The following is a 57,502-nucleotide window of genomic DNA, read 5'->3' as shown; positions in this document are numbered from 1 at the left end:
ACAACATATTCTTTTGTACACAATGGTGAGATTTCACATATAATACCGCTGCCGTTTTTGGCGTAATTGCTCCCTTGAATTGTTCTAAACTACAGCCATTACTGTAACCAGCTTCTTTTAAAGAACCACCACCAAGCTTCACCATCGTTTCCACAGGTGCACCGTAATCAACATTATGACCTTTCTGAATCAAAATTTCATTTGGAAGTTCCTCACGATAGTCATACAGTTTCTCCGCGATATACGAATTTCCTTTACTAATCACACCAGCAACTGATAACGCAATACCACTTGAAGCAGAGTTGACAGCCATTGCTGCCTCTGTTCCTAACCTTTCTGCAATACGTGCTCCTGCTTTCTCCGTTAATTCTTTCATTTCAACGTAATGCTCCCCGCCTAATTTCATAGCTTCTATAACAGATTCATGCAATGTTGATACCCCTAATATACTCATCCGCCCACTCGCATTAATGACTTTACGTAACCCAAGTTCTTCAAAGTTCAATATATTCCCCTCCTAATACGACCGCTTTTGGAGAAATCTTTTGATGATATGTGACTGTTTCTCCATGCGAATCAGTCAGTAATACTTCATCCTGCTCTACTGTAAATAACGTTAAATCTGCTGTTGCCCCTCTTTCTAAACGCCCTAGTTTCTCTTTCCGTAGCAACTTTGCAGGTGTCTCCGTTACAGCCTGAATAATGGTTTCTAAGTCGTATCCTAAATACAGAAATTTCGTTAATGTTGTCGCCATGTTATAAACAGGACCGTTCTCTTTATTTCTGTTATATATATCTGTGCTAATTGTGTGAAATGGAATGCCTCTTTCTTTTGCTTGTTTTGCAATTGCAAAGGAAAAGCTTGCTGTACCATGACCAATATCAAAGGAAACCCCTGCCTGTAAACACTCTTGAATTGGTTCATAGGAACAAGAAAATATATGATTATTTGATTTTCCATGAAAGCAATGCGTAACAATATCTCCCTGTTCTAAATAAGGCAAAACTTCCTCAATTGTAGGAGGAGCACTCCCAATATGAACCATGATTGGGAGATCTAGCTCCTTTCCATATTTCTTCGCAATACGTAATGGCTGAATACCGTTTTCTCCAACAACACTGGCACTCATTCTTACTTTCAAGCCAGCAATAAAGTCAGGATACGCACAGTATGCTCTTTGAATAGAAGAAAATTGTAAATCTTCTATTCTACTAAGCTCATCAATTCGCGCTAAGCCAACTTTAGAAATATTCATAAATGAAAAGATGCGAGTTTTATACTGCTTCGCTAACTCATAAAACTCACCAATTGTATCGCTCCCACTGCTACCAGCATCAACAACTGTTGTAACCCCCGTTTTATAGCCGATTTCATCTGGATAAGCGCAGTACGGCGAAAACTTCGGAAACGCATGTGTATGCATATCAATCCATCCACTCGATACATATATCTTTCCCTTTAAATCAAGTGACATAGTAGCCTGCTTCTTCACAGTATCGCTAATCAGTTCAATTTCATCATTCGTTACAAAAATATGCTTCACTTCTCCATTTACAAGCTTTGCATTTTGTAAAAGAAGGCTCATTCCAAATCCCCAGCCTTTTTTTTCAACAAATGTCTATCCCTTGTGATTGCTAGCTTATGCTTCATGTTTTTGCATCTCCTTTAGCCGTTGTAACAATGCCATACTCGTAAATCTATATTTAGCAGACAAACATGTCGCACTTAAGATTGTTGGCACGATAATGACAAATGGTGACTGTATTCCAGTTACAATGACTATACAAATTGAACAAGCAATACATACGATAGATAAAAGCAGCAACGTTAATAATGATCTCTGCTTTATCCACTCAAATCGGTGTGCCATCCACTGCCCTAAAACAAATGTAATTAAGACGATAATGACTCCGAGCATCCTTTTTTCTCCTCTCCTACTAGTTGTTGTTTTTCATACACTTTAAAGAATGGATAATAAATGATAAATGAGATGGTAAAATTAATGAGCACTAACACACCTGCCATAATTGTCCAATCTGTACTCACTACTGCTGCAATTGGTGAAATCATCGTAAATGGCAACTTTACCATCATCATCGGGATTAACCCTGAAACAACTGCAAAATAAGATAACGTTGTCGTTACTAACGGTGCAATAACAAATGGGATTACTAAAATGGGATTCATCACAATCGGTGCTCCAAAAATAATTGGTTCATTAATGTTAAACAGCCCCGGTATAAAAGATAACTTGCCAAGCTCTTTTAAAAACTTTGATTTCGAGAACATAAACATCACAACTAATGCCAACGTTGAACCAGAACCACCAATCCAAACAAACCATTGGATAAATTGCTCAGTAAATAAATTTGGTAGCTCATACGCGTTCCTTGTTTCTGTAAATACTTCCATATTTTCAAGAATAGCTGCATCCCACATCGGACGGATAATCGGTCCTAAAATAGCTGGACCATGAATACCAAATGACCAGAAAAAGACAATTAAAAATACTGTTACTAGTCCTCCAAGAAGACTATTTCCAACTAACAAAGATTTCAGCGGAGTAATCAAATACGTAATCGTTGTATTAATATCAAAATTCAGTCCATAGCGAATGCCCCAAAATAATAAAATAATAACTAGTGTTGGAACTAATGCCGCAAATGAATTCGATACAGCCGGTGGAACGCTGTCTGGAAGTTTAATTGAAATATTGCGCTTAATCATAAAATGATAAATTTCAACCGCAATTAAGGATGTCACAATTGCTCCAAACAACGACGTTGCACTTAATTGTCCGATTGAAATATATCTACCAGCATCAATGACGCCATCAACGGACTCCATCACTTGAATGGGCTGAACGGAAGCTAATAAGAAAGCCAAAACAGAAAGTAAACCCGCACTCAATTGATTTAATTGATAAAAACTAGCAAGTGATGCCCCAACGCCAAAAGCCGCATATAAAGCCATTAACCCTACGGTAAACCGAAATGGAATCTCTAAAATGTGTCGATGCGGTTCAATCCATTCCATATAAGCCTCAATTGGTAAGTTTAAAAACAGCACAAAGAATGAACCAACAATTGTTAAAGGTAATGTTGAAATCACTCCATTTCGAATTGCCAACAAATGCCTTTGTCCTGCAATTTTTTGTGCCACTGGCATTACTTTTTGTTCCATAAACCCCATAAAGCGATTCATTTATAACCCTCCCTTTTTATAACTACAAAAAGATAATAAGGATATAACATTATAATGTTTATGAGTACAAAAATTGTTCTTTACTGACATGTCATTTCGATTATTTATTATTGTGGATAACATTAAGTTTCGCGGAAATGAATGCGCTTTCCTTCTTCACGTGTAAATAATTCCTTTTGAATTTTATTTTCAAATAAACCTTCTTCATTTCACTACAAATGTATGTACATATTTTCTTATGTATACGTAAACGATACAAAAGAATTTATAACGTGCTCTGTTAATTATATTCCTTTACAAAAAAATCCATTTTGACTAAAAAACAAAGGATTTTCTCCAAAAAAGTAAATTTTTTTAACGCTTTGTAAATTTAGTGTAAATTTTTATCGAAAATTATTTACAAGAACTCAACTTTTATTTAATAATTACAACCGTACATGAAATTTTTTAAGGAGTGGACTGCGTGGAATTCAATGTTCAAGAAATGGTCTTTCAGTTCTTAGGTGGACTAGGGATTTTCTTATTCGGTATTAAGTACATGGGCGACGGCTTACAACAAGCAGCTGGTGATCGTCTACGTGATATTCTTGATCGCTTTACAACAAATCCTTTTATGGGTGTATTAGCGGGTGTTTTAGTTACTGCATTAATTCAATCAAGTTCAGGAACAACTGCTTTAACAGTAGGTCTTGTAAGTGCTGGATTTATGACACTACGACAAGCAATTGGTGTTATTATGGGTGCTAACATCGGGACAACTGTTACAGCATTTATCATCGGAATTGATCTTGGAGAATATGCGTTACCAATTATTGCATTAGGTGCAGTATTGTTATTCTTCTTTAAAAATAAAAAGGTGCAATCTCTTGGGCAAGTTGTCTTTGGGTTTGGTGCTTTATTCTTCGGTTTAGAATTAATGAGTGCTGGAATGAAGCCATTACGTACGTTAGAATCATTCCAAGAACTAACATTAAGTATGAGTGATAACCCTATTTTAGGTGTTATCGTTGGTACAGTATTTACATTAATCGTACAAAGTTCTAGTGCTACTATCGGAATTTTACAAGAACTGTTTGGCCAAGGAGCAATGGATTTACAAGCTGCCCTGCCAGTATTATTCGGTGACAACATCGGAACAACAATTACAGCTGTATTAGCAGCAATTGGTACTTCTATTGCAGCAAGACGTGCTGCTTTAGTACATGTTATGTTTAACATTATCGGAACGGTTATCTTTACGATTTTAATTGTTCCATTTACAAGTTTAATTAGTTACTTCCAAGAAACGTTGAATTTAACACCTGAAATGACAATCGCATTTGCACATGGAACATTCAACATAACAAATACAATTATTCAGTTCCCATTCATCGCTGTATTAGCATGGATTGTAACGAAAATTATTCGTGGTGAAGATTCAGTTATTGACTTCAAACCACAACATTTAAACCCAATCTTTGTTGAACAATCTCCAGTAATCGCATTAACAGAAGCACAAAAAGAAGTTGTGCGTATGGCTGAGTTCTCATTACAAGGATTAAAAGAAGCAAATGAATTCTTAAATACAAAGCAAAAGAAACATGCTGATATGGCTGTTCAATTAGAAGCAGCAATCAACAATTTAGATAGAAAAATCACAGAGTATTTAGTAACAATTTCTGCAAAACCACTATCACCTCATGATTCAGAAAAGCACTCTGCACTAGCAGATGTTGTTGGTGATATTGAGCGTATTGGTGATCATGTAGAAAACTTAGTAGAATTAGTGGACTTCCAAATTTCAAATCGTGTTACAATGTCTGATGTTGCAATGGAAGAATTAAATGAAATGCTTGCATTAACAATTTCAACATTAAACGATGCAATTGGTGCCTTATCAGAATTTGATAGTGACCTTGCAAAAACGGTTATATCTAAAGAGCGTGAAATCGACCAAATGGAACGTGTATTACGTAAACGTCACGTAATGCGTCTAAACGAGCGCAGCTGTACTGGTGATGCAAGTATCGTCTTCATCGATATGGTAAGTAACTTAGAGCGTATCGGAGACCATGCGGTAAACATCGCAGAAGCTGTATTAGGTGAGAAAGCAAGCGGACAAGCAACACGTTCACTTTCATAATGGAAGAGAGATGGCAAATGCCATCTCTTTTTTTATGTAAAAATGTAAATGATTTGTAATATCCTTTTCTGTAACAAAGAATTATAATTAAGTGATATGTCTGTATTGTTACTATAAATAAAAGGGGTATATAGAATGGATCGAATAACATTTAAAAATGAGAATAACAAAAAAAAGAAATATAAAAAACTGAAAATTCTCGCTATCATTCTTACATTTTTCTTACTTTTCGGAGGTAGCTACGCTCTATTTTTAGTAAATAAAGCTTCCTCAGCAGTTAAAAACGCCTCTCACAATCTATCTCGCGGTGAGAAATCAAAATTAAGGGAAACAGCAGTAAAACCGCTTACTCATAACGTTTCCATTTTAATTATGGGAATTGATGAAAATGAAGGACGCCAAGAGGAATATAACGGAGCCTTTCATCCTGATGCCCTATTACTTGCAACATTTAATAACGATGATAAAACAGTGAAATTAGTTAGTATTCCACGAGATACATATACATATTTACCGATAAAAAAGAGAAATGACAAAATTACACACTCCTATGCATACGGTGCTGTAAAAAATGGAGATGATGGTGGCCCAGCTGCTACAATTGATGCAGTTGAACGTTTATTTAATGTCCCTGTTGATTACTTTGTTACATTTAACTTCAAATCTTTCATGACGATTGTTGATAATTTAGGTGGGATCGAAGTAGATGTACCTGTTAGCTTCACAGAGCAAGACAGCAACGATAAGCCAGATGCAATTCGTATTAAAAAAGGACTACAAGAACTAAACGGTGAAGAGGCATTAGCACTTGCTAGAACTAGAAAAATTGATAGCGATTTCATGCGTGGTCAACGTCAACAACTTGTTATCGAAGCTATGATTAAAGAACTAACAAGCATGAATTCTGTCACAAAATTAGGAACGATCATTGATGACATTAACGGTGACTTCAAAACAAACTTATCATTTGATGACATGCTTTCATTTTATAAATATGGCATGGGTGCTTCAATGGAGAAATTACAAATTACTGGTGAGGACTGCTATATGGGAACAGGAGATAAAAAGTGCATGCCTCCTGAAATCCATCGCACATATTATTATATGCCACACGAAGATAGCGTAGAGGACATAACTGAAGAATTACGTAGTCACCTCGATCTTCCGGTTAACAAATCTACAATAGAGGAAGATGAAAACGAGAATGAGGAAGAACAAAAAAACAAAGCCGTTGAACGTTAAACGGCTTTGTTTTTTATATCAATGTAACATATCTATCCATATTTTTATCGACGTGGCTACAATTAGTAGTGCTAATATCCATCTCAGTAAACTTTGACTCATCTTTTTCCCTACCCGTGCTCCAAGAGGTGAAGCAAGTATACTTGCAAGTGCAACGATGATAGAAGGACCAAATAGCACTTGCCCTGCTGTCACCTTCCCAATGGTAATTCCAATCGATGAAATAAATGTAACTGTTAATGACGTTGCAATGGTCACTCGAACTGGGAGCTTTAAAACAACAAGCATAATTGGAACAAGTAAGAATGCACCGCCTGCTCCTACAATTCCAGAAGCGAATCCAACGATAAACGCGAGTACACTTGCTACCCATTTGTTATAGGTGAGCTCTTTCGTTAGCGTCTCTTTCTTTGGCACAAACATCATAATTGCTGCAATTGTAGCAATTACTCCGTACACAGCATTTACTTCATTTTCATTTAACAATGTAGAACTTAAACTCCCTGCAAAGCTTCCACTTAAAATGCTAACGCCCATATATAACACAAGTATTTTCTCAATGTATCCACTCTTCCTATATGCCCACACTCCAGCAAGCGTTGCAAAAAACACTTGCACAGCTGTAATCCCGCTTACTTCATGAGCTGTATAGCTCGCAAACCCAAAAAGTGCTGGTATATAAAGAATCATTGGATAGTTAATAATCGCTCCGCCAATTCCAACCATCCCTGAAATGAACGATCCGATAAAACCAATGATAAATAAAAGGATGATAAAGCTAAAACTCATATATGCTGCACCTCTCCAAAAAAGAGTAATCCCCCAACTTAAAACATGGGGGGATACCTATTAAATAAATAAATTTACATTTCCTTCAGAAGCATCAGCTAAATACGCTGCGACACCAGCAAAATCTACGCCCTCCATAATCTCTTCTTCTTTTAATCCAAGTAAATCCACTGTCATTTGGCATGCAACAAGCTTTACATCTTGTTCTTTTGCCATCTCGATTAAATCTGGCAGTGGCATCGCATTATGCTCTTTCATAATGTGTTTAATCATTTTCGGTCCCATTCCCGCAAAGTTCATGTTTGAGAGACCCATTTTATCCGCACCGCGCGGCATCATCTTTCCAAACATTTTTTCTAAAAAGTTTTTCTTCACTGGTACATGCTCATCTTTACGAAGTGCATTTAATCCCCAAAATGTGTGAAAAATCGTTACTTCGTGATCATACGCAGCCGCACCGTTCGCTATAATATAAGCCGCCATCGCTTTATCATAATCTCCGCTAAATAAGACAATTGTTGTTTTCTTCTTTTGTTCCATGTTGAATCCTCCTGTTTACTCATACGTGTATGGGTATATAAACTCGTGTGAAAAACGCTACTCTGTTTCACCTTTCCAAGCTAACATACCACCATTCATATTGATGGCTTTATAACCGTGCTCTTCTAAAAACTGAGTCGCTTTTGCACTTCTCCCGCCCGAACGACAAATGATAATGTACTCTTTTTCTTTATCTAACTCATGTATACGAAATTGTAATAATCCAAGCGGAATATTCATTACCCCAGGGATTTTCCCTTCCGCTACTTCTTTCACTTCACGAACATCAATCATATTTACCGGTTCACCATGTAACAATTTTTGTTCTAATTGTTTTACTTCCATCTCTCTCATCTTCCTATCCCCTCCTTAATTCCACATATTCATGCCGCCAGATACATTTGTAATCTTTGTAAACCTTAATTTCTTAAGTACTTTTGCTGCTTGTTTACTTCTCATTCCACTTTGGCAAATAACAATGACTTCTTTATTTTTATCTAACGTATTTGCTTTTTGCCCAAGTTCATGTAACGGGATGTTCTGAAATCCTCGAATGTGATTGTCACGAAACTCACCGGGCGTTCGCACATCAACAAACTGTGCACTCTTTTGTTCCATCATCGTTTTCAATTGTTTTGTACTTATATTTCTTACGCCTTTCACTGGTAAAAAGCGCGAAGCGAAAAATAAAACGATTAGTGCAATGATTACAATATTGAAGATTTCACTCACTTCTTATACCTCCATCCGCATCTTTGAAAAAAGGCCTGTTCTATCATTCATAGACCAGGCCTATATATGTTTTATGCCTTTTGAATCCAAAACTGTAATACACCATTTTCCTCTCTGTTCTGCAATACTTCATGACCACCTGTTTTTGCCCATGCCGGAATATCTTTTAGCGCACCTTTATCTGTTAAATGCACTTCTAACACTTCTCCTGACTGTAAAGCATCCATCGCTTTTTTCGTTTTTACAATCGGCATTGGACATGCTAATCCTTTTACATCTAATACTTGTTTCACGTTCATTTTTGTACCCTCCAGGTTGTTTGTATTTTTTCTATAAGACTCTCACTAAGTGAAGTTTCACTTTATTAATCATGAACTGCACAGCGGTTTGGACCAATTTCCATTTCGCGTTGTTCCTCTTCGTTCGGAACGATCTTCCCCATGTTCACTTGACGAATTTCTTCATATGCATTTGGCTGAGGTGGTAAGTTTTCCGTTACGACTTTGCGGAACTGTGCTTCATCCTCAATATTTAACCCTGCGTTTTCTTTAAATAATTGCTTTAATGTTGCACGAACTGCACCGTGTTCATCTAACTCACTCACTTTTGAATAATGAGCTGGCAAAACTGTTAACGTTTTTGATAAATCTTTATAACGGCTATATAACGTACCTCGTAAATCACTTACCCAATCTTCCGCTTTCCCAGCAAGGTCTGGGCGACCGATGGAATCAACAAATAAAATGTCTCCTGATAGAAGATACGTATCATCAACAACAAATGACGTACTTCCAATTGTGTGCCCTGGTGAATAAATGGCTTGCATTTCAATTTTTGTTGTTCCAACTGTAATGACTGTTCCATCGACAAGTGGTTCATACGTAAACACCACTTCCTCTGCATCTTTTGGTGGTAACCAATACGTTCCGTTTGTTTTTTCTGCTAGCTTACGACCACCTGAAATATGATCAGCATGTAAATGCGTATCTAACACATTTGTAATCGTAACGCCTTGTTCTTTCGCAAATTGTTCATATACTTCTGTTGTACGCACTGCATCAATAACAGCTGCTTCCCCATTTGATACAACCATGTAAGATAAACAACCTTTTCCAACGCGGTTAAACTGATACATGCTGCCGCCATCTTGTAACTGTCCTACAAAAATTGGCTTCACATATTCACTCCACGCTTTCATCCCACCTACTAAATAAGTAACATGTTTGGTGCCCGCTTCTTTCAACTGCTCAGCAACAAAGATAGATGAACCTTCTTTTGCACAAACAACAACAATTTCTTTATCTTTAGGAAGCTCATCAATAATATCTTCCACACCTTCTAATAAATCAAAGTACGGCTTATTAAAGGATGAAACATCCTTTCCTTCAATTTTCCAATCGTTATAATCTGCTTCGTTACGAACATCTAAAATAAACAATTCTCCAAATAAAGCTTTCTCTGCGATTTCTTTCGCTTGTAATCCTACAACGTTCATTTACCTTACCCCCTACGGTATATCTCATCGTAAAATTTTTTAATTCTTTTCAATAGCACCTTTCCATTCAGACATGCCCGGTAATACATTTTTCACATGAGAAAAACCATGTTTTTCTAGTGATTGACATGCTAAATCACTACGGCTACCAGTGCGACAAATAACATAAATGGATTTCATTTGATCTAGCTCACCATATCGTTCTTCTAATTCACCTAACGGAATCGAAACTGCTGATGGTATATGACCAAAAATAAATTCTGCTGGCTCACGTACATCTAACAATATATAATTTTCACCTGACGCTAATGCTACTTTTAACTCTTCATTTGTCACTATATATGGATATGAAATTGCTTCTTTTACTTCAACCTCACTCGCTTTTCGGACGTAATGCTTAAATACATTGTCTTCTTCTTTTGAACCTAAATATTGATGACCAACATTTTTAGCCCAGCTTTGAATATCAGCTAATGATCCTTTATCTGTTGCTTCCACTTCCACTACTTGCCCAGCTTGTAATGCGTCGATTGCCTTTTTCGTGCGAACAATTGGCATTGGACATGCTAACCCTTTACAATCTAAAGTCAAATCTACTTTTATTGTCATCTTTCTTCCCCCTCACTTAACATACTTATACCTGTATGGGTATATTAACTTTGTTTTTAAAATCTGTCAATACATATGATTGACAGATTATCTACTCTTCACAAGTAACTGTACCGCTTCTTTAATCACATCTTCATTGGACATATCGCCCTTTTCGAACTGTTCGCGAAGACAGTGCTCTAAATTCGTCCCAACAATTAAACCAATTGTACGATCAAGCGCTGAGCGTGATGCAGTTAACTGCGTAATTACTTCTTTACAGTCTTTTCCCTCTTCCATCATACGAAGCACACCACGAACTTGACCTTCTATACGTTTTAAACGGTTTTTCATATCTTGATTATATTCCAATATACGTTCACCTCCGTATACTTCTTTTTTAAAACAATATTTATTTAATTATAATTGAATGTTTTCTTTCACTTACACCTTTATATTATACCCCTTGTGGTATTCTGTAAACCCTCTGTTTTTCAATTTGGCTTCGGACATTCGCCGTTACGTACAGCTTAAATCTATCATCTACAGCAATCTTATTACCCGTAAAAACAGATTACCTATACCCATACATGTATATACGGAACGTAAAAAAGAGAAGAGAATTATTTTACTCCCCTCTTTTACGGCGTTCTTAAATTTGAAGCAATACCCTATTGGGCAATCGTAGTATTTTGTTTCGCATCAATATCATGTGACTCTTCTTTCCCATCTGCGACTTTGCTTTCCACCTTCTCCATCGCATTTTGTAATCCCATTAACACTAAATTAGCCGCAATAACAGTAAGCGAAAAGAAAACAATCGGAACGAGCGCAATCCACGGATGAATGAAAATCATACTGAACTTATCACCAATCAATCCAGACCATTCAAATGATAACGTCTTTGGCGGTTCTTGCTGCGGACTATAATCGATAACCGTCCCGCCAAAGAACATCTTTAGTACGCCAAGATGTGCCAGCACAAGAAGCACTTTATTAAATTGCTGCACAAGTAAAATAAGCAGTGACGGAAGAAGATACGGAAAAATATGTTTCCGTACAAGATGTAACTTCGATCCGCCTAGAACAGAAGCTGCTTCCACAAATTCTTTCGTAAATAATTTCTTCACCTCATTGACTACATAAAATGCTGTCGTCGGAACCGCCAAAATTGTAAGAATGAACATTTCAAATAAAGCACGCTGGTAAAATGGTTGCTGAAACCCTTTCATCGGCATCGTTAATACATTTATTAATAAGAAATAAGCAATAATCGTAAGTGGAACAATTGTAAAGCTATCAAAAAACGATTCAAGCTTACTGCTCCATCGTTTCAAAAATGTACCAATGCCCACACCAACTACAACAGCACATACAACTTGCTTGATTGCAATGCACGCTGATAAACCAATTGTAAACTTTGCCCCTTGCACAATAACGTGAAGTAAATCGTATCCTGCCTCGTCTGTACCAAGTAAAAACTGAAAAGATGGCGGAAAAGGCGGCGCTCCTACTACTTCCCCGTCTTGATACATAATTGGAACTTGCCGAATCTTTCCGTCGTTAAACAACGTATTGCCAATACTCGCTGCAAGTAATACGAAAATAAACGAAAAGCCAATTAGAAATGTCTTCTCCTTTATTACATATTTTATCATCTTTATACCCCCTCCCCTTTCATAACAGAAGGAACAAAAATATCATATGCCTTGTAAAGAATGAAAAATGGAACATAAAGGAGTAACAGCACAACAACAAACACTTCTGGGAATGGGTATTTAAAAATGAAATAAACAATACCAGGGACGTTAAACAAGTACTCAATCATTAGTAAATTTGAGAACATAAACCAAACGATTGTTTTCGAATAATGAAACATCGTAAATAACACGTTACCTAATATGTGGCGCGTAAAAATGTGATAGAAACTCAATCCTTTTGCACGCGCATATGCGACATAATCTTTGCTTAATTCCGCTTCTACTTGTACTAAAAAAATACGAGTTAACATAATAGTTGGTGGAATACTTAAACAAAGAATCGGCATAAGCATTGATTTTTGATGCATCGTTGTCGCAATGTTAAAGACGACAATACCCGTTGCTTGAAATAGTGCAACAACAAAAATTTGAAAACACATGATGATGAATAAATCTGGGATGGATTCAAAAAGAACGAGAAAAAACTTCATTCTTTTTAAATGATTACGGAAGAAATACACAATGATATAAGTTAAAACGAGTGCACAAACTGTAGATAAGAGTAACGCAAGCATAAATAACGACAGCGACTCCCAATAAAAGCGAAACACCTCTGGAAACAGCGGTCGATTTTGTCCATATGTAATGTTTGCGATATTCAACACATTTCCAACTAACTCAAGAAGCGAAGTAAAATATCCTTCTATATCAACTTTCATTCCTTTGAATAAGCTTGGTAGTGAACTTAAGCAAAGGATGCCAGCGATTGCGAGTAAAAGCTGGATAATAGCGGTTGTCATTTTTTTCATTGTAATAGTGGTCATAGTATTTGATGAATTCCTCCCTTTAACAATTTTTAACTTACATCATTTTTTTGGAAACTACACCCAATCTTATTTCCCATTGCAATACCGTAAATCCTGCATTTTCACTTTTAAAAAACCATTTATATATTATAAAATCCCTCCTGCACAAACAAAAAAACCGCTGCTCCCAGCGGCTTTCACACATACTTACGATGCACCATCTTCCCATCGTAAGAAAACACAACTTTCTTCTTCTCCACAATAGACTCCATGTGCACCGTTCTTCCCCACAATTGATGAATGTACGGAAGAACTTTCTCTAAATATTTTAAATCAAGTTCAATATCTTCATAATAATGTTTAATATATAGTTCTCCATTTTTTAAATGATCTCCATCTTCAACCATGAGGTATGGGAACCCACCATTTGTTCTCATATTTACAAGCTGATCGCGTACATTTTCCCACTCTTTATCAATGACTTTATATTCTTTCCCTTGGCGCTGGAATAAGTACATATCTTCACGCATAACAAGCTCTTTGTTTAAGTAATTTCGCAGGAACGATACGTCCCATTCAATTTCGCGCACTTCAAAGATTTTCTCTCTTCCCGAGTTCGGTTTTACCCCTTGGCGTATCATTTCTTCCGTCGGATTATTGTAGCGTTCCTCAATGTCTTCAAACATTTTAATACCAAGGTAGTATGGATTTATACTCGTTTTTGATGGCTGCACAACACCTGCATTTAACTTCGCGAATTCAATCGCTTCATCTGAGCTTAAATCCATTTCGCGTAGAATGCGTTGGTGCCAATACGAAGCCCAGCCTTCGTTCATGATTTTCGTTTCAAGCTGCGGCCAAAAATATAGCATCTCTTCACGCATCATCGTTAAAATGTCGCGCTGCCAGTCTTCTAACTCACGGCTATATTCCTCAATAAAGAGAAGCAAATCTTTCTCGGGTTTCGGCGGGATTTTCTTTTTCTTTCTTAAATTCGGGAGCTCACGTTTTTTGTTGCGCTCATCTAGGCCCCATAAATCGTCATATGGGCCAGCTCTCTTCACTGATTCTTCCTCTTCATCTTCTATACCCCATGATAATTTTGGTCTAACTAATGATGGATCAATATGTTCTTGAATAGCCAGCACCGCATCTAAAAACATCTCCACTTCTTGTTTTCCATATTTATGTTCATACGCTTTAATTCGGTCTGCCGTTGCCGCCATGCTTTCAACCATATCGCGCTTCGTATTAGAAAAACGGACATTATTTTTAAAGAAATCACAGTGCGCAAGTACGTGTGCAACAATCAATTTATTTTGAATGAGTGAGTTCGTATCTAATAAAAACGCATAACAAGGATTGGAGTTAATTACAAGCTCATAAATTTTACTTAGCCCTAAGTCGTAATGCAGTTTCATTTTGAAAAACTGTTTTCCGAAGCTCCAATGTGAAAAACGCGTCGGCATTCCATACGCACCAAACGTATAAATAATTTCCGCAGGACACACTTCATAACGCATCGGATAAAAATCAAGACCAAAACCTGTCGCAATCTCCGTTATTTCTGAAATGGCATATTCAAGTGCTTTATCTTCACTACTTCTCATCTTGTTCCCTCCTTACACGTTCCTTTATAGAAGTGTATGATGCAGAACAAGCTTTCATGAAAACAAAGCAATAAAACCATTAATAGTTTATTTGTGGATATATACACATCAACTGATTAATGATTTTCTCGCTCACATCCTCTTGTTTTTCAAAAGTATGCAACTCATGACACCAAAACACAACCTCAGTTTCATCATCATCTTCTACCCAAGGCTTTTTAGTGATATACGTTCCATCAAATTGTAATTCCTCATAAGAACAATATTCAAATGCAACATATTTTAACCACCAATAATTTACCTCTTTCTTAATTGCCTGCTCAGTAAAAGTATGAGGTAATTTAAATATTCCAGCTATAACTGTAGGATATAAATTTGGACAATTTGAGTGATAAAATTGCACATTTACAATTACTACTCTTTCAACTCTATTTTGTTGTAATTCATTATTATCTACATATACTCTGCACATAAACTGTGGAAAGAATGTACTATAGTGATCCATCGATTGTCCAATATTTTTACTCGATTCTGTCCCTAATGTATTTCCCAAAAGAGGCGTCAATCCTTCTTTAGATAGCATATTATCAACATCACGAAGCAACAAAATACTGTTATTAACAACTTCCCTTACATTTTGAATTGATACTTTTAAAACTTCCCTAATATCCATCTATTCCTTTCGTCCTCCACCATATTTCCAATTGCTGTGTATTATTGTAGATAAACCATCCCACATATTTTTTAAGCTATCACTACAATATATCCAATTATTCTGTGGAACTTGTTTTATTCCTGATAATCCTATAAAACTATTTAACTCCTTCCTTTCTAATAAAAGTTTCAAGTCAAATAAAATACATTGATCCTGTACCGTTCCACTTTTACTCCACTTACAAACCTCGCTATAAATCATTGACCAAGAAAGCCAAAACAATTGCTTTTTCTCTCTAGGTAAAAGTGCATGTTTAGCACTTTCCGACAAATCCTTGTATGGTATACTCGTATCATTTGTAAGATAAATAAGTGACGTAGCTTTTATTTTTGATGGATGAACAGAAATCCGTTTATAAAATGATTCTTTATATAAATCCTCTAATTCTCTTGCCAATTGGTCTCGTTGATAATTCTGTCTCTCCACCAAATCAACTGTTTCATCTTCCTTACTAGACTTACCTGATAAAAACTTCGCCTCTATACATACAATATGATATGTAGAATCCTCATTCTCTAAGATTGCTAAAACATCAGGTTCGCTGTTTTCTAGCCTTTCCCAAAATAAAAATGTTACTTTCTTTACCACTTCATTTATGCGCAAGAACTCCCCATTCACATTTACACTGCTGTTTAATAACCCAACAAAAAATAATGGAGAAGATAAATAACGCATGCTCCCAATAACTGATGATGTCAATACATCTTCACTGTTACTATAAAACTTTCCTTTAATTTCAGCTTGTAGCATAAATGTATTCCTTTCGAAATTCATCTCTTAATATCGCATATTTAATTAAATTGGCAACAAACAACTTTACATCTCTATGCTTCCATTTAAATTCTCTAGAATGATCTAGCACTCCTAACATAATTTGATTCTCTTCACTCACTAACTCAGGCGCTCGCTGCTTTATAAATTGAATTACTTTATCTTTTTTAACTGCTCCTTTTTTCCCAGCCGTCAAAGCACCATCATGCCATATTGTACATTTTGTTTCTTCTATAGAAACATATTTATCAATACTTAATTGCAAGGAGTTATGACTCTTATCAAAGTCGTCTATTGCAACAACCAAATAAATTATCCCTTTTCGTGTTTTAAAAACAGGATCATCATTTGTCTTTACTGTAGCAAAGACAGACATACTAACCATTTGATGATTCCCTTCCGAATCCTCAACAATAAAATATCGATAATACCCTGTAAAACCCCCACCTGCAGCATTTCCATAGGACATATAACGTAATCCACCATCTTCAATTAAATTCACATCATTAAAAGATTGAGAACGCAACAAATATCTTTGATCTTGTAGTAAACCCATAAAATTAACAATAAAATCATGTGATTGACTAGGTGTATCTTCTCCAATCCATCCCCAATCTTTAAATTCCTCTACTACTTGTGCGGAGTAATTACCATAAAAGGAAGGTCTCTCCCATAATTCATTCATTCTTCCCTGGACAATTTGAAGATTCTGTCTCTCAACTAACCCTTTATAAGATGGGGTGATGGCTAAAGTTTGATATAATTTGGTACTTTCACAATACGCTTGAAAAATAGTTTCGATCCCATTAGTAACCATAATCATATCTGCAAAAATCATTTCATCGTAACGAATCACCTGATTAAAAATATTTTCTGTTAGTGGAACATGATTTGCTTTACATTCTAGAATTAAAACAGGTATAAGTTCATTGTCCTGTTCACCATAAACAATAATATCCGCTCTTCCTTTTAAATCTTTCTTAAAATAAGACATCGGTACTTCAACCTCAATATACTCAGTTGGTACTTGCATATCTTTAATTAAAAACTGAATAACTTGTTGTCTTACCATTTCTTCTGGAGTAATTAGAATTAGCTTCTTTCTAATTGGATCAAAAAAACATTCTTGTCCGTTTCTTATAAATACTTTTGGAAGTTCATATTTGCTATATGTGATAATTTGATGCATCCCCCTCACCCAATCCTTTTAGACATAATAATAAGCCTATGTAAAATTACATAAGCTTATTGTTCTTGATTATTCTTCGTCTTCATCCTCAAAATCACGCAAGCTATCAAGCAATTCCTGAAATGATGAACAAACAGGATAAATGGCTTTTTCCATATCTTCTTCCTCGTGCTCCCAAAATACAACAGTTGGTGATTCAGGATTATTCCGATAATCAAAACATAAGAAATTTCCAAACGAGTCTCTTCCAAAAGGATATACTTTATTTACCAATCTATCTTTTATATTCTCATATCTCTGAACAATTGAGTATTGACTTTCTAAATCAAAAGTTAACAAGTTATTGAAAACATTTTCATCTTGTTCAGGTATATCAAATATTTTTGGACGTGGATAACCACCATCATATTTCTTCACACACTCAATAAAATCACTAGGAAATTTAATATCAAAGTATTGCTCCACTCGCTGAATGTGTTCATCTGTAATTTCCGTTTTACCTACGCCAATCCAAGTAACCTTACTCATACATAATCCTCCTTATTTATCACTATCTTTCCCCCAAATTCTATATCCACCTGTATGTCCAGTTTTCTCATGTAAATAAGAATCTACGAGTTGCATACGACCTGTGTCTTGATGGTGATGCCATGTAAACCTATCAGGCACTTCCCCATGTTTAAAGAGCTCTATTTCTTCTTCTGTAAAATTCGAAGCTAATTTAGGATCTTTTATTATTTGTTCATATAATGCTTTACTGCATATTCTATCATGTGTTGATCTCGATTTTTTGAAATCTTTTTCTTTTAGTGTTACTTCACCTTTAGCTTCAAAAATCGGGAAGCCATCAGCATCATACGGTATACCTGTAACTGGATGCTTACCTCCCGCTAAATCACCCATTCTTAATCGAATTGTTTTTGGACCATCTGCACCTTCATAAGTGTACGTTGCTGCTTTCTGATAATAATGCTGTGTACTTCCAATACCTGAAAAATTAGGCTGTAAATGTGGAAGGATTTTTTGAAGGGCTGTGTCTGCTTTATTCATTTCTTTTATTAACGTTAAACCTTTGGTAACAGTATTTGATCCACCAGATCCTTTTACACCTTTTGTAATTAGTCCCACTTGCCCTAACCCTTTATCACCAATGATACCGATCCCCACATGTGTTAATGCATAAGTAATCCACCGTGTTGCACTTTCCACATCACCATTTATCACATCTCGCTTAAAAGAATCTGAAAATGTATGCCACATTCCCTGTACAGTCTCATTCAAATGCAAAATATTGTATGCTGTGTTTATTACTGTTCCTAAATCTGGATTACTTAAAGTTTTCCATCCTTCAATTTCATCCCCAACCGCTTGTCCTGAACCCATTTGGATACTATTACTAATTTTTTTTGTAGTTTCGAATGCTTGTTCAGTAAAATCTACAGTTTTGTCCCAAATATCTTCAGCAGCATCTATTTTTTCTTTTGTGCTTTCTACAATATTTCCCCATATTTCTTCAATAATAGATTCTTTAGGTGAGTATTTTTTTATTTTGTTGTTGGCTTCCTTTATTTTTTCTTCTGTAATCGCTTGAATCGGTTTTATCCATTCCATATTCAATTCTTTCGTACTAAATGTACCACTTACTGGACTAAATCCTTTTCCACTTTGGACTTCTGCCAGTCCTTTTGCAATGTTAGCTGCTAACGCCATTGCAGTCGCGTAATTATCGCTAGACGACACATTAAATTGATACAAACGTTCTAACTTATCTTCTAATTTCCGTTTCATTGCATAATAGACTTGAAGTAACGCATCCATTCCTGACATATGCGCACTCATCGATTGAACTTCCGCTATCATGCGTTCAAGTTCTCGAATTTGTTCGAGTATTTCTTGTTCAATCACATCTACAGTAGCAACCTCTGCTTGAAAGTCAGTTGGAAACGCATTATTTTGATGAATTAACTCTTCACACAAATATATAATCCCTTGAGCTAAAGGACGGAAGGTTTGCAAGAAGTACATTTTCGCACTGTCATACGTTTTCCCTTGCAAAACTGCATCGCCTACAAAACTATCAATTGATTGAATAACCTGTTCCATACTTTCAATGATCGCATTACATGAAGCATTCATGCTCTCAGTTTGAGCTTGTACTTCTCCTAAATACATATTCAAACTCATGATCTCATCTCCTGATTAAAATGGTAAAGCTTACTTTTTAAAACATCTAAGCTTTAATAATAAAAAATCACCCATAAATCTTATTGGATAATTACCGTCCAAGCTTTTCAATTATCACATCCACTTTATATTCCGCTGATTTTTCCAGTGCATGTTTTAATAAATCTAAGAATATTGTGCCTTGAATCATATGATAATTTGCTAGACTAGTTATTTTATTAGGAATTTTATCTTTCCAAGGTGGCTGTTTAGATACATTTTCAATATCCCAAACTACTTCTGATGGAGATAATTTATTCAATACTCCTCTAATTTCTTCTACATTCCGCAAAGCTTCGGGAGCATCCTTCCAATTTAATTTTTTAAAATATAGGTCTTGCATCAATAATGGATATTTCGTTCCCCATCCCTCAGGTTCTGTATGGTATGAAATTGTTGAGAAAAAACTATGTAAGAAATCAGGGTGTCCAGCTTCATAAAAAAATATATCTACAGAAAACCCTACCGCCATTCGCTTACATCCTTCCCCCAGTATTTTTTATTTCAAATTTTCTTAATGGATACTCTAGTGAAGATCTTTTATGTATTTCTAAGAAGTACCTTGTAACTTGCACACTTCTCGCTACTTATTCTAGATGTCCTATTGCGACCTCTTCTAACAGGAAAATTACAACATATTTACCTTTTCATTATGATGTCAGTTTCACTTTTCAAACAAGAAATAATTACTGTGAATTTGACTAACCTTCTCCAATCTAAGAAAGCTTCATAGCCTTTTATTTCTACATTCACATAAAACGTTTAATAAGATAAATAAAACAAATACATCTTTTGATAAGTAAGTATATGAATCGAATTACTTACAGTACAAAAAGCACCTTAGCAATACGAAGCCTAGCCTTCTTCACTGATTCTTCCTCTTCATCTTCTATACCCCATGATAATTTTGGTCTAACTAATGACGGATCAATATGTTCTTAAGAGATTTCACACACAATTAATAGAATTATGTTAACATTTAGTGATATTAACAATATCAAGGAGGACATAGTAAATGAGCATAAGTGTTTTCACACATGAAGAAATCATGCAGCAACTAAATGACTTTTATCAATTGATGTTATCACAGCAATTAGCCCAAGCAGCACAGTTAAAAAAAGAAATCGATGAAAAAATCGAACAACTAAAATATGAAAAAGAAGAAGAAAAACAGCATCAAAATCTATTATTATATTATTCTTTACTAGATTTTAAATATAGATTGCTCACTAACCGATTAAGTATTCGAAAAGATAGTTTCGATTCAATTAATTCTATTAATGACGCAACAGATAAATTTACAGCGTATTATTATCACTTCTTCAAAGCTGAACATGCTTTACTGTTTAGCAATTACAATGAAGCTAGAAAACAATACGAAGAAGCGGAGAAATTATTACAATATATTTCTGATGAGTTAGAACATGCCGAATTCAATCAAAAATTAGCAGTACTGTATCATACCTCTAACATGCTGACATCCATTGACTACGCTACAAAGGCAAAAGGAATTTTTGCGAAACATCCTGGATATGAAGTGAAAGTTGCCTCTTGTGAAAACACGTTAGGAACTGTTTGCATCCTCTTAAAACAATTCAAAGAAGCAGAAGAACATTTACATCGCGCAATCGATATTTTACAAAAACAAAAGGAAGAAAAATTAATTTTAGTTGTCCGACATAATTTAGGTTGGTTATATGCAACACAAAATTTATCTCAGCTAGCAATTCGTCACTTATCAGAAGTTACAGAAAAAGTTCCACATCATTTCAAAGCAATATTCTTACAAGCACGTGAGCATTATAAATTAGCAGAAACCAATATAGCACAAGAACTTATTGAAAAAGGTGTAAAAGTTTGTCATAATCTAGAAAATGAAGAATATATATACCATTTCAATATTTTACGTTCATTAAATGAAGGAAAACCTATTGAATCTGTAGAAAATGAAATAAAACGAGGAATTTCTTATTTCGAAAAACAAGGATTATGGAATTTCATAGAAGACTATGGAGAATTGTTAGCTTTCGAATTTCGTAAATTAAAGAACCATAAAAAAGTTAGCGATTACTTCGATGTATGCTACAAAGCGAAACAAAAAATATTAAGTAAAGGGGCTCCAGAATAATGAAAAAAATTTCATTAACAACATTAGGATTCGTAATGGCTTTAGCAATCGGTTTAAATTATGGTGCTGATTCACAACATACTTTAAAACATCAAGAAGTAAAACAATCCTCACATGGAGACCATTTTTAATTCATACACAAAAGAGGCTTCTTAACGAAGTCTCTTTTATTGTGTTAGCGTAGATAAAGTGAAACTTCACTCAGTGGGGTCTTCTTCATCCCCCACTGAGTGTTAGCCCGACCAATCGGGCTTTTACGGGCTGTTTATCTCCCACCTAAACTTCTTCGCTTTTTCTCAAGCTTTGAGGTGGGAGTTTTACAGCCCGCAAATAGCGGGATAAACCTCTCCTCACTACAGACCTGACTTATAATATGGTAAAATATTCATATAAAGTGTATATTGGGGGGATTACAAATGAAATGGGACGTGAAACGTGATCGTGGATATTGGTATATGATTTTTTGGGTTATCATTGTGTGTACGGTGCCGTTATCGCTTCCACTGTGGCTAGACGACACACTATCGTTTACAGATCAAATCATCCTCATTAGTATAATTGTAGCCTTTGATTTATTTATACTCTGGATGGTTGTAGATATTCGTTACGAATTTCGTGAAGAAAGCTTTTATGCAAAGTGTGGGCCATTCCGAAGCAATATTCCATATAAAAATATCACAAAAGTAAATAAAACAGATGATATGCTGTTTGGATTTCGCCTTGCAGCTTCTCTTCGCGGCATAGAAATTCACTATCCAAAAGGAATGCTAGGCAGTGTAAAAATATCACCAAAAGATGAAAAAGCATTTATTGAAACGTTGCTGTCAAAATGCCCTCATTTAGCGAGAAATGAATATATAAGCAAATAACCCCACTTTTTCTTAAGTGGGGTTTTACCTTCTATTTATCCTTCAATTATCTCTAACTTTTCTGTAATTGGTGTACGCTCTTTTCCTTCTGGTGTTTTATCAAAGTAACCAACATGAAGAATACCAGCGATGCGCTGACCTTTCGTTAATCCGATATTTTTCATAAATACTGGGTTGTAAATAAGTCCACCTGATTTCCATACTGTACCTAATTTTTGCTCCCAAGCGAGTAACTGGAAGTTTTGAATGAAAGCACATACAGCTGCAAAGTCTTCATCTCGCTGCACTTGGCGTGGATCTTCGTCCATGTAAACGACAATTTGCGCTCCTGCATTCATAAAGCGGTCTGATAACGTTTGGCCACGTTTTTTTCGATCTTCTTCTGAGAAAGAACTTAACACCGCATCTACTAACGTCTTTTGTCCTTCGCCGATAAATAATTTACACTGCCACGGCTCGCGATGCTGATGGTTCGGTGCCCATGTTGCATCATTTAATAATTGAATAAGTAACTCTTTCTCTACCTCTTTATTTGTAAAAGTACGAACCGATCTTCTCTCTTTAATTACATTTGCAATGGAAGTATAAGTTGTCATCTCTTTTCTCCTTCATCATTTTTTCATCTATATATATCTATATTATTTCTTAGGAAATTACTTTACTGTATGTAGAAAAAATTACTTCTCTCCTTTTGTTTTCAAACATGGTACGTGGCAGTCAAAGGCACTGACCGTTACTATGTTTGGCCAGTCCCTCTCTCCAAACAAAAAGAAATGGTTTTTAATTGACAAAGATTATCATTAACAATTATAAACGAGATTCCTCTTACAACGCAATGTATTTTGTATAATCTTCACCATTACCCAAATACTAACAAATGAATTTTACACAGAGAAGAGAGGGATACTTCATGTTTGGAAACAAAGAGGAAAAACAACATACTAACAGTTCTGTACCTCAGTTTATTCAAACGATGAAAGAGTCATCAGACTTCATGAACTTCCCTATTACAGCTGATGAAACATTATGCTTGTTTTACTTTAAATCTATGATAGAAGAAATAACACTGAAGCAATTTCTTCTTTCTTCAATTAAAGAGCAGTTATCGCATATTGACACAATAGAAGATTTGCGGAACATTGTACCAATCGAAAATATTATAATTTCCCCTTCACTCAGTGATATTCGCGAGAAACTGCTTAGCGGTTTCATCCTATTAAGACTGAAAAAATGCGAAAACAAGGCGAGTTATGCCCTTATTCGAGCTGAAAGCACAATTCCCGGTATACGAGTTTATAACGATACCGAGAATGAATATAGCGTAATTGGACCGAAAACTGGATTCGTTGAAAGTCTTGATGTGAATTTGCATTTACTACGGAAAAGTATTGTAACGGAACAACTTGTCTTTAAAGAAATTGTAGTTGGTTCTTTATCAAAATCAAAAGTAGTCATCGCCTATTTAGAAAACGTTACGAACGAGCAACACATCAATACCGTTACAGAGAGGCTTGAAAGTCTTGATATTGATATACCATTTGATGCAACAATGCTAGAACAACTCATCAGCGATAATAGTAACTCACCATTTCCTTTCCTCTTATCAACAGAGCGACTTGACCGTGCAACATATTCATTATCGTCTGGTGAAGTACTAATTTTAATAGATGGCTCACCATATGCTTTAGCTGGTCCAGCTACCTTGTTCGATTTTTTCGTATCACCAGAAGATTTTTATTTACCTTGGATTATTGGGACATTCTTTCGAATCATCCGTATGTTCGGGGCGTTCTTTTCAATCTTTTCTTCCCCAATCTATATAGCAATCTTAACGTATCACTATCAAATGATCCCTAAAGACTTAATGGGACCAATTATTTTCTCACGGGCGAATGTACCCTTTCCGCCCATATTAGAAGTGTTATTTCTCGAAATTACAATTGAATTACTTAGAGAGGCTGGAGCCCGTCTTCCAACAAAAGTAGGACAAACACTTGGCATTGTAGGTGGAATTGTCATCGGTCAAGCATCTGTAGAAGCAGCATTAACAAGTACCATTTTACTAATTGCCGTTTCGTTATCAGCACTTGCTGCTTTTACGACGCCAACGATAAAAATGACATATACCATTCGTATAATTCGCTTTCCACTTATTTTGCTGGCAGGTATGTTTGGTGGATTGGGCTTAATTATTGGGTTTGTTGTGATTTTAACACACTTAATTCGCTTAAAATCACTTGGTTCTCCTTACTTAGTTCCAATTTATCCATTTCGAAATATTCCAACTAGCAGCACCTTCATTCGCTTTCCGTTTTCCATGACTAGTGGGCGTACCCGTCATTTAAGACCAAAGTCCCTTTGGAGATACAATCCTCAAAAAGCAAAAACGAAACGTGATGGTGAATAAGAATGAAGCGAATTTTATTATTATGGATTACATGTTTCTTACTTGTTGGATGCGCACAACCTCAAATTGTTGATGAAAATAGAATTGTTCATGTCGCTGGGTTTGATACGGAAGGAAAAAGTATTAACGGAACGATTTTATACCCTGAATATACACATGGTGTGGAAACAAAACCACAAATGCAGTCAACCACTGCGCAAACATTTGAAACAATAACGTCTCATTTAAGCTCCGAATCGCCTTATAAAATTGTACTTGGACAAATGAGTACGTTGTTATTTGGGAAATCTGTTGCCCAAAACGGAATATCTGATATTGTTGAAAACTTGCTCAGAAATCCAGATATCGGAAGGGATGTGCAATTAGCTGTTGTAGATGGTTCTGCCGAAAAATTACTAAACAACGTAGTAAAAAATGATTCATTATACTTAACTCAATTAATTGAACAAAATATAAAAAATGAAAGCATTCCACGTACAAATTTACACGTCTTTCTTTATGATTATTTTTCATTTTTAAGTGATCCATTTGTCCCGCATATTCAAAAAAAAGAACAGGGTTCCGTGGCCGTTACAGGACTAGCCTTTTTTAAAGAAGATAAAGTTGTTATGTACGTGAACCAACAAGATGCATTTTTAGTGAAACTTCTTGTCACCCCAACACAAAATGGGCGTTATGAAATGACATTGAAAAAAGAAGGTAAAAAAGGAACAATTGTTATTCAAAATTTACTTGGAGGCAGTACGTTCTATGTTACACAAGATGGAGCATCTCCAAACGTTAAAATCACATTACAATTAGACGGTTTAATCGAAAAGGCTCCTGCCTGGATAAATTTAACGAAGAAAAAAGATATTTTATATATTAAACGTCAATTAGAAAAAACGTTAGAAAAAAAGTTATTAACGCTCGCTCGTCGCTTTCAAGAAAAAGAAATTGATCCACTTGGTATACGTGAAGAAATTAGAAGTCGTTCAAGAAAATGGGATAGCAAACAAATCCGGAACATGTATCCTTCTATATCCATCACTGTGAAGGCGAAAGTAAACGTTGTACAGTCCGGCATTGGAGAGTAACGAGGTGATACGATGGAAAGTAAAACAATGACTGTCTCCCCTTATTTTATGTTTTTTCTAATCCACTCTCTTCAAATTGGAGTAGGGGTACTAGGGTTTCAGCGCATCATTATTAAACCAGCTGGTTACGATGCTTGGATTTCGATTATTGTAATTGGACTTGTCACACACGTCGTTCTCTTTTTTATGCTGAAAATGCTTGAAAAAGAGAATGATTTAATTCACATTCATACAACATGTTTTGGAAAATGGCTTGGGACATTTTTCACTTTATGTTTCACCGCTTATTTTTTATTAGCTTCACTAACCGTTTTACGAACATATATTGAAGTTATCCAAGTTTGGGTATTTCCTACCATTAAACTATGGCACATTACACTCATTTTTATTTTCGTAATGTATTACATTTTAGCTGGCGGGTTTCGTTCTGTAACTGGCATTTGCTTCTTTGGTGTTGTTTTACCTCTTTTTGTTGTCCTTTTTTTAGGATTTCCACTGCAATATGCGAATTTTCGTAACGTGTTACCTATTTTTACACATTCAACTACTGATATTTTACAATCGGCTAAAGAAGTATCCCTAGAATATCTTGGATTTGAAGCAGTGCTCTTATTTTATCCATTCATTCGAAAAGAAAAAAGCATAAATAAATGGGCTCATCTTGGGGTTTTGTTTACTACTTTTCTGTATGTAATTGTTGCGCTAATTTCTTTCTTTTACTTTAGTGAGGGCCTTTTAAAACATACAATTTGGCCAACACTTGCCATGCTTAAAATTATTAAAATTCCTTTCGTCCAAAGGTTTGAATATGTAATCATCTTTTTTTGGTTACTCATTATTTTACCGAATCTTTGCGTGACAGTTTGGGCTGCTTGTCAAACGATAAAACGGTCATTCCATATCCCATTTAAAATTATATTACCGCTTTTCCTTACAGTCCTTTACATTTCTTGTTTATCTTTTACAAATCGAGAGATGGTGAATACGTTAAATTCTTACATGTCTAACATTGGCTTTTATATCGTATACGCTTATATCCCTTTTCTCTTCTTATGGCATACGCTTCTGTTTCACAGAAAAAACAAAAACCTCCTATAAAAAAGATGATACAATTTTATGAGGGGGGATTGTATGAAGAAAAGTGTACTTGTATTACTGTTATCAAGTAGTTTGGCATTAACTGCCTGTAGTTCAGAAACTGAACCAAAAGTAACAAAACAAAAGCAAAAAGACCATACAGGCCACAATCATGTGCAACAAGGCGACATCTCCGAAACAACAAGTGGCATCGATGTTCTTCCGTCCTTTTTAACAGAAGTTGATCCGCAAATTCAAGATATTTATACGATTGCGGGACAACATACCGAACTGCTTGAATCCATGCCATGTTATTGCGGCTGCGGTGAAAGTGTCGGCCATAAAAGTAATAAAAACTGCTTCATTAGAGAAATAAAAGAAACCGGTGAAGTTGTATGGGATTCTCATGCAGTCACTTGTGTAAACTGTTTAGAAATTGCGTTAGAATCTGCAAAAATGAAGCAAGATGGAATAACTGATATTGACATTCGAAACAACATTGATGAGAAATACCGAGAAGGTTATGCAAAGCCGACACCTACACCGAAACCAAAGGAGTAAAGTGAAACTTCAATTAGTGGGGGTTTTCTTCATCCCCCACTGATTGTCAGCCCGACCAATCGGGCTTTTACGGGCTGTTTACCTCCCACCTAGACTTCTCTGGATCCTCTAAGTTTTGAGGTAGGAGATTACAGCCCGTTAATGCGGGATAAAGTGAAAGCCAAATTCTTTCAAGTGTATTTCTGCTCCTCTGTCGCACACTATATGTAACTCCTCATTAAGGAGGGACAACATGTACAACACATACAACGACTACGATAAAGCTCTCTATTACACATATTGCTGTAATTGGGACAAGTTACTCGTTTTAATGGTACAAACAGAGGATCAGTTATTTTCAAAACGCATTGAGCATTTTTTACATGCCTACAAATATGGAAAAGAATTAGCTGAAGTTGACAAGCAACTTCAACTTTTATTTCAATACATTGACCACGCTACACAAAAAGCACATGTCGAAGCAGTTGAACATACACACATGTAACCATAGCGCTATTCTCTCCGGGAGAATAGCGCTTTTTGTTCAAAATACACCTTGAGAAAAAATGTTTCCCTTTCTTTTTGCATACTATCCATACTATAATTTTGTATGTAACTATTATAAGAGAGGTAGAAAATATGGAGCGTGAAAAAAAGCAAGAATACCTATTATTTACTGCTTGGGGCACTTCTTTTATTGCCACACTTGGAAGCTTATACTTTTCTGAAATCATGAAATTTGAACCGTGTACACTTTGCTGGTATCAACGCATCTTTATGTACCCATTCGTATTGTTACTTGGGATTGCAGTTGCTCGGAAAGATTATCGCATTGCAGTTTACACTTTACCAATCGCAGCAATCGGTGCTTGTATCTCGTTATATCATTACAGCATTCAAAAGATACCTGCCCTTTCAGAAGCAGGGTCTGTATGTGGACGCGTTCCTTGTACAGGAGAATACATAAACTGGTTTGGTTTTATTACCATTCCATTTCTAGCGCTTACTGCGTTTCTTATTATCACAGTTTGCAGTTTTCTTTTAATCAAAACAAATAAGGAGATGAAATGATGAAAAAAATGTTTCTTTTCGGCGGTATTGTAGTATTGCTACTAGCTGCTTTATTTATGGTTACAAACATGGAAGAAAAACAAGTTTCAAACGATACGAAAGACTATTACACAAATAAAACTTCCGTCGATGAACTAAAAACAAACTTAAAAGAAGGAAAAGACCAAACGATTTATTTCTATCAAACAAGCTGTACCCACTGCCAAAAGGTTTCACCAATTATCGTTCCAATGGCAAAAGATATGGGGATTGATATGAAGGTGCTAAACCTTGAAAAAGAACCTAATGGTTGGGATGAGTTTAAAATTGAAGGTACACCTACAATTATTCGTTACAAAGACGGAAAAGAAGTAAGCCGCATCTCTGGTGAAAAACCAAAAGATACATTTGAAAAGTGGTTTACAGAAAACCATAAGTAACTAGAAAAGGAAACCTTTCTTATACATGAAGTGGGTAGCAAAATCCCACACTAATGAATAAGGAGGGGATTCTTATGCCAGAAGTACGTTGCTCCGTTTCCAACTGTGCATTTTGGGGACAAGGTAACTTTTGTCAAGCTAACAGCATCACCGTACAACCTGATGCACAAGATTCTATGCAAACAGAAGATGCTTCCTATACAAATGCAGTGTTAAACGGACAAATGATGGAAAGCTCCGTCACAACAAGTGTCGAGACTTGTTGCCAAACGTTTCAGCCAAAATATTAAAGCCATTCCTCGTCTTACCTTATGTAGGGCGAGAAATGGCTTTTTTTATGGTAAAAATGCAAATCCATATTTCCAAGCATCATGCATAACAACCACGTATATAACTAATATGAGTACTGTCCCGCCAAGCGTAATCCAACGGTACTTACTATCATCTGCTTCTCTCGCTTCTACAAACGCCCACATAAATCCTACAAATAATAACAGATCGACATAGGGAACATACATGTTAAAAATGAGTGATATAAACAAATAAATAAAAAAAGCACACACTGTTAGTAGAAATATTTTAAACGCAAATTTCCCATCATTTACTTTACGCATCACATACCGCCCTCTCTTTCTGTACTCCGCTATTTTCGAACTTTGAGCCCCCCACTTCAAAACTTGAGAGAAACCAAAAAGTTTAAGTGGGAATTGGGCAGCCCGTAAAATTCGGATCAATCAGTGGTAGACGGATCCCCCACCAAGTAAAGTTTCACTTTACTGCATTATATTCAGGACGGCCCAATATGAAACATAAAAAGATACCAAATTTGGTATCTTTTACTCCACGCTATATTTTCTCTTATATAAGTTCGTTAACACAAACCTAGGTACTTGCTCATATCTTATTTTTTCTCCAGTTTCATCAAAAACATATAAATTATTACCGATATAATACACCCCTTCTTTTCTCGTTGAATAGACGGGATATACTTCATTTGGCAACACTTTTTTTACTTCCGTAAATTGTCCATTTGGCTCTTGCCAATATAGCTTCATTTGATCTAGGAGAGTGATTCTTCCAATTTGTTCTTTTCTTATGGCTTTCCCGTTCCAACTTACAACACGGTATCCATACTGATGAGCCGTATATTCCGGTGAAGAATAAAACTGAGCAATAATTACTTTCGCTCCAATCGGTACATGGTCATACAACCATTCCACATGACGATTATGCATTCGAATGCAACCAGTAGATGCTTTTCTTCCAATAGAGGAATCATTGTTTGTGCCATGAATCGCATATTCTTTCTCATTTAAACCGAGCCACCTTGTACCAAGAGGATTATTTGGTGCCCCGCCTTTAATTTTTTTCCGGTGATACTCTTTATTTTTATATTTATTAATAACACAAAACGTTCCTTCAGGCGTTGGTGTTGCTGCTTTCCCCACTGCAATAGGAAACGTCCTTACATAGTTTCCATCTTCAAAAAACGATAGCTGATTTGTCTTTAAATTAATGAGCAAAAGATCGTCTGTTTTTGCCATAGTCTTCATAGGAAAATAAGACAAGCTGATAAACAACAACATAAAAAACAAGCATGCTTTTTTCATGCATTTCACCTCAATCTCCCTATCTGAATGCACGATTTATCCATTTACAATGACCCCACCATTTACATGAATCATCTGTCCTGTGACATACGTAGAATCATTTGAAGCTAAGTAAACATAAGCTGGTGCGAGCTCATACGGTTCCCCCGGGCGCTTCATCGGTACATTACTGCCGAACTCAGACACTTTCTTCTCATCAAAGCTAGATGGAATAAGCGGCGTCCAAATGGGTCCTGGTGCTACTCCATTTACGCGAATACCCTTTTGAACTAAAGATTTCGCCAGCGAACGAGTGAACGCAACAATTGCTCCCTTCGTTGCTGCATAATCAATGAGCTGTTCATTCCCTTCATACGCTACGATGGAAGCTGTATTTACAATTGCATCTCCTTGTTTTAAATGTGGAAGCGCTGCTTTCGTCACATAAAAGTATGAGAAAATATTCGTTCGAAATGTTTTTTCAAGTTGCTCTGCTGTAATATTCTCCAGCCCTTGTTGCGGATATTGTTGCGCTACATTATTTATGACAATATGTAAGCCTCCTAATTGTTTAACTGTTTCACTTACGACTTGCTTACAATGCTGCTCATCACTTAAATCACCTGCAAATAAGATGCATTTCCTCCCTTCTTTTTCTACAAGACGCTTCGTTTCTTTTGCATCTTCATGTTCATCTAAATAAGCAATTGCCACATTCGCTCCTTCTTTTGCAAATAGGATTGCGACCGCTCGTCCAATTCCACTATCGCCGCCCGTAACGAGTGCATACTTTCCAGTTAACTTTTCACTCCCTTTATACCTATCATCTATAAATTTTGGAAGTGGATTCATTAATGATTCAATTCCTGGCTGCTTTTGTTGATGCTGCGGGGGTAACGTTTGTTTCTTCTGTTCATTGGTCATGAAATCAATACCTCCTTCATGAATTTATCTCTTTTATCATGTGCGAAATTGAAAAATATACTTATCGAGAAAACCCGAAGTATATGTTGATTCTCATGACTAATATTCGAAATCTAGGCATAAAATATAACAACTTTCGACTTTTTTATGAAAAACAGTTGCAAAAAAGCTCAAAAACGAATATTATATATAATTGTTGTAATAATCATTCGTAAAAAGAGAGGATGTTTTTATGTTTAACCTTTCAAAACATCAAACTTCTGTTAAAACCGAAATTATGGCAGGTATTATTACCTTCTTAACAATGGCATATATTATCGTCGTAAACCCTGTCATCCTAGGGGACGCAGGTGTTCCATTTGAACAAGCATTTACAGCAACAATTATCGCTGCTGTAATCGGAACACTGCTTATGGCATTCTTTACAAACTTACCAATCGCAATCGCACCTGGAATGGGATTAAATGCGTACTTCTCTTATTCTGTTGTACAAGCCCATGACGGATTAACATTTGCGGTTGCTTTCTCTGCTGTATTCGTAGCAGGTATGATTTTGATTTTGCTATCATTAACATCTTTCCGTATGAAATTAATGGCAGCTATTCCTGACAATTTAAAACACGCAATTACTGCTGGTATCGGCTTATTCATCGCCTTTATCGGTCTGCGTCTAACAAACATCATTGTAGCAAATGAAGCAAATTTAGTTGGACTTGGCGATCTTAGTTCTCCACCAGTATTACTTGCACTTGTAGGACTAGGAATTACATTAGTACTTATGGCTTTAAACATAAATGGTGCATTATTCATCGGAATGTTAGCAACTGGTGTTATCGCTTATTTCACTGGTCAATTAACATTCACAAACGGTGTTACATCTGTTCCAACTTTACCAGAAGGAATCATTGTGGCGAATCCAGTTACCGCAATTTCTGATGTAATTAACTACGGATTATACGGTGTTGTATTCTCTTTCTTCCTTGTTACATTATTTGATACGACTGGTACATTACTTGGCGTTGCACAGCAAGGTGGCTTTATAAAAGAAGGAAAATTACAAACATCAGGACGTGCCCTTCTTTCTGATTCTGTTTCTGCAACAGTTGGTTCTATGTTCGGTACAACACCAACAACTGCTTATATTGAATCTTCAGCTGGTGTTGCTGCTGGTGGTCGTACTGGCTTAACAACAGTAACAGTTGCTGTATTATTTGCTCTTGCAGCATTCTTCGGCCCGCTTGTCGGAGCTGTATCTGGCGTTGCTGCCATTACATCTCCATCATTAATTATCGTTGGTAGCTTAATGATGGGTGCTGTTCGTAACATTAACTGGGATGAAATTGATGAAGCGTTCCCTGCTTTCTTAGTGATTTTAAGCATGCCGCTTACATCAAGTATTGCAACTGGTATTGCACTTGGATTTATTTCTTACCCACTTATGAAGATTGCAAAAGGAAAGTTCCGTGAAGTGAATCCACTTATATATATCTTTGGTATTTTGTTTGCTTATCAGCTAATTTTCTTACCGCATTAAGACTCCTCTTTATGAGGAGTTTTTTTGTAAAAAAGTATTTGACAACATTTTTTAAATGTGAAATAATTCAAACTAGTTTAATAAATGATGTCTTATCAAGAGCAGGTGGAGGGATGAGCCCTACGAAGCCCGGCAACCGACCATAATTGGCACGGTGCTAATTCTTACAACACATATTTGTGTTGAAAGATAAGAGTAATGTGATAAGGCGTCTTTTCGATTGAAAAGGCGTTTTTTATTGTTCTCCCTCTCCTCTCTTACTACATATTGGAGGGATTTTTTTATGAAAAAGTTATGCTCTATTGTATTCATGATTCTCCTATTTACATTAACAGCTTGTACAAACGAACAAGACGCTGTTTCCTCTCAAAAGCAGCAAGTTCCAAAAGAAACTGCGACAAAACAAGCAACTTCGCAAACTGACATTCCACAAGAAGTGCAAAAACCGTTAAAAATCGCATTAATTATGCAAATGTCGATTGGTACATTTTCTTCACAATATATTGAAGGAGTAAAAAAGCAAGTAGAACAATTTGGTGGCACTGTTCAGGTATATAACTCTGATAACGATTTAGCGAAAATGGCTGCAAATTTAGATGCTGCTATTAATGCAAATGTAGACGGTATCTTAATTGATCACGGACGAGCTGAAACATTGCAACAAGGCGTTGAAAAAGCACTGCAAGCAGGCATTCCTGTCGTTGCATTTGATAACGACTTACGTTTACCCGGCGTTACCGTAATTGATCAAGATGATTATAGCCTTGCCTGGAAATCATTAAAAGCATTAGCTGAAGATTTAAATGGACAAGGCAATATCGCTGTCATTTGGGTTGGAGGATTTTCCCCAATGGAGCGCCGTAATGTAATGATCGATGCATTTTATAAACGCTATCCGAATATAAAAGAAGTTGCTCGCTTCGGCACGGCAAGCAACAATACTGCACTTGATACACAAACGCAAGTAGAAGCACTGTTAAAAAAATATCCGAAAGAAGGCGAACTAGATGCCATCTTTGCAACTTGGGATGAGTTTGCAAAAGGAGCTGTAAAAGCACTTGAACAAGCGGGACGTACAGATATAAAAGTGTATGGTATCGATTTAAGCAATGAAGATTTACAGCTTATGCAAAAACAAAACTCTCCATGGGTTGCGACAGCAGCTACAGACCCTGCTGAAATTGGAACCGTACAAGTGCGCTTTTTATACAAAAAGGTTGCTGGCGAACAAACGCCTGATATTTACTCACTCGCGCCGCACCTTGTAACGAAAGAACAATTACCAGCAGAAAGTGTATCTATGGATCAGTTATCCAAACACATAAATGGCTGGGGCAACTCAGAAGCTGCTCATTCTCCTTGGATGGAAAAACTTGCGAAGGAGAATAAATAATGACACTTTCGCTCTCACATATTACGCACCATTACACAGATGTTCCTGTATTACAAAACATCTCGGTTACGCTGAAAAAAGGCGAAATCCATGCGTTATTAGGAATGAATGGGGCTGGAAAAAGCACATTATTAAAGATTGCAACAGGGGAAATTTCTCCTGTTGCTGGCAATATAGCGATACATGGAAAAAGCGTCTCATTCACTTCACCACGTGACGCAAAAAAACATGGCATTGCTTTCGTAACACAAGAAGTCGATCACGGACTCGTCCCCCATTTATCAATACTTGAAAATGTTCTTCTTGATCATTTTGCAATGCAAAAGACAGTATTGTTCTCAAAAACAAAGTTCTCACAGCTTGCTGAGCAATATTTGCAGATGGTTGGACTTCATACCAATATATGGAAAGATATTTCACAATGCTCTTTACATGAAAAACAATTGTTATTGATTGCAAGAGCTTTATCAAATGATGCATCTTACCTTTTATTAGATGAACCAACTTCATCTCTTGGACCAAAAGAAGCAAATCATTTTTGGGAGCTATTACAAAAACTAAAAGAACAAGGCATTGGCATTGCCTTCATTTCTCACCGTATGTCAGAAATCAGGGCATACGCTGATTCGGTAACTGTGTTACGGAATGGCCACATTGCTCTTTCCGAAAAGAAAGATTGTATAACTGATGAACAAATTGTAGAGGCAATGACAGGGGAAAAAATCATCGTACAACAAAGGGAAACAGAAGTGTTACAAACACCATACATCTTTGAAGCTACAAATCTATCTTTACATTCAAATCAAGCACCTCTTTCTCTTCGTATTCGTGCTGGAGAAAAAGTTGTCATATATGGATTAATTGGGAGTGGAAAAACTACACTTGCCGAAACACTATTTGGCATTCGGAAACCTTATGTCGCTAAAGTAAATGAAGAGGAAGTATATATTAAAAGCCCACGTTCTGCAATTGCAGCAAAAATTGCTCTTGTTCCTGAAGAACGGAGAAAACAAGGATTATTTCTATCAGAAAACATTACGAATCATGTAAATTTACATCAATCTGGCTGGAAACGTATGAAACATGAACGCAACCATACAAAAGAAGCAATCGACTCTTTTCATATTTTACCGCGTGATCCAAATGCAACATTACAATCACTGAGCGGTGGAAATCAACAAAAAGTGTCCATTGCAAAATGGATTGGATTCCAGCCACGTATCTTCCTATTAGATGAGCCGACAAAAGGAGTAGACGTCGCTGCAAAACAAGATATCTTTCAATTCATCGAAAAAATCATAGGTACTGGAAGTGCAGTTGTGTATTTTACGGGTGAGCAAGATGAAGCTTTACATATTGCTGATCGCATTCTTATATTAGCAAACGGAGCATTCATTGGAGAATACAGACCACATGAATTATCTCCAGAGAAGCTGTTACATTTATCTGAAAGGAGCCATTCCATTGAATATCGCTCATGAAACAAAGAAGAGAAAACAAAAATTATCATCCCATTCACTCTATCAGTTTAGTACGATTGCTATTATTATTGGTGTTACCATTTTCTTCTCCATTGTTAACGACTCGTTCTTAACATATAGCAATATTAGTGACATTTTACGATCTATTTCTATCGTTACACTGCTTGCAATCGGTGTTACATTTACTCTCATTGTGGATGGATTTGATTTATCTGTTGGTTCTACAACAAGTTTAGCCACGATTGCTTCTGCCGCGTGTCTTGTTTTATACCGACAAGAATTACTTGTTGTCTTACTTATTCCAATTCTCTGCGGACTATTAGTTGGAGCATTAAATGCACTGCTCATTATTCGAATTAAGTTACCTGATTTACTTGCAACATTAAGCGTCATGTACATTGTAAACGGCCTTCATTTAACATTTTCAAAGGGTTCGTCTATTTATGAAGGAATGTCCACAGCGAGTGGTCCTGCTCCTGGCCATTTTATTCCTTCCTTTTTATTCATTGGTCAAGGCTCAATCGCAAGTATACCTGTCCCTGTCATTATTATGTTAATAGCTGTTATGATCTCCTATATCTTTTTGGAGAAGACAACGTATGGACGTTTCTTTTATATGACAGGTGGGAACCGAGAAGCTGCTAGATTAGCAGGTATTCCTACTGATCGTTATCGTTTATATGCCTATATGATAAGTGGCTTCTTCGCTTCAATTGGTGGCATCATTTTAAGTAGCCGTATTGGAACTGGTCAAGTATCAGCAGGAGCTCCCCTACTTATGGATGCGGTTGCCGCTGCTTATATTGGATATGCGATGTGTGGCGGGAAAAAGCCAAACGTCATCGGAACATTCCTTGGTTCTATTCTTATTGGCATCATCTTAAATGGCTTAACAATGATGAACGTCCCTTACTATGCACAAGATATTATAAAAGGAAGTATACTTGTTGCTGCTCTTGCGTTTTCGTTTATGAAAAAGAAAGCTTTTCGCTAACTTATTATTATAGGAGGGACTTTCCTCCTATAATAATACTTCTCTCATCCCCGCTGATCTGCCACAATATGAATATCAATATACTTCGTCTGCCTCATAATCTCATTTACTATGGAACCTTTTCGAATTTCTTCCCAGCGTGTTCTTGCTGATTGCCCAAGCAAAATTTGAGTTACTTGCAAATCATTAGCAACTTGAATGATAATATTAGCAGGCTTATTTCCTTTTGCTTCTTTTAGTAAAAACATTGCATCAAACTGCTCTGTTAACGCTCGCCACTCCTCAATTACTCTCTTTTTCGCTTCCGATAATGTTTCAATATTTTCTCTTTCTACATTTAGCACATACAGTTCTGCATTTAAACGGTTCGCCATTCGCCAGCCGCGGCGAATTAGCTTTTCCGCTGTCGAGCTGTACTGGACGCAGACGAGAATCTTCTCTTTTACACCTATTGGATCATTGCTAAACTGACTAATTTTCTCGTCCATATCGTCCGCTACTTCTCGAAGGGATAACTCCCGAAGTGCTCCTAAATTGTTAAGTGTAAAAAAGTGTTGTAAACTGCGCTGAATTTTTTCTTCTCTATATATTTTTCCGTCCATTAATCGTTTCCGCAGTACTTCGGGCGTCACATCAACAAGCTGAATCTCATTTGCCTTTTGTAAAATAAAATCCGGTATACGTTCCCTTACTTTAACTCCCGTAATTTGCTCAACAATATCATGAACACTTTCTAAATGCTGAATATTAAAAGCTGACAAGACAGAAATTCCCGCCTTCAATAACTCTTCTACATCCATATATCTCTTGTTATGTTTTGATCCTGGAACATTCGTATGAGCTAATTCATCAACAATGACAACTTGTGGTGCCCGCTTTATAATCGCTTCCACGTTAAGTTCTTGAAATACTTTTCCTTTATACGTAATGTCTTTCAGCGGTACAACTTCTAAATCAGCGATCGCTTCTTTCGTTTCCTTCCTCCCATGTGTTTCAATTAACCCAATAACAACATCAATACCTTCTTTTCGCATTTCCCTTGCATCAAACAGCATTTTATAACTCTTTCCAACACCAGGCGCTGCGCCAACATACAATTTTAACTTCCCGCGATTTAATTGTTCAATGTATTGTAAATACTCCTCTGGTGTACGTCGTTGAAATGATGGAGTATATTCATCTGCATACATATTAACCCACTCCTCACCAAATAGAGTTACCTCAATCGTAATAGATTGAGGTAACTCGTCTTATGATTTCATTAACTTTTGCACTTCCATATTTAACTTCAGTACGTTTACTCGCTCTTCTCCATATACGCCAAGCGTCGCACCTTCTGTATGTGTATCAACTAATCTTTCTAACTTCTCTTTTGATATATTGGCAAACTTTGAAACACGGTCAATTTGTGCGTAAGCTGCTTTTGGTGTAATGTGCGGATCTAAACCAGATCCTGAGTTTGTAACAAGATCGATTGGTATTTCAGTTACAGGAACAGATTGATTTTTCTCTTTCCACGTTTCAATACTTTCCTCTGTTCTCTCTAACAATTCCGGATTAGAAGGTGCATAGTTGTTAGACCCTGATCCTTCTGCTTTATATTCAATACTAGAAACACGTCCATGAAAATATTCTTTTCCTTTAAACTGTTGACCAATTAGCTCCGAACCAATTACTTGTTTCTTCTCATTATAGATTAAACTTCCGTTTGCTTTTTCCTCCATTACACCTTGTGCAATTCCCGTTACGGCTGCTGGATATACAAGACCGCAAAGAACAACAAGAACGCCAGTTAACCTAATGACAGGTGCTAGTAAGCTTTGTTTCTCAGCCATGAATGTTCTCCTCTTTTCTATTAAATAAATAGTCCTACAATCAGATCAATCAACTTAATCCCAATAAACGGTACAAGCACCCCGCCAAACCCGTAAACAAATAAGTTACGAGAGAGCAATGCATTTGAGCTCATCGGCTTATAAGCAATCCCTTTCATCGCTAGTGGAATTAACGCTGGAATGATAATTGCGTTAAAGATAAGCGCTGATAAGATCGCAGAAAACGGTGAATTCAGTGCCATGACGTTCAGTGCTTCCATTTCTGGAATTGCAACTGTAAACATCGCTGGAATAATTGCAAAATATTTCGCCACGTCGTTTGCGATACTAAATGTCGTTAACGCACCGCGCGTCATTAATAACTGTTTTCCTATTGCAACCACTTCAATAATCTTTGTTGGGTTGGAATCTAAATCAATCATGTTGGCTGCTTCTTTTGCCGCTGCTGTACCGCTATTCATCGCAAGACCAACATCAGCTTGTGCAAGAGCTGGTGCATCGTTCGTTCCATCACCTGTCATCGCAACTAACTTTCCTTTTGCTTGCTCTGCTTTAATGACTGCAATTTTATCTTCCGGCTTACATTCTGCCACAAACTCATCAACACCAGCTTCTTTTGCAATTGTTGCTGCTGTTAATGGGTTATCTCCTGTACACATCACTGTTTTAATACCCATTTGACGCAATTGTTCAAAACGTTCTCGCATACCTGGTTTTACAGTATCTTTTAAATAAATCAATCCGTAAATTCGATCATTTGCTGCAACAGCAAGTGGTGTACCACCTTCTCTTGCAATGAGATCAGCTTTTTTATTCACGTCATCTGGAACTATTCCGCCTTGCGCTTGTACCCATTCAATCACTGCGCCAACAGCACCTTTTCTTACTTTCACACCATCCGCTAAATCAACACCACTCATTCTTGTTTCTGCTTTAAATGGGACAAACTCACCTGCTTCCGCTAACGAGGCATTGTACAGAAATGCTTTTGACTGTACATAATCAATGACAGAACGTCCTTCTGGTGTTTCATCTAATACAGAGCTCACTGCTGCCCATTTCGCTACTTTTTCAATCGTTTCATTTCCAACAGGAAGTAATGTATGAGCCATACGATTACCAAATGTAATCGTACCTGTTTTATCTAAAATGATTGTATTAATATCACCCGCTGCTTCTACTGCTTTTCCGCTCATTGCAAGCACATTAAATTTCGTAACACGATCCATCCCCGCAATCCCAATTGCCGATAACAATCCACCAATTGTCGTTGGAATTAAACAAACTAAAAGCGCAACAAGAATCGATGTATCAATTTGAAAACCTAAATAGTTTGTAAAAATCGGTAACGTCACAACAACGATTAAAAAAATTAATGTTAAGCTCGTTAATACTGTGTTTAAGGCAATTTCATTTGGTGTTTTTTGACGCGTTGCCCCTTCTACTAATGAAATCATTTTATCTAAGAACGACTCACCTGGATTGCTTGTAATACGGATTGTAATTTCATCACTTACAACCATCGTTCCGCCCGTTACTGAGCTAAAGTCACCGCCTGCTTCTTTCATAACAGGAGCAGATTCACCTGTAATTGCCGACTCATCTACAGATGCTAAACCACGAATAACCTCACCATCACTTGGAATCATCTCGCCTTGTTTCACAAAGACAATATCTCCTTTTTGTAATTGTGATGCAGAAACTGTTACAATCTCGCCTTTTTCTTTTACAACGTTAGCCATTACATCTTGCTTGGACTGCTTTAACGAATCCGCTTGTGCCTTTCCACGCCCTTCTGCTAATGCTTCCGCAAAGTTAGCAAACAACACAGTAAACAAGAGAACAAATGTAACAACAACGTTAAACCACATCGGAACATTCGATGATAAGCTTGGTACAAGTGATAAAATTAAAGTGATAAAAAATCCAATTTCAACAACAAACATAATTGGGTTTTTCACCATTTGTTTCGGATTCAATTTCAGTACAGATTGTTTTAATGCATTCACGATGATGTCACGATCCATCGTATTTGCATTTCTTACCTCACCCTCTTGTGTAGCTGGTGAGGGTACTGCTTTTAATTGTTTATCTTTTAACATGACAGGTCTCATGATCCGTCCTCCGCTCTTTATAAGGTTAGAAACTCTGCAACTGGTCCTAATACTAATACCGGGAAGAATGTTAGTGCGCCAACGATACAAATTGTGCCGACAAAAATCCCGCCAAATAAACCGTTATCAGTTCTGAATGTTCCGACTGTTTCAGGTACTAATGTTTTCTCTTTTAAAGAAGCTACAACTGCAAGCATTGTCACTAATCCAAAGAACCTTCCTAAATACATCACAAGCCCAGTTGAAATATTCCAAAATGGTGTATTATCTCCTAATCCTTCAAAACCAGAACCGTTATTTGCTGCTGATGAAGTAAATTCATAAATGACTTGTGTAATCCCGTGGAACCCGCTATTTGAAATCGCATCTGTTCCTAAACTTGTCGATAATGCCACAGCTGTTCCACCAAGAATTAATAACGGCTGGAATAACAATGTAACTGCAATTAACTTCATTTCTTTTCCTTCTAGTTTCTTCCCTAAAAATTCAGGTGTACGACCGACCATTAAACCTGAAATAAAGACCGCAATCATTGCGTACATCATGACGTTAATAAATCCTGCTCCAACACCACCAAATACTGTATTCAGTAACATATTTACGAGCGGAACCATACCTCCAATTGGAGTAAATGCGTCATGCATTGAGTTAACTCCACCTGTCTCAGAGGCAGTTGTCACTGTCGCAAATAATGCTGTCATCACTGAGCCAAGGCGAACTTCTTTTCCCTCCATATTACCTTGCTCTGCATCAATACCTAAATTGTTTAACACTGGATTTCCTTGTAATTCAGCTGTTGTAACAGTTCCAAATCCGATTACAAATAACATCATCATAGAAACAAATAAGATTCGCCCTTGCTTTTTATTCCCAATTATTCTTCCATATGTGAACGGAAGTGCAGTTGTAATAAGCATCATTAACATCATTTGTAATACATTAGTAATTGCTGTTGGATTTTCAAATGGGTGTGCTGAGTTTACCCCGAAAAATCCACCGCCGTTATTTCCAAGCATTTTAATTGATTCTAATGCCGCAACAGGTCCAAGCGGGATTGTTTGTTTCACTCCTTCTAACGTTGTTGCTACTGCACTTTCAGAAAATGTTTGCGGAACACCTTGTGCGACAAAGATAAGTGCCATAACAAACGAAATTGGCATTAATACACGAATAATTGCCCTAACGAAATCAACGAAGAAATTTCCAAGCTCTTTCCCTGCTAGACCGCGAATAAAGGCAATTGCTAATGCTAATGTCGTTGCTGGTGCGACGAACATCATAAATGTAATTCCGATCATTTGTGATAAATACGATAAACCACTTTCACCGCTATAATGCTGTAAGTTTGTATTTGTCATAAAACTAATTGCCGTATTAAATGCAAGTGTTGGCTCCATCCCTGCAATCTTACTTGGATTTAACGGAAGCACTCCTTGTAAACGAAACACCCCATATACAAAAAGAATCATAAAACCATTTGTTACAAGCATCGACAGTGCGTATAATTTCCATGACTGACTATGTGGCTTTATACCACCTATTTTAAAAATCAATCTCTCAACTGGTCCAAATACTTTATCTAACTTCGTACTACCTTGAAATGCTTTCTCTAAATAGACACCCATCGGTTTTGCTAGTAGCACAAACAATACTATTGTTATAATAGCTGAAGCCCATATCATATCCTTCTTCTCCTCCTACTTAAAACTTCTCTGGATTTAATAATGCGTAAACTAAATACCCTGTAATTAATAACACAACAACCGAAAGTATCATCGTCATTTTGATTTTCCTTCTTTCGTAACTTTATCCGACCATTTAGCTAGCCCGATCATCGATGATACGAGTAAAATACAGACCCCAATTAGAACTATATCTAGCATATCCATCCCTCACTAACTGTTAAATTTTACCATTAAATAACTAAAAAAGAACACTGAGGGTTACTCAGTGTTCAAAAATGAACAACACAAAAGTGAACCTCCTCTCTAAACACTTACGAGGTTAGCTGTCGGATTCGGGCCTAAAGAGTAGCCCTACTTTCATAAGAAAGATTCACCCCAAGTGACGATGCACAAATTGGTTCCCCCGCTCCATTTCTGGACTCAGCGATTTTAGGTTGTTTTTGGAAAATTTTATAAATGATTTATGAATGTAAATATACTCCTCTAAAATTAACTTGTAAAGAGGTAAAATGACTAAAATATGAAATTTTAAGACCTGTAAAGCGCTTACAATAAGGACAAATGATTCTTTATCATCTTTTTTCTTTTATTTTCTCTGTTTTTCATCCTATCTAAATCTTTTTTAACATATTTGTGACCGCTCTGACGAAAAACTTTACTCTCCACATGATCCCTTTTATACATGTTCGTATTTTTTCTTATGCATAAAAAAAGGAAATCCCAATACGTGGGATTTCCTTTTCAACTCCTACTCTCAATTATAAAAAAGAACGTAAATTACGACCTCTCACACATACTTGCACTAATTCTGTATGCTGCTTCTCATATTCAATAATGTCACACTCTAAATATAAACGCATATCTGTATGCTGTACAACTACATATGGCTTTGGAAAAGACGGATCACATTCTATCAATTCATATAATCGATTTAATGATAGCGCCCATCTTTTTGTTAAATCATGAAAAAATAATACTTTCATTGCTTCTTTCATACGTGCTTTCTCCGTCCTTACTCTAAAGTCAAAAACGAAATATTATCACAAGTTGTAAACACAACTAGCTTCACCCCAATTGTTTCATAAAGGTGTTTCGGATAATTTTTATTTCGTGTGACAAGTGTAATTGGCGCATAAAAAGAACTACGAATGCGTTCTGTAAAGAAGCTAATGACAGATAACTCGTCTCCTAACAAAATTGCTTTTTTAATACCTTTGCATATTTTCACAATTATCTTTGGATCATGGGGGCAGCAATATGCTTGCTGAAAACCACACGCTTTCACTTCGCTTGTGATATATTCATTTGCTGCAAAAATAATGAGTTTACTTTGAAAAGGAACTAAATCTTGTAAACTCTTTACTTTTGCAGCTTCTCCTATACAAATGAGCGTATACTCTTTCTCTTCATCCATATATCCCATCCTCCTTAATATAAAAGAATTTTCCAAGTATAGCAGTACAATTCTTTTATATTAGTCGGATCTGTTAATTGCTATATTCACTTTACTCATCCTCTCCCAACACGCTTACGAGGTTAGCTGACGGATTCGGACCTTGAAAGTAGCCCTACTTTCATACGAAAGATTCACCCCAAATTGATTGGTTCCCCCGCCCCATTTTTGGGCTCAGCGTTCTTGAATATACATTTTAAATGGCATATTACTCCTGATTTTAGAAAAAGTAAACAAAAAAAGATCAACATTTCTGCTGATCTTTTTTTGAAAATACATATTTATACACGCTGTGATTGACGACCGTATGCAAAGTGATTCGTTGGGCCATGTCCACTTCCAATGTGTAACTCATCTTGAATTGCTATACTAATAAAATCTTTTGCCTCTTGTACGGCATCATGAGCTGTATACCCTTTCGCTAACGCCGCCGTTAATGCCGCTGCAAACGTACATCCACTTCCATGCGTTTGCTTTGAATCAATTCGTTCACTTCGATACTCGGTAAATATCTTACCATCAAATAATAAATCGACAACTTCGTTTCCTTGGTATGCCGCGTGACCACCTTTCATAACAACATATGTCACACCTAAATCGTATAATGCTTGTGCAGCTCTCTTACTATCTTCTAAATTATGAATCTCAATTCCTGTTAATACTTCTGCTTCTGGAACATTTGGTGTAATTACTGTTGCAAGCGGTAATAAATGCTCTTTTAATGCCGTAACTGCTTCTTGCTGCAATAATGATGCACCACCTTTCGCAATCATAACAGGATCTAGCACAATATTATTCCAATCAAATTTTTTAATATATTCTGCCACCACTTCAATAATTTCTGCACTAAATAACATTCCTAATTTCACTGCATCTGGTGTTAAATCTTCACCAATCGCACGTAACTGTTCTTTAATTCCTTCTGTTGCTACAGGATATACTCCGTGTACACCAAGCGTATTTTGCGCTGTAATCGCTGTAATTGCTGTCATACCATACACGCCCAGCTCCTGAAATGTTTTAATATCAGCCTGAATACCAGCTCCGCCGCCACTATCAGATCCTGCAATTGTTAACGCTTTATTTACTTTCATCCCATTCACCTTCTCTTTAACCAAAATAACGATGGTATATTGTTTTTGCTTCTACTATATCTTTTGTACCATGAACTAGGACACGTCCGTCTTGAAAAGCAACTAACCGTCTCTCATCGGCAGAAAACGATAATAAATAAGGATTCATGACAAAATCCTTCACACGCCCCTTTAATAACTCTTCATATAAAGAAAAATCAAGATCTTGAGGATGCGGCGGACGGATTTGCACCGTATCCCTTCCGCACAACACTGCTGCTTTAGACGTATTCTCTTTACGTAAATATGGATAAACTGCCCCTTCTCCGCACGAAGGACAAGGTTTTTGCTTCATCTTTTGAACGTCTATGCATGAATATTCATTTTTCCATACATCAAATGAAACTAATCCCTCTCTAAGAGCATCCGTATCTTCTACCAATAACTTCAATGTTTCCGTTACTTGATGCGTCGCAACAAACGATACAGCAGGCGAAATAATTCCTGCTGTATCACAAGTCGCTCCTCCAAGCGGTACAAACTGCAGTAAACAAGATAAACAAGGCGTCTTACCTGGTAAAATTGTGTAAGATAAACCGTAACTACCAACGCACGCTCCATACACCCAAGGAATTGAATACTTTTGCGAAATATCATTAATAATAAATCGCGTTTCAAAATTATCCGTTGCATCAACCATCACGTGAACATTATCTGCTATTTCTTCTAGTTCTTCTGCTGTTACATCTTGTATATATGATTCTACAACCACTTCGCTATTAATAGCTTGCAAACGCCGTTTTGCCGCGACTGCTTTTGGAAGCTTGTTGTTCACATCATCTTCTGTATACAACTGCTGACGTTGTAAGTTGCTAAAGTCAACGTAATCTCTATCAACAATGGTTACTTTTCCAACACCGGCACGCACAAGCATTTCAGCACTTGCGCTTCCTAATGCGCCTGCACCAATAATGAGAACGTGCTTCTTTCCCATTTTCTGCTGTCCTTCTTCACCAATGTTTTGAAATAATACTTGGCGAGAATAACGACTATTCAAGAACACTCATTCCTTCTAATGGACTACTTGCAGTTGCATAGCGTTTTCTTGCAATGCGCCCTGCTTCAAATCCTAAACGCCCTGCTTCAATACCTAGCTTCATCGCTTTTGCCATCTTTACAGGGTCTTTAGCACCTGAAACAGCTGTATTTAATAACACACCGTCAGCTCCAAGTTCCATCGCAAGTGCAGCATCTGCTGGGCTACCAATTCCAGCATCAACAATAACAGGAATAGTAGATTGCTCAATAATAAAACGTAAGTTTACTGGATTTACAATACCAAGTCCTGATCCAATTGGTGATGCACCCGGCATAATCGCATGAACACCTAACTCTTGTAATTTACGGGCTAATACAACATCATCAGACGTATATGGCAATACGATAAATCCTTCTTCTAATAACATTTCGGATGCTTTTAACGTTTCGACTGGATCTGGTAATAGCGTTTTATCATCACCGATTACTTCTACTTTTACCATGTCACAAAGCCCCGACGCTTTTGCAAGCTTAGCAATACGAACTGCTTCTTCTGCATTTTTTGCCCCCGCTGTATTCGGTAATAGCGTATAATTTGTTACATCAATTTTCTCTAATAAATTAGGCTGATCTTCTTGGAAAATATCCATACGACGCACAGCAAACGTTAAAATTTCTGCTTCTGATACTTCAATTGCTTCTTTTTGCACATCAAAATCAGAAAACTTCCCTGTTCCTAATAAAAGTCTTGAGTTAAATGTAAATGGTCCAATTTTCAACATCATCAACCGCCTCCTACAAATGTCACAATTTCAATTTGATCACCATCAAATACAGATGTATCTTCATGGTCTTCTTTTTGTAAAATCTCTTGATTGCGCTCAATAATTACAATCTTTTTATCTAGCTTTAAATGAATAAGCAATGCTTCAACTGTCTTTACTTCATGAGGAACTGCTACATTTTTGCCGTTAATTTTTATATTCAAATTCCCATCTCCTTATGAAATTGGATTCAAAAGTAGTGTATCTAACAAACTATTTTCTTGCTTACCTTCAATCAAATTAGCCATATACTCTCCTGAAACGGGGCTTAATAAAATCCCATTTCGATAATGACCTGTACATGCATATAACCCTGCAATCTCTTTGCTCATTCCGATATATGGCATATGATGATTAGATTGTGGTCTTAAACCTGCCCACGCCGTTTCCCATTCAGCCTCTTTTAACGCCGGCAATATGTGATATGCACGCTCCAAAATCGTTGTAATACTTTCAGGACGCACCGCTTTGTTATACGTATGCGGTATCATAGATGCTCCAATGACATAGCGGTTCCCACGCTTTGGCGCAATATAAAACCGCTCTTGAAAGATTGGCGCTGTTAATAATAGCTTCCTACTTCGTACCGCAACAACTTCACCCTTTACTGGATACGTACCAAAACTTTCATCAAAATATTGTAATAGTTTCGTACTCCACGATCCATTTGCAATGACAACCTTTTCCGTAATCATTTCTCCTTCAGTCGTTACAATACCTCGTACATGACTATTTTCAATGCGAATATGTAGCACTTCCGTTTCTTCGTATATATCCGCACCACTTATAGAAGCTGAACTTGCAAATGCTTCCGTCAAATCAGGAGCAATTACATGACCGTCTTTCGGATGATAAACAGCGCCAATAATAGAATGAGATAAATAAGGTTCTCTTCGCTGTAACTCTTCTCTACATAAGAAATGAGATTCTTCTCCCGTTTTCGTTTGCCATTTCATAATATCCAGCAATCTCTGTTTCTCTTCTTCTGTATGAGCAACACGATAGATTCCTTTTTCCTCATAACCAATATCAATACCTGTCTTTTCCCGTAGCTGCTCGGCCAGTTTTGGAAACATCATACGGCTCTTTTTCGCCAGCTCAAAAAGTGGATCATATTCATCCCACTCTGCTTGCACGCCAAGTAATCCAGCTGCCGCCTTAGAAGCTTCTGATGCAATTTTCTTTTTTTCTATAACTGCAACTTTATAGTTTCGTTCTGCTAAAAAATGTGCGATTGCACTTCCAATTACGCCGCCGCCAATAATGACAACATCATATACTTTTCCCATGACTTCTCGCCCACTTTCCCATCATTTCCTTATATAAGTGTGCTTCTTCATATGGCATTTCTTTCCCTAAAATTCCAGACATAACTGCAATACCAGTTGCACCTGCTTGCATGACCGCTTCCGCATTATATGGTGTGATTCCTCCTATCGCCGTAACTGGAATCGTTGTATGTTCTACTATGCTTGAAAATTCCTTTAGCCCCCTTGGAGGAACACCTTTTTTCGAGTTTGTTTGAAAGATGTGACCATATACGAGAGAATCCGCGCCGCTTTGAAATGCAGTAATTGCTTCTTCTAAAGAGTGAACAGAATAGCCAACATGCAAGTAAGAAAACTTTTCTTTCACAGCCTGAATTGATGCACTTCTATATCCAAGCTGGACACGTGGAATATGAAATAAGCTTGCAATATCAACCCGATCATTCATGACAAGTTTAGAAACAGGAAAGCCACTTGTTAAAAGAAATTCTACACCTTCGTATAATTCTTTCGTGTTTTTTTCCCGTTCACGAATATGCAAATAATCAATCTCACTCTCTATTTGCAGCGCGGCAGTTGTTAATTGCTGAAATGTCATCTTTCCATTCGAAATGACGTGAAGTTCTTTCCTCATAATTCCTCGCCTACTTTATAATATTTTCGAATAACGTATCGGCCGGAACAGTCTCTTCTATCATCCCTTTTTCTTTCAGCCACTTCGTTTGTGTTTCCCATGACTCCTTCGAATCTGATAAGAACGGCTCATCTTCTGTTTCCATCTTTTCTAATAAAATATCCATACTCTCTTTTTCAACTTCTGGAATTAACGGGAAGTTTTCTTTCTCTTGGTTTTCTAATAAAATATCAAGTGCTTCATCCGGATTTTCCTTCATGAAATTAAATCCTTTTTTTGCACCTCGTAAAAATGCTTGCAATGTTTCTTTATCTTTCTTTAATGTTTTCTCACCTGTTACGAAGACAAGCTCATGATAATTTGGTACCCCATAGTCTGCTGGGTTAAAGTATGCTGGATCATGACCTTCATGACGCATAACAGGAACTTCATGATTAATGTAAGCACCTGTTACAGCATCTACTTTTTCTGTAATTAACGCTGGTACTAAATCAAATCCAACATCCATTACTTTTACTTTATCTGGATTTCCACCATCTTCTTTCACCATCGTTTTTAAATACTCTTCACTTAATAATGTTCCAGAGTATCCAACTGTTTTTCCTTCTAAATCTTTCGGCGACTGAATACCAGCTGACTTTAATGAAATAATATGGTTCAGCGGTGAACGAACAACAGCTCCAATTGATTTTACTGGAATTTGTTCTTTCGCTTTTGCGATTACAACGTCAGGTTGATAATAAAGACCTACTGTTACTTTCCCTGCTGCAGCTAACGTTAATGGATCTGTCGGGTTAGAAGGGAATTTAATATTGACTTTCACACCCTCTTCTTCAAAGTATCCTTTTTCAATCGCTGCATAAATAAAGCTGTGTACAGCGTTTGGATACCAATCAAGCATCACTGTTACTTCTTTCATTTCCTTTTTTTCAGTAGCTGTATTGCTAGAACACCCAGCTATCATCGCAAGTAATAAAGTAAACACTAAAACGCGTTTCAAAAACTTCATGAATGTTTCCCCCAACTAATAAACTTTTTCTCTAACATTGATACGAGTAATACGAAGAAAATTGCAACGATGGATAGCAGTACAATTGGTGCAAATACACCGGCTCCATCTAATTGCGTCATCATTCGTTTACTAAAATAGCCAAGCCCTGCTTGTGCCCCAAGCCATTCCCCAATTGCCGCTCCAATTACACTAAGCGGGACAGCAATCTTTAGAGCAGAAAAGAAATAGGGAAGTGCAGATGGCAACTTTAACTTTAAAAATGTATCTTTTTTCGTTGCGCCATAGGTAGCTAACAACTCTTCCCATTCCTTTTTTGTACTACGCAGCCCATCATATGTGTTCACAGCGATTGGAAAGAACGTAATTAATACAGTAACCGTTACTTTACTCCAAATAGAATAGCCAAACCATAAAACAAACAAAGGTGCAATCGCTGTTGTTGGAATTGTTTGTGAAGCGACTAATAACGGATAAAAGGCTCTCTCTATCCAGCTATGTGCATTCATTAACATCGCCAGTCCAACACCTAATACAATGGAAATTACAAGTCCAATAAGTACAACATATAACGTTGCGGGTAAATGAACAGTTAGTAATATATCGCGCAAATCCCACATTTTTTGAACAATGGCACTTGGTGACGGTAAAATATACATCTCATCCACAATGCGTGCACCAATCTCCCAGCCAATAAGTAGTACACTGCTCAAAATAAGTGCGGGTAATAAGTTTTTTATACGCTTCATACGAGCACCTGTTTTTGCAACATACTAAGCAAATCCTCTTTTAAAGCTAGCACTTCCGGTCTGTTTAAATCTTTTCGTGTTCGGTTCAGACTAAGAGGTACAGTGCGCTCTGTTAACGTTGTAATTGGTTGGTCTTCCACAACGAAAATCCGATTCGAAAGATAAATCGCTTCTTCAACATCATGTGTAATAAAGACAATCGTTTTCTTTAATAGCTTCCACTGCTCAAATAACCATTCTTGGAGCGTCGCTTTCGTTAATGCATCTAACGCACTAAACGGTTCATCTAATAAGAAAATATCCCCACCTGTTAATAACGTGCGAATAAATGAGACACGTTGACGCATACCTCCTGATAAATCTTTCGGATACTTTTTCTCATAATCTTGTAATCCAAACTTGATTAACAGTTCGCTCGCTTGTAACTGCGCCTCTTTTTTTTTAACTCCTTGGCACTCTAGCGGAAGTGCTGCATTTTCGATAATCGTTCGCCATGGCAGGAGCATATCTTTTTGCGGCATATAACCAACTGCAGTCGCTTTTGTACTTGCTTGTTCTATCGTTCCAGCTGTTGGTTGTTCTAATCCTGCAATTAAACGGAATAGCGTACTTTTTCCGCAGCCACTTGGTCCAATAATACTAACAAACTCATTTTCTTGTATGAACATATTTAAGTGATTGATGACTGACTTTTCATCATAATAAAACGAAACATTATGAAATTGTAGTATGTTCTGACTCCTCAAATCCCCACATCTCCTTGTGATAAGCCATATCCCAGAATAAATATTCAAAACGGCTAGAATATAAGAAGATTTCCTCTAAACGTTTTAATTCTTCTTCTGTTTTTCCAATTGCAAGCTCATTTAATAAATCCATTAACCAAACGCATAACTCTCCATATTCTACTGAGCTATACCCTTGAATCCACTCTCCGAAAAATTCATGCTCAGCAGCTCCTGGAATATCATTTAAACGTTTTCCAATTTCCCAATAACTCCACATACAAGGGAGAAGCGCTGCAATTAACTCTGCCAATGTACCATTTTGCGCTACAGACATCATGTAATTTGTATAGGCAAGGTTTTTCGCTGATGGTTTTGCTTGTTCCATTTCTTCAAGAGAAATGCCAAGGCGTGCTGCATATTGTCTATGAATAGCCATTTCCCCATTTAAAATTCCATCGATTTGTTCTGCGAATTTCCCCATAACTTTTGGATTTGTTGCTTTCACGACACCAATTGCATAGATTTTTGCATAATCTAGTAAATATAAATAATCTTGCACAATGTAATATTGAAACCTATCTTTTTCTAATGTCCCATCTCCCATTCCTGTCACAAACGGATGATTATGGCTCTTCTCCCAAACTGGTTGCACCGTTTCAAATAATCGTTCACAAAATGTCATCTTTACTACCCCTTTTCTTATATCTTTTTATACAAATAAAAGACCACTTCTCGATAAGAAGTGGTCACAGCAAACAAATAGTTATTCGTTGTTTCCACTTCCCTACGCTAGTATCACCTAGATCAGGTTATAAGGGTTAAGGTTTCTACCTCTCTCAGCTTTCGCACCCCTAGTGGTGTTTTATTTAATTGTGAACAAAAAATCCCCGTCTCTTTACATAAAGAAACGGGGATAGTATATACATGTATCCAAATCGCTTCCCTACGCTAGTATCATCTAGATCAGGTTATAAGGGTCAAAGATTCTATCTTCCTCTCAGCTAGTAACACTAGCCCCCCTAGCACTATATTCATTTCACATAGCCAGTATACCACCCAACTCTGTTATCAGCAACTCTTTTCATTCATAAACTTCAGAAAAAATATTATTTTAACAAAACAAAAAACATAAATGTTATTTCAACTTACTGTGATAACATACAAATAATTCAGATAATATTGAATTCTCTCTTTCCCTTTTCATAAAACGCTTTCATCTGCTATCCTTTTATTATATAACTTTATTTTTTAAAAAAATCATTCAAGTATATAGTAAAACTTTTCATTTCCACCATCACATTCTAATCACTACAGACTACTATTCTTTTTAATCAAGATTTTACTATTTAAAACTGACCATATTCTCTACATAAAATAAAACTTCAATCCATGGGAGTTTCCTTTACTTCCAACTGATCATCAGCTTATTAATACGAAATAAAATTTTCCTAAATCTTAATTAAATTATTTTATATGTTGAAAATCCAAAAGAATATAAAGAAAACTAAATATTTTTATATTATAATTGCAATATACAGGATATTGCACAAGGAGGATTATAAAATGAAATTCAAAGCTACATCATTAACAGCCGCTGTTACTGTGGCTTCTCTGCTTCCCTCTGCCGCAGAAACAGATGTTCAAACAGCACATGCTGAACAAAAACAAGAATCAGAAATTGGATATGTGAAAACAGATACACTACAAATATTTTCAACACCTAAAGAAACGGCTGAGCCTACAGGTAACATTTCTTTTAACACACCTGTTACCATTCTGGAGATGACTGAAAAATGGTATAAAATTTATGCTGAAAACAAAACAGGATATGTCAAAAAAGAAGGGATTTCTTTTCAAAAACAAACAAGTAATCCTGCTCAACATATTGTAAAAGTGGATGCACTAAATATCCGCACTGAACCAAACATGGAATCTGACATTCTTGATGTATTAACGAATGGAAAGTTTGTTGTTGTAGAGGAAGAACAAGGCGATTGGTATAAAATTTTACATAATGGTACTCACGGATATGTCAAAAAAGAATTTCTAGCTGATGCTTCAAAACCACTTGTCAAAAATAACGTTATATCAAATGGCTCTTATTACGTTGCTACTCCAACTCTCCGCGTACGTAGTGGTGCTGGTACAAATACTGCAGCAATTGGCTCTTTACAAAACGGTACACAAATACAAGTTGTAGGTACTGTTGGAACTTGGTATAAAATACGCTATAAATCTGGCTATGGATATGTAGCAAAACACTATATTATCCAAAAACAACAACAGCAAACTCAACAAACAAAACCAGCCATCCCAGCTGTATTTAAGTTCCCAGCTCAAGGAAAAATCAGTTCGAATTTTGATGTACGCTGGGGGGAAATGCATTATGGATTAGATATTGCTGCATCAGGGACTGTACCTATTCGCGCAGCTGCATCAGGGACTGTTGTAAAGTCATATTACTCTCAAAGCTACGGAAATGTGGTCTTTCTTTCTCACACAATTCAAGGAAAGCTATATACTACCGTTTATGCTCATATGAGCGATCGTGCTGTAAATGTTGGTGATACAGTAGCATCAGGACAATTTCTTGGAAACATGGGTAATACCGGACACTCTTACGGCCAACACTTACACTTTGAATTACATAATGGAGAATGGAACTATGCCAAAACAAATGCGGTAGATCCTCTTCCTTACTTAATTAGGTGATAACATATGCAACGAAATATACCTTTATTTATTGAATGTATAGCATTCGTGTGTCTTATTGGTTGTTTAATTTTGTATAACACAAACACCGTATTTTTAAGTATTGTTATTACGTTTGTGACATTTGAAATTATGATGGAAGCATTTCAAATCCGCTTAAAGCGACATATCTCACATATTTATACTGCACTGTTTATAACAAGCGGACTAATAACAAATCTTTTAGCTAACGGTTTCCATTTAACATCTATTTTTCCTGTTTTTTTCATGGCTGTTTTACTTATTGTATCTCAATATATATATGTACCAGAGTATCGTAAAGAACAATATTATAACGTAGCAAAAGAGGGATAATCTTGCAACAATTCTTAAAAAAAGATAGTATAACCAATTTCGTGTTAAGTTTATATGGGAAAGCAAATGTCTTTTTTGGTGTTGAAAATAATAACAAAAGCCAACTTATCTTGTATGGCATGTTATTTTTAATTATTATTTCTTTTTTTATTTACTACTAAGAACGCCTTTCACAAAAGAGTAAATTTCTTAAATATGCAAAACAAAAGGAGCGTCACATAGTCAAGATGACTAATGGGACAGCTCCTTTCGTTTTAAAATTATGTTCACATGGAATATTAGAAAAAATAAATCTCTGTTATTTTATCCACATGCATACCTTTCATAAATCACACTTAAATTATATTTTTTCTCTAAGCTCATACGCTGTTCTTCATCACACCAGTAAAATAGGATATCATGAATCGTTGCATAGCGCTTGTTTTTTAAAAATTGCTTAATAAAAGAAGGTAAACAATCATGTAACTGAATGAATATATAATTCCGTAATATCTCTTCCTTATAGTCAATCCCTTTACAAATGTACAGCAGTTCTTCACAGTAATGTGCGTGCTGTGGAACTTGAATCATTTCAAAGAATGGTATATAAGACAATAGTTTACCTATAAAGTGTTCATATTTTTTCATAAAGGAACATGACATATGTTCCATCATTTCTTTCATCACAAATAAATAGTCATCAACATGTGTTGTTTGTAAAGGATTTAATCCATCCGAAATTTGGGCAATAACTGCTCTTTGGCAAGCGATAACAGAACGACTAGGTCCATAATATGTAAGAAAATCTGTACATTTCCGATACTTCTTTAGTAAATCTAATATATATAAATCATAAACATATTTATTACAATAGATTGCTAAGCTCATAATATCTGAATCTAATTGTTCCCTTGTTAATGATTTAGCCTGCTTACAAAGAAAGAAAAACATAAATTCCATCATTTCTTTCTGTGAAAGTAGTTCTCCATATTGTTCCACGCATTCTTCATCAAACTTTATCTTTTCCCAGATGGCAACATCAATCTCTTCTAACTTTCCAATTTTATATTTTACAATTAAATAATTCCAGGCAACAACTTTTGTAATGACATCCCACGTTTCATACTGTAAAGACGTTTTTACAAATTCATATAACCCTTGATTCATCATAAATATATTGGCTTCTGTATACCAGCCAATTTCCTGACATAAACGAACAATACGAACTAAAGTAGACAGTTCATCTTTATGGAATTTAGATAAACTATTTACCTTATCCATTCCATATACTATAAATGAAGCTAAGTTTTCTTCCTTATAAAATTCTTTTTCTTTCCAAGTTAATACAACTCTCTGTTTCCCTTCACCTTTTGGACGCTCCGGCGTAAGTAGAGAAAGTAAATCAGTAAAGTTTTGCGGCTCGTTAAATACATTTGTAACTAAATCCCATTTCGGCTCAGTTTGCACAAAACTCATACTATTCCCTCCCATTCTCTATAACCTTTGTAAAAATACGAAAGTTTTATACTTTTTATATCGATATATTCAAAATAACATATAAACTATACTTCTTAGTATACCATTTTTTTACCTGTCTCTATGCTTGTTAACAAAAAATTAAAAAGTTATTTACGAAAAAGAACGGAATACATTATTCCGTTCCGCTATGTGTATGTTCTGATATTTCACTTAAAGCAACTCCAGCTTCATGATCCGCTTGTTGAGTAGTAGCTAAATCACCAAGTGATATCATACCAACTAACTGACCATTTTCAACTACTGGTAACCTTCTAACTTGATGGTGAGCCATCAAATTTGCTGCTTTCTCAATAGAATCATGAGGTTCTACTGAAATGATATTTGTTGTCATGACATTTGTAATTTTATTAGAACCAGGATGCTTTTCAGCAATTCCTCTTATAACTAAATCTCGATCCGTCACAAGCCCGATGACTTCATTATTTTCAACAACAGGAATAACACCAGTAGATTCTTCTTTCATTTTCACTGCAGCTTCATACACATTATCTAATGCTGTACAGTATGCAATATCTGTACTCATTAAGTCTCGAACAGTTGTCATTCATATCACTCCTTATATACACACATAGCTTTTCCAACTTAAAACGAAGTTATCCAAGTTAAAATTTTCACCTATGACCTGATGACTATACGAGAAAGGAGATAATGATATGATAAAGTGAAACTTCAAATAGTGGTTTTTTCTTCGTCTCCACTACTTATTAGTTGAACAATCGGAATCAGGGCATTAATAGGGTATTAACCCTCTCCCAGCCCACAAATAGCGGAATAAATGGTAATTATACACGGAATACACATTGCAGTTAAACAGAGAATGTTTTACTTTATTAGATAAAAAAAAGAGTCAGCTCATTTGCTGACTCTTTTTTATGACCCGTACGGGATTCGAACCCGTGTTACCGCCGTGAAAGGGCGGTGTCTTAACCACTTGACCAACGGGCCGTGGCTCCGCAGGTAGGACTCGAACCTACGACCGATCGGTTAACAGCCGATAGCTCTACCACTGAGCTACTGTGGAATATTATGGTGGGCCTAAGTGGACTCGAACCACCGACCTCACGCTTATCAGGCGTGCGCTCTAACCAGCTGAGCTATAGGCCCATAAATCGAAATCAACAGGGGCAGTAGGAATCGAACCCACACCGGAGGTTTTGGAGACCTCTGTTCTACCGTTAAACTATGCCCCTATATGGTGCCGACTAGAGGACTTGAACCCCCAACCTACTGATTACAAGTCAGTTGCTCTACCAATTGAGCTAAGTCGGCATCATATGCG

General features: G+C 36.4%; 64 protein-coding genes, 5 tRNA genes and 5 riboswitches (1 of these 74 cut by a window edge). Of the genes, 19 read left to right on the top strand and 50 right to left on the bottom strand.

The window, feature by feature from the left end; translation table 11 throughout:
* The 4 genes in view from BAMA_RS12135 to BAMA_RS12120 are tightly spaced (at most 54 nt apart) and all read right to left on the bottom strand, a layout consistent with a single transcriptional unit that may run on beyond the window.
* Positions 1-505, bottom strand: the 5' end (the start) of a protein-coding gene (locus tag BAMA_RS12135) for a DgaE family pyridoxal phosphate-dependent ammonia lyase (protein WP_034639354.1). Its footprint begins 590 nt before the window's first position; 505 of the gene's 1,095 nt are visible here — the first part of the coding sequence; it begins with the start codon at positions 503-505; its stop codon lies beyond the left edge, outside the window.
* On the bottom strand, positions 495-1,586 hold the full coding sequence (locus tag BAMA_RS12130; RefSeq protein ID WP_034639351.1) for an amidohydrolase/deacetylase family metallohydrolase: 1,092 nt from the start codon (positions 1,584-1,586) through the stop codon (positions 495-497). Before BAMA_RS12130 ends, BAMA_RS12135 begins: the two co-directional genes overlap by 11 nt.
* A 54-nt stretch (positions 1,587-1,640) precedes the next feature.
* A complete protein-coding gene (locus tag BAMA_RS12125) occupies positions 1,641-1,919 on the bottom strand; it encodes a hypothetical protein (protein WP_034639349.1) in 279 nt (92 codons plus the stop codon).
* Positions 1,895-3,205 (bottom strand): PTS sugar transporter subunit IIC, encoded by a 1,311-nt coding sequence (locus tag BAMA_RS12120; RefSeq protein WP_034639347.1) that lies wholly within the window; start codon positions 3,203-3,205, stop codon positions 1,895-1,897. The genes BAMA_RS12125 and BAMA_RS12120 overlap by 25 nt, the downstream gene beginning before the upstream one ends.
* 463 nt (positions 3,206-3,668) lie before the next feature.
* Between BAMA_RS12120 and BAMA_RS12115 the strand changes: the two genes are divergently transcribed.
* A complete protein-coding gene (locus BAMA_RS12115; protein WP_034639344.1) occupies positions 3,669-5,327 on the top strand; it encodes a Na/Pi cotransporter family protein in 1,659 nt (552 codons plus the stop codon).
* A gap of 135 nt (positions 5,328-5,462) precedes the next feature.
* The gene (locus tag BAMA_RS12110; RefSeq protein WP_034639342.1) at positions 5,463-6,569 is read left to right on the top strand and encodes an LCP family protein; all 1,107 of its coding nucleotides are present in this window, start codon (positions 5,463-5,465) and stop codon (positions 6,567-6,569) included.
* 18 nt (positions 6,570-6,587) lie between these two features.
* Here BAMA_RS12110 and BAMA_RS12105 read toward each other — a convergent pair whose 3' ends face one another.
* The 17 genes from BAMA_RS12105 to BAMA_RS12025 form a co-directional block, all read right to left on the bottom strand.
* Positions 6,588-7,358: a sulfite exporter TauE/SafE family protein gene (locus BAMA_RS12105; protein WP_034639341.1), complete on the bottom strand. Its 771-nt coding sequence runs from the start codon at positions 7,356-7,358 to the stop codon at positions 6,588-6,590.
* A 60-nt stretch (positions 7,359-7,418) separates the two neighbouring features.
* The gene (locus tag BAMA_RS12100; protein ID WP_034639339.1) at positions 7,419-7,898 is read right to left on the bottom strand and encodes a DsrE/DsrF/DrsH-like family protein; all 480 of its coding nucleotides are present in this window, start codon (positions 7,896-7,898) and stop codon (positions 7,419-7,421) included.
* Positions 7,899-7,955: 57 nt separating this feature from the next.
* On the bottom strand, positions 7,956-8,252 hold the full coding sequence (locus tag BAMA_RS12095; protein ID WP_034639338.1) for a rhodanese-like domain-containing protein: 297 nt from the start codon (positions 8,250-8,252) through the stop codon (positions 7,956-7,958).
* Positions 8,253-8,267: 15 nt separating this feature from the next.
* Entirely contained in the window at positions 8,268-8,630 is a 363-nt protein-coding gene (locus tag BAMA_RS12090) for a rhodanese-like domain-containing protein (RefSeq protein WP_034639336.1), read from the bottom strand.
* Positions 8,631-8,701: 71 nt separating this feature from the next.
* Positions 8,702-8,929 (bottom strand): sulfurtransferase TusA family protein, encoded by a 228-nt coding sequence (locus BAMA_RS12085; protein WP_034639332.1) that lies wholly within the window; start codon positions 8,927-8,929, stop codon positions 8,702-8,704.
* 65 nt (positions 8,930-8,994) lie between these two features.
* Positions 8,995-10,125 (bottom strand): MBL fold metallo-hydrolase, encoded by a 1,131-nt coding sequence (locus BAMA_RS12080; RefSeq protein ID WP_034639330.1) that lies wholly within the window; start codon positions 10,123-10,125, stop codon positions 8,995-8,997.
* A 39-nt stretch (positions 10,126-10,164) separates the two neighbouring features.
* Positions 10,165-10,734, bottom strand: a complete 570-nt coding sequence (locus BAMA_RS12075; RefSeq protein WP_034639329.1) for a sulfurtransferase TusA family protein — start codon at positions 10,732-10,734, stop codon at positions 10,165-10,167.
* An 87-nt stretch (positions 10,735-10,821) separates the two neighbouring features.
* Positions 10,822-11,085: a metal-sensitive transcriptional regulator gene (locus BAMA_RS12070; protein WP_034639326.1), complete on the bottom strand. Its 264-nt coding sequence runs from the start codon at positions 11,083-11,085 to the stop codon at positions 10,822-10,824.
* Between the two features lie 299 nt (positions 11,086-11,384).
* On the bottom strand, positions 11,385-12,371 hold the full coding sequence (locus tag BAMA_RS12065) for an ABC transporter permease subunit (protein ID WP_034639324.1): 987 nt from the start codon (positions 12,369-12,371) through the stop codon (positions 11,385-11,387).
* A gap of 2 nt (positions 12,372-12,373) precedes the next feature.
* Entirely contained in the window at positions 12,374-13,237 is an 864-nt protein-coding gene (locus BAMA_RS12060) for an ABC transporter permease subunit (protein WP_157405994.1), read from the bottom strand.
* A 179-nt stretch (positions 13,238-13,416) separates the two neighbouring features.
* On the bottom strand, positions 13,417-14,829 hold the full coding sequence (locus tag BAMA_RS12055; RefSeq protein WP_034639321.1) for a SpoVR family protein: 1,413 nt from the start codon (positions 14,827-14,829) through the stop codon (positions 13,417-13,419).
* Positions 14,830-14,908: 79 nt separating this feature from the next.
* On the bottom strand, positions 14,909-15,502 hold the full coding sequence (locus tag BAMA_RS12050) for a hypothetical protein (protein WP_034639319.1): 594 nt from the start codon (positions 15,500-15,502) through the stop codon (positions 14,909-14,911).
* Positions 15,503-16,294 carry a hypothetical protein gene (locus BAMA_RS12045; protein WP_034639317.1) on the bottom strand — a complete coding sequence of 264 codons (792 nt, stop codon included), beginning with the start codon at positions 16,292-16,294 and terminating at the stop codon, positions 15,503-15,505. It abuts the gene before it with no gap.
* Positions 16,281-17,504, bottom strand: coding sequence for a type I restriction enzyme HsdR N-terminal domain-containing protein (locus BAMA_RS12040; protein ID WP_034639315.1), 1,224 nt, complete (start codon positions 17,502-17,504; stop codon positions 16,281-16,283). Before BAMA_RS12040 ends, BAMA_RS12045 begins: the two co-directional genes overlap by 14 nt.
* A 69-nt stretch (positions 17,505-17,573) precedes the next feature.
* Entirely contained in the window at positions 17,574-18,032 is a 459-nt protein-coding gene (locus tag BAMA_RS12035; protein WP_034639313.1) for an SMI1/KNR4 family protein, read from the bottom strand.
* 12 nt (positions 18,033-18,044) lie between these two features.
* A complete protein-coding gene (locus BAMA_RS12030) occupies positions 18,045-19,688 on the bottom strand; it encodes an HNH endonuclease (protein WP_034639311.1) in 1,644 nt (547 codons plus the stop codon).
* A gap of 91 nt (positions 19,689-19,779) precedes the next feature.
* Positions 19,780-20,199, bottom strand: a complete 420-nt coding sequence (locus tag BAMA_RS12025) for an Imm70 family immunity protein (RefSeq protein ID WP_034639308.1) — start codon at positions 20,197-20,199, stop codon at positions 19,780-19,782.
* Positions 20,200-20,742: 543 nt separating this feature from the next.
* On the opposite strand from BAMA_RS12025, the gene BAMA_RS12020 reads away from it, so the two are divergent.
* The 3 genes from BAMA_RS12020 (at position 20,743) to BAMA_RS12015 (ending at position 22,724) form a co-directional block, all read left to right on the top strand.
* The gene (locus BAMA_RS12020) at positions 20,743-21,855 is read left to right on the top strand and encodes a response regulator aspartate phosphatase (protein WP_034639307.1); all 1,113 of its coding nucleotides are present in this window, start codon (positions 20,743-20,745) and stop codon (positions 21,853-21,855) included.
* Positions 21,855-21,986, top strand: coding sequence for a hypothetical protein (locus BAMA_RS25395; RefSeq protein ID WP_265182724.1), 132 nt, complete (start codon positions 21,855-21,857; stop codon positions 21,984-21,986). The genes BAMA_RS12020 and BAMA_RS25395 overlap by 1 nt, the downstream gene beginning before the upstream one ends.
* 285 nt (positions 21,987-22,271) lie before the next feature.
* Positions 22,272-22,724: a PH domain-containing protein gene (locus tag BAMA_RS12015; RefSeq protein ID WP_034639305.1), complete on the top strand. Its 453-nt coding sequence runs from the start codon at positions 22,272-22,274 to the stop codon at positions 22,722-22,724.
* A gap of 35 nt (positions 22,725-22,759) precedes the next feature.
* On the opposite strand, the gene BAMA_RS12010 is transcribed toward BAMA_RS12015, so the two are convergent.
* Positions 22,760-23,320, bottom strand: a complete 561-nt coding sequence (locus BAMA_RS12010; protein WP_034639304.1) for a nitroreductase family protein — start codon at positions 23,318-23,320, stop codon at positions 22,760-22,762.
* A gap of 314 nt (positions 23,321-23,634) precedes the next feature.
* Between BAMA_RS12010 and BAMA_RS12005 the strand changes: the two genes are divergently transcribed.
* The 8 genes from BAMA_RS12005 (at position 23,635) to BAMA_RS11970 (ending at position 29,604) form a co-directional block, all read left to right on the top strand.
* Positions 23,635-25,131 carry a spore germination protein gene (locus tag BAMA_RS12005; RefSeq protein ID WP_034639303.1) on the top strand — a complete coding sequence of 499 codons (1,497 nt, stop codon included), beginning with the start codon at positions 23,635-23,637 and terminating at the stop codon, positions 25,129-25,131.
* Positions 25,132-25,133: 2 nt separating this feature from the next.
* Positions 25,134-26,207 carry a Ger(x)C family spore germination protein gene (locus BAMA_RS12000; RefSeq protein ID WP_034639301.1) on the top strand — a complete coding sequence of 358 codons (1,074 nt, stop codon included), beginning with the start codon at positions 25,134-25,136 and terminating at the stop codon, positions 26,205-26,207.
* 12 nt (positions 26,208-26,219) lie between these two features.
* Positions 26,220-27,305: a GerAB/ArcD/ProY family transporter gene (locus BAMA_RS11995; RefSeq protein WP_034639299.1), complete on the top strand. Its 1,086-nt coding sequence runs from the start codon at positions 26,220-26,222 to the stop codon at positions 27,303-27,305.
* Between the two features lie 33 nt (positions 27,306-27,338).
* Positions 27,339-27,845: a PCYCGC motif-containing (lipo)protein gene (locus BAMA_RS11990; RefSeq protein WP_034639296.1), complete on the top strand. Its 507-nt coding sequence runs from the start codon at positions 27,339-27,341 to the stop codon at positions 27,843-27,845.
* A gap of 232 nt (positions 27,846-28,077) precedes the next feature.
* Entirely contained in the window at positions 28,078-28,329 is a 252-nt protein-coding gene (locus BAMA_RS11985) for a YhdB family protein (RefSeq protein ID WP_034639293.1), read from the top strand.
* A gap of 134 nt (positions 28,330-28,463) precedes the next feature.
* Positions 28,464-28,895 carry a disulfide formation protein C gene (locus tag BAMA_RS11980; RefSeq protein ID WP_034639292.1) on the top strand — a complete coding sequence of 144 codons (432 nt, stop codon included), beginning with the start codon at positions 28,464-28,466 and terminating at the stop codon, positions 28,893-28,895.
* Positions 28,895-29,314, top strand: coding sequence for a thioredoxin family protein (locus tag BAMA_RS11975; RefSeq protein WP_034639289.1), 420 nt, complete (start codon positions 28,895-28,897; stop codon positions 29,312-29,314). The genes BAMA_RS11980 and BAMA_RS11975 overlap by 1 nt, the downstream gene beginning before the upstream one ends.
* A gap of 74 nt (positions 29,315-29,388) precedes the next feature.
* Entirely contained in the window at positions 29,389-29,604 is a 216-nt protein-coding gene (locus tag BAMA_RS11970) for a DUF1540 domain-containing protein (RefSeq protein WP_034639287.1), read from the top strand.
* 45 nt (positions 29,605-29,649) lie between these two features.
* On the opposite strand, the gene BAMA_RS11965 is transcribed toward BAMA_RS11970, so the two are convergent.
* From BAMA_RS11965 to BAMA_RS11955, 3 genes are all read right to left on the bottom strand, one after another.
* Positions 29,650-29,928 (bottom strand): hypothetical protein, encoded by a 279-nt coding sequence (locus tag BAMA_RS11965; RefSeq protein ID WP_034639286.1) that lies wholly within the window; start codon positions 29,926-29,928, stop codon positions 29,650-29,652.
* A gap of 222 nt (positions 29,929-30,150) precedes the next feature.
* The gene (locus tag BAMA_RS11960) at positions 30,151-30,924 is read right to left on the bottom strand and encodes a L,D-transpeptidase (protein WP_034639283.1); all 774 of its coding nucleotides are present in this window, start codon (positions 30,922-30,924) and stop codon (positions 30,151-30,153) included.
* A 36-nt stretch (positions 30,925-30,960) separates the two neighbouring features.
* Positions 30,961-31,827 (bottom strand): SDR family oxidoreductase, encoded by an 867-nt coding sequence (locus tag BAMA_RS11955; RefSeq protein WP_034639282.1) that lies wholly within the window; start codon positions 31,825-31,827, stop codon positions 30,961-30,963.
* A 232-nt stretch (positions 31,828-32,059) separates the two neighbouring features.
* Here BAMA_RS11955 and BAMA_RS11950 point away from each other — a divergent pair, with 232 nt between their 5' ends.
* The 4 genes from BAMA_RS11950 (at position 32,060) to BAMA_RS11935 (ending at position 37,229) form a co-directional block, all read left to right on the top strand.
* A complete protein-coding gene (locus tag BAMA_RS11950; RefSeq protein ID WP_034639281.1) occupies positions 32,060-33,361 on the top strand; it encodes an NCS2 family permease in 1,302 nt (433 codons plus the stop codon).
* 89 nt (positions 33,362-33,450) lie between these two features.
* Positions 33,451-33,557: riboswitch (SAM riboswitch) on the top strand.
* Positions 33,558-33,644: 87 nt separating this feature from the next.
* Positions 33,645-34,754 (top strand): sugar ABC transporter substrate-binding protein, encoded by a 1,110-nt coding sequence (locus BAMA_RS11945; protein WP_034639279.1) that lies wholly within the window; start codon positions 33,645-33,647, stop codon positions 34,752-34,754.
* Complete coding sequence (locus tag BAMA_RS11940) at positions 34,751-36,235, top strand: sugar ABC transporter ATP-binding protein (protein WP_034639277.1); 1,485 nt, start codon at positions 34,751-34,753, stop codon at positions 36,233-36,235. Before BAMA_RS11945 ends, BAMA_RS11940 begins: the two co-directional genes overlap by 4 nt.
* Positions 36,219-37,229, top strand: a complete 1,011-nt coding sequence (locus BAMA_RS11935) for an ABC transporter permease (RefSeq protein ID WP_034639276.1) — start codon at positions 36,219-36,221, stop codon at positions 37,227-37,229. Before BAMA_RS11940 ends, BAMA_RS11935 begins: the two co-directional genes overlap by 17 nt.
* A gap of 44 nt (positions 37,230-37,273) precedes the next feature.
* Here BAMA_RS11935 and kdpDN read toward each other — a convergent pair whose 3' ends face one another.
* The 18 genes from kdpDN to tenA form a co-directional block, all read right to left on the bottom strand.
* Positions 37,274-38,419 (bottom strand): KdpD-like non-kinase potassium sensor, encoded by a 1,146-nt coding sequence (gene kdpDN, locus BAMA_RS11930; protein WP_034639274.1) that lies wholly within the window; start codon positions 38,417-38,419, stop codon positions 37,274-37,276.
* Positions 38,420-38,479: 60 nt separating this feature from the next.
* Positions 38,480-39,064 (bottom strand): K(+)-transporting ATPase subunit C, encoded by a 585-nt coding sequence (gene kdpC, locus BAMA_RS11925; RefSeq protein WP_034639271.1) that lies wholly within the window; start codon positions 39,062-39,064, stop codon positions 38,480-38,482.
* Between the two features lie 20 nt (positions 39,065-39,084).
* Positions 39,085-41,178 (bottom strand): potassium-transporting ATPase subunit KdpB, encoded by a 2,094-nt coding sequence (kdpB, locus tag BAMA_RS11920; RefSeq protein ID WP_034639269.1) that lies wholly within the window; start codon positions 41,176-41,178, stop codon positions 39,085-39,087.
* Positions 41,179-41,195: 17 nt separating this feature from the next.
* The gene (gene kdpA, locus BAMA_RS11915) at positions 41,196-42,860 is read right to left on the bottom strand and encodes a potassium-transporting ATPase subunit KdpA (protein ID WP_034639267.1); all 1,665 of its coding nucleotides are present in this window, start codon (positions 42,858-42,860) and stop codon (positions 41,196-41,198) included.
* Positions 42,861-42,879: 19 nt separating this feature from the next.
* Positions 42,880-42,954: a K(+)-transporting ATPase subunit F gene (gene kdpF, locus BAMA_RS25625; RefSeq protein WP_420834702.1), complete on the bottom strand. Its 75-nt coding sequence runs from the start codon at positions 42,952-42,954 to the stop codon at positions 42,880-42,882.
* A gap of 2 nt (positions 42,955-42,956) precedes the next feature.
* Positions 42,957-43,061: a hypothetical protein gene (locus BAMA_RS24525; RefSeq protein ID WP_034639261.1), complete on the bottom strand. Its 105-nt coding sequence runs from the start codon at positions 43,059-43,061 to the stop codon at positions 42,957-42,959.
* 96 nt (positions 43,062-43,157) lie between these two features.
* Positions 43,158-43,299, bottom strand: a riboswitch (cyclic di-AMP (ydaO/yuaA leader).
* Between the two features lie 322 nt (positions 43,300-43,621).
* A complete protein-coding gene (locus tag BAMA_RS11900) occupies positions 43,622-43,846 on the bottom strand; it encodes a hypothetical protein (RefSeq protein ID WP_034639564.1) in 225 nt (74 codons plus the stop codon).
* A gap of 29 nt (positions 43,847-43,875) precedes the next feature.
* Positions 43,876-44,277, bottom strand: a complete 402-nt coding sequence (locus BAMA_RS11895) for a hypothetical protein (protein ID WP_034639260.1) — start codon at positions 44,275-44,277, stop codon at positions 43,876-43,878.
* A gap of 95 nt (positions 44,278-44,372) precedes the next feature.
* Positions 44,373-44,506: riboswitch (cyclic di-AMP (ydaO/yuaA leader) on the bottom strand.
* A gap of 91 nt (positions 44,507-44,597) precedes the next feature.
* On the bottom strand, positions 44,598-45,410 hold the full coding sequence (thiD, locus tag BAMA_RS11890) for a bifunctional hydroxymethylpyrimidine kinase/phosphomethylpyrimidine kinase (protein WP_034639257.1): 813 nt from the start codon (positions 45,408-45,410) through the stop codon (positions 44,598-44,600).
* A gap of 16 nt (positions 45,411-45,426) precedes the next feature.
* Positions 45,427-46,446, bottom strand: coding sequence for a thiazole biosynthesis adenylyltransferase ThiF (locus BAMA_RS11885; RefSeq protein ID WP_034639255.1), 1,020 nt, complete (start codon positions 46,444-46,446; stop codon positions 45,427-45,429).
* Entirely contained in the window at positions 46,439-47,209 is a 771-nt protein-coding gene (locus BAMA_RS11880; protein WP_034639562.1) for a thiazole synthase, read from the bottom strand. Before BAMA_RS11880 ends, BAMA_RS11885 begins: the two co-directional genes overlap by 8 nt.
* A 2-nt stretch (positions 47,210-47,211) precedes the next feature.
* The gene (thiS, locus tag BAMA_RS11875; RefSeq protein ID WP_034639254.1) at positions 47,212-47,415 is read right to left on the bottom strand and encodes a sulfur carrier protein ThiS; all 204 of its coding nucleotides are present in this window, start codon (positions 47,413-47,415) and stop codon (positions 47,212-47,214) included.
* Between the two features lie 12 nt (positions 47,416-47,427).
* A complete protein-coding gene (gene thiO / locus BAMA_RS11870) occupies positions 47,428-48,540 on the bottom strand; it encodes a glycine oxidase ThiO (protein ID WP_034639253.1) in 1,113 nt (370 codons plus the stop codon).
* Positions 48,524-49,153 (bottom strand): thiazole tautomerase TenI, encoded by a 630-nt coding sequence (gene tenI, locus BAMA_RS11865; RefSeq protein WP_034639251.1) that lies wholly within the window; start codon positions 49,151-49,153, stop codon positions 48,524-48,526. Before tenI ends, thiO begins: the two co-directional genes overlap by 17 nt.
* A 10-nt stretch (positions 49,154-49,163) precedes the next feature.
* On the bottom strand, positions 49,164-50,162 hold the full coding sequence (locus BAMA_RS11860) for an ABC transporter substrate-binding protein (RefSeq protein ID WP_034639249.1): 999 nt from the start codon (positions 50,160-50,162) through the stop codon (positions 49,164-49,166).
* Positions 50,159-50,911 carry an ABC transporter permease gene (locus tag BAMA_RS11855; RefSeq protein WP_034639247.1) on the bottom strand — a complete coding sequence of 251 codons (753 nt, stop codon included), beginning with the start codon at positions 50,909-50,911 and terminating at the stop codon, positions 50,159-50,161. Before BAMA_RS11855 ends, BAMA_RS11860 begins: the two co-directional genes overlap by 4 nt.
* On the bottom strand, positions 50,908-51,657 hold the full coding sequence (locus tag BAMA_RS11850; protein ID WP_034639245.1) for an ABC transporter ATP-binding protein: 750 nt from the start codon (positions 51,655-51,657) through the stop codon (positions 50,908-50,910). The genes BAMA_RS11855 and BAMA_RS11850 overlap by 4 nt, the downstream gene beginning before the upstream one ends.
* Positions 51,626-52,321 carry a thiaminase II gene (tenA, locus tag BAMA_RS11845; protein ID WP_034639244.1) on the bottom strand — a complete coding sequence of 232 codons (696 nt, stop codon included), beginning with the start codon at positions 52,319-52,321 and terminating at the stop codon, positions 51,626-51,628. The genes BAMA_RS11850 and tenA overlap by 32 nt, the downstream gene beginning before the upstream one ends.
* 82 nt (positions 52,322-52,403) lie before the next feature.
* A riboswitch (TPP riboswitch) is annotated at positions 52,404-52,502 on the bottom strand.
* A 60-nt stretch (positions 52,503-52,562) separates the two neighbouring features.
* Positions 52,563-52,670, bottom strand: a riboswitch (TPP riboswitch).
* A 532-nt stretch (positions 52,671-53,202) separates the two neighbouring features.
* Between tenA and BAMA_RS11840 the strand changes: the two genes are divergently transcribed.
* Complete coding sequence (locus BAMA_RS11840) at positions 53,203-54,351, top strand: SH3 domain-containing protein (RefSeq protein ID WP_034639243.1); 1,149 nt, start codon at positions 53,203-53,205, stop codon at positions 54,349-54,351.
* 6 nt (positions 54,352-54,357) lie between these two features.
* Positions 54,358-54,705, top strand: a complete 348-nt coding sequence (locus BAMA_RS11835; RefSeq protein WP_034639242.1) for a hypothetical protein — start codon at positions 54,358-54,360, stop codon at positions 54,703-54,705.
* Between the two features lie 303 nt (positions 54,706-55,008).
* Here the strand turns inward: BAMA_RS11835 and BAMA_RS11830 are convergent, their stop codons facing one another.
* From BAMA_RS11830 to BAMA_RS11800, 7 genes are all read right to left on the bottom strand, one after another.
* Positions 55,009-56,160: a DUF3965 domain-containing protein gene (locus tag BAMA_RS11830; RefSeq protein ID WP_034639241.1), complete on the bottom strand. Its 1,152-nt coding sequence runs from the start codon at positions 56,158-56,160 to the stop codon at positions 55,009-55,011.
* Between the two features lie 175 nt (positions 56,161-56,335).
* Positions 56,336-56,767, bottom strand: a complete 432-nt coding sequence (locus tag BAMA_RS11825) for a CBS domain-containing protein (protein ID WP_034639239.1) — start codon at positions 56,765-56,767, stop codon at positions 56,336-56,338.
* A 329-nt stretch (positions 56,768-57,096) separates the two neighbouring features.
* Positions 57,097-57,168: transfer RNA gene (locus tag BAMA_RS11820), tRNA-Glu, on the bottom strand.
* A gap of 1 nt (position 57,169) precedes the next feature.
* Positions 57,170-57,244: transfer RNA gene (locus BAMA_RS11815), tRNA-Asn, on the bottom strand.
* 6 nt (positions 57,245-57,250) lie between these two features.
* Positions 57,251-57,327: transfer RNA gene (locus BAMA_RS11810), tRNA-Ile, on the bottom strand.
* A gap of 15 nt (positions 57,328-57,342) precedes the next feature.
* A tRNA-Trp gene (locus BAMA_RS11805) sits at positions 57,343-57,413 on the bottom strand.
* Positions 57,414-57,416: 3 nt separating this feature from the next.
* A tRNA-Thr gene (locus tag BAMA_RS11800) sits at positions 57,417-57,492 on the bottom strand.
* Positions 57,493-57,502: the final 10 nt, after the last annotated feature.

It is taken from the genome of Bacillus manliponensis, from assembly GCF_000712595.1.
Classification (GTDB): Bacteria; Bacillota; Bacilli; order Bacillales; family Bacillaceae_G; genus Bacillus_A; species Bacillus_A manliponensis.
Note: the sequence above shows the minus strand (reverse complement) of the source record. Positions and strands in the feature narration are given on the sequence as shown.

Excerpts from the sequence above, each read along its gene's own strand:
- BAMA_RS12130 (WP_034639351.1), bottom strand. The coding sequence starts at position 1,586 with ATGAGCCTTCTTTTACAAAATGCAAAGCTTGTAAATGGAGAAGTGAAG.
- BAMA_RS12125 (WP_034639349.1), bottom strand. The coding sequence starts at position 1,919 with ATGCTCGGAGTCATTATCGTCTTAATTACATTTGTTTTAGGGCAGTGG.
- BAMA_RS12120 (WP_034639347.1), bottom strand. The coding sequence starts at position 3,205 with ATGAATCGCTTTATGGGGTTTATGGAACAAAAAGTAATGCCAGTGGCA.
- BAMA_RS12110 (WP_034639342.1), top strand. The coding sequence starts at position 5,463 with ATGGATCGAATAACATTTAAAAATGAGAATAACAAAAAAAAGAAATAT.
- BAMA_RS12105 (WP_034639341.1), bottom strand. The coding sequence starts at position 7,358 with ATGAGTTTTAGCTTTATCATCCTTTTATTTATCATTGGTTTTATCGGA.
- BAMA_RS12100 (WP_034639339.1), bottom strand. The coding sequence starts at position 7,898 with ATGGAACAAAAGAAGAAAACAACAATTGTCTTATTTAGCGGAGATTAT.
- BAMA_RS12095 (WP_034639338.1), bottom strand. The coding sequence starts at position 8,252 with ATGAGAGAGATGGAAGTAAAACAATTAGAACAAAAATTGTTACATGGT.
- BAMA_RS12085 (WP_034639332.1), bottom strand. The coding sequence starts at position 8,929 with ATGAACGTGAAACAAGTATTAGATGTAAAAGGATTAGCATGTCCAATG.
- BAMA_RS12080 (WP_034639330.1), bottom strand. The coding sequence starts at position 10,125 with ATGAACGTTGTAGGATTACAAGCGAAAGAAATCGCAGAGAAAGCTTTA.
- BAMA_RS12075 (WP_034639329.1), bottom strand. The coding sequence starts at position 10,734 with ATGACAATAAAAGTAGATTTGACTTTAGATTGTAAAGGGTTAGCATGT.
- BAMA_RS12065 (WP_034639324.1), bottom strand. The coding sequence starts at position 12,371 with ATGATAAAATATGTAATAAAGGAGAAGACATTTCTAATTGGCTTTTCG.
- BAMA_RS12060 (WP_157405994.1), bottom strand. The coding sequence starts at position 13,237 with ATGACCACTATTACAATGAAAAAAATGACAACCGCTATTATCCAGCTT.
- BAMA_RS12055 (WP_034639321.1), bottom strand. The coding sequence starts at position 14,829 with ATGAGAAGTAGTGAAGATAAAGCACTTGAATATGCCATTTCAGAAATA.
- BAMA_RS12050 (WP_034639319.1), bottom strand. The coding sequence starts at position 15,502 with ATGGATATTAGGGAAGTTTTAAAAGTATCAATTCAAAATGTAAGGGAA.
- BAMA_RS12045 (WP_034639317.1), bottom strand. The coding sequence starts at position 16,294 with ATGCTACAAGCTGAAATTAAAGGAAAGTTTTATAGTAACAGTGAAGAT.
- BAMA_RS12040 (WP_034639315.1), bottom strand. The coding sequence starts at position 17,504 with ATGCATCAAATTATCACATATAGCAAATATGAACTTCCAAAAGTATTT.
- BAMA_RS12035 (WP_034639313.1), bottom strand. The coding sequence starts at position 18,032 with ATGAGTAAGGTTACTTGGATTGGCGTAGGTAAAACGGAAATTACAGAT.
- BAMA_RS12030 (WP_034639311.1), bottom strand. The coding sequence starts at position 19,688 with ATGAGTTTGAATATGTATTTAGGAGAAGTACAAGCTCAAACTGAGAGC.
- BAMA_RS12025 (WP_034639308.1), bottom strand. The coding sequence starts at position 20,199 with ATGGCGGTAGGGTTTTCTGTAGATATATTTTTTTATGAAGCTGGACAC.
- BAMA_RS12020 (WP_034639307.1), top strand. The coding sequence starts at position 20,743 with ATGAGCATAAGTGTTTTCACACATGAAGAAATCATGCAGCAACTAAAT.
- BAMA_RS25395 (WP_265182724.1), top strand. The coding sequence starts at position 21,855 with ATGAAAAAAATTTCATTAACAACATTAGGATTCGTAATGGCTTTAGCA.
- BAMA_RS12015 (WP_034639305.1), top strand. The coding sequence starts at position 22,272 with ATGAAATGGGACGTGAAACGTGATCGTGGATATTGGTATATGATTTTT.
- BAMA_RS12010 (WP_034639304.1), bottom strand. The coding sequence starts at position 23,320 with ATGACAACTTATACTTCCATTGCAAATGTAATTAAAGAGAGAAGATCG.
- BAMA_RS12005 (WP_034639303.1), top strand. The coding sequence starts at position 23,635 with ATGTTTGGAAACAAAGAGGAAAAACAACATACTAACAGTTCTGTACCT.
- BAMA_RS12000 (WP_034639301.1), top strand. The coding sequence starts at position 25,134 with ATGAAGCGAATTTTATTATTATGGATTACATGTTTCTTACTTGTTGGA.
- BAMA_RS11995 (WP_034639299.1), top strand. The coding sequence starts at position 26,220 with ATGGAAAGTAAAACAATGACTGTCTCCCCTTATTTTATGTTTTTTCTA.
- BAMA_RS11990 (WP_034639296.1), top strand. The coding sequence starts at position 27,339 with ATGAAGAAAAGTGTACTTGTATTACTGTTATCAAGTAGTTTGGCATTA.
- BAMA_RS11985 (WP_034639293.1), top strand. The coding sequence starts at position 28,078 with ATGTACAACACATACAACGACTACGATAAAGCTCTCTATTACACATAT.
- BAMA_RS11980 (WP_034639292.1), top strand. The coding sequence starts at position 28,464 with ATGGAGCGTGAAAAAAAGCAAGAATACCTATTATTTACTGCTTGGGGC.
- BAMA_RS11975 (WP_034639289.1), top strand. The coding sequence starts at position 28,895 with ATGAAAAAAATGTTTCTTTTCGGCGGTATTGTAGTATTGCTACTAGCT.
- BAMA_RS11970 (WP_034639287.1), top strand. The coding sequence starts at position 29,389 with ATGCCAGAAGTACGTTGCTCCGTTTCCAACTGTGCATTTTGGGGACAA.
- BAMA_RS11965 (WP_034639286.1), bottom strand. The coding sequence starts at position 29,928 with ATGCGTAAAGTAAATGATGGGAAATTTGCGTTTAAAATATTTCTACTA.
- BAMA_RS11960 (WP_034639283.1), bottom strand. The coding sequence starts at position 30,924 with ATGAAAAAAGCATGCTTGTTTTTTATGTTGTTGTTTATCAGCTTGTCT.
- BAMA_RS11955 (WP_034639282.1), bottom strand. The coding sequence starts at position 31,827 with ATGACCAATGAACAGAAGAAACAAACGTTACCCCCGCAGCATCAACAA.
- BAMA_RS11950 (WP_034639281.1), top strand. The coding sequence starts at position 32,060 with ATGTTTAACCTTTCAAAACATCAAACTTCTGTTAAAACCGAAATTATG.
- BAMA_RS11945 (WP_034639279.1), top strand. The coding sequence starts at position 33,645 with ATGAAAAAGTTATGCTCTATTGTATTCATGATTCTCCTATTTACATTA.
- kdpDN (WP_034639274.1), bottom strand. The coding sequence starts at position 38,419 with ATGTATGCAGATGAATATACTCCATCATTTCAACGACGTACACCAGAG.
- kdpC (WP_034639271.1), bottom strand. The coding sequence starts at position 39,064 with ATGGCTGAGAAACAAAGCTTACTAGCACCTGTCATTAGGTTAACTGGC.
- kdpB (WP_034639269.1), bottom strand. The coding sequence starts at position 41,178 with ATGAGACCTGTCATGTTAAAAGATAAACAATTAAAAGCAGTACCCTCA.
- kdpA (WP_034639267.1), bottom strand. The coding sequence starts at position 42,860 with ATGATATGGGCTTCAGCTATTATAACAATAGTATTGTTTGTGCTACTA.
- BAMA_RS24525 (WP_034639261.1), bottom strand. The coding sequence starts at position 43,061 with ATGCTAGATATAGTTCTAATTGGGGTCTGTATTTTACTCGTATCATCG.
- BAMA_RS11900 (WP_034639564.1), bottom strand. The coding sequence starts at position 43,846 with ATGAAAGTATTATTTTTTCATGATTTAACAAAAAGATGGGCGCTATCA.
- BAMA_RS11895 (WP_034639260.1), bottom strand. The coding sequence starts at position 44,277 with ATGGATGAAGAGAAAGAGTATACGCTCATTTGTATAGGAGAAGCTGCA.
- thiD (WP_034639257.1), bottom strand. The coding sequence starts at position 45,410 with ATGAAAGTAAATAAAGCGTTAACAATTGCAGGATCTGATAGTGGCGGC.
- BAMA_RS11880 (WP_034639562.1), bottom strand. The coding sequence starts at position 47,209 with ATGTTGAAAATTGGACCATTTACATTTAACTCAAGACTTTTATTAGGA.
- thiO (WP_034639253.1), bottom strand. The coding sequence starts at position 48,540 with ATGGGAAAAGTATATGATGTTGTCATTATTGGCGGCGGCGTAATTGGA.
- tenI (WP_034639251.1), bottom strand. The coding sequence starts at position 49,153 with ATGAGGAAAGAACTTCACGTCATTTCGAATGGAAAGATGACATTTCAG.
- BAMA_RS11860 (WP_034639249.1), bottom strand. The coding sequence starts at position 50,162 with ATGAAGTTTTTGAAACGCGTTTTAGTGTTTACTTTATTACTTGCGATG.
- BAMA_RS11855 (WP_034639247.1), bottom strand. The coding sequence starts at position 50,911 with ATGAAGCGTATAAAAAACTTATTACCCGCACTTATTTTGAGCAGTGTA.
- tenA (WP_034639244.1), bottom strand. The coding sequence starts at position 52,321 with ATGACATTTTGTGAACGATTATTTGAAACGGTGCAACCAGTTTGGGAG.
- BAMA_RS11840 (WP_034639243.1), top strand. The coding sequence starts at position 53,203 with ATGAAATTCAAAGCTACATCATTAACAGCCGCTGTTACTGTGGCTTCT.
- BAMA_RS11835 (WP_034639242.1), top strand. The coding sequence starts at position 54,358 with ATGCAACGAAATATACCTTTATTTATTGAATGTATAGCATTCGTGTGT.
- BAMA_RS11830 (WP_034639241.1), bottom strand. The coding sequence starts at position 56,160 with ATGAGTTTTGTGCAAACTGAGCCGAAATGGGATTTAGTTACAAATGTA.
- BAMA_RS11825 (WP_034639239.1), bottom strand. The coding sequence starts at position 56,767 with ATGACAACTGTTCGAGACTTAATGAGTACAGATATTGCATACTGTACA.